This is a genomic window from Streptomyces hazeniae, assembly GCF_031845485.1.
In the GTDB taxonomy this organism is placed as follows: domain Bacteria; phylum Actinomycetota; class Actinomycetes; order Streptomycetales; family Streptomycetaceae; genus Streptomyces; species Streptomyces hazeniae.
Window position 1 is genome coordinate 57672 of the sequence record NZ_JAVREQ010000023.1, and the last position, 44606, is coordinate 102277.

The following is a 44606-nucleotide window of genomic DNA, read 5'->3' on the forward strand; positions in this document are numbered from 1 at the left end:
CCAGCGCGCGGACCAGGGAGGCCAGCTGGTGCTGGACCCGCTCCAGGGCGTCCAGCACCGACTCGTAGCCGCGGAACCCGTGGGACTGTCGGTTGCGTCGCAGCAGCCGGCGCAGGTTGAAGTGCCGGCTCTCCCGGGCGGTGTCCAGACCCGTACGCGCTTGGGAGACGGTACGCCCCACGCCCGCTGCCTGCGCGCGCCAGTGGCCGCTGCGGTCGGTGTCCAACTCGTCCCGGCGCAGCGCTGGACCGATCTCCTCCAAGGTGGCGGCCAGGACGTCCGCCACCCGGCGCACCCCGTACTCCGCGCTGCGGTAACGCATCGGCGGCAGCACCAGCAGGTTCACCAGGACGCCGATGCCGCTGCCGATCAGCACCAGCACGACGAGCTGACCCAGCTGGGCGATCCGGTCGCCGACGGTGGTGGCGGCCAGGTAGGTGGAGAAGGCGAAGAAGGCCGCGGTCGCCACCTGGGTGCCCTGCGCACCCAGCGCGGGCCAGCGGCCGATGGCCAGCGCCGTCAGGGAGACGACGGCGAAGGTGAGCAGGTCGGGGCCGATGAAGAAGCCCAACAGCGCCTGAAGTGCCACCCCGGCGCCGACTGCCGCGACGTAGCGCAGCGACTGCACCACCGATTGGTAGACGGTGACCTGCATCATCAGCACGGCCGAGAACGGCGCGAAGGCCGCCGTCTCCGCCCCCATCAGGTCGTAGGAGACCAGCCACGCCAGCCAGGCTGCCAGCGTGCACTTCAGGACGATCACCACGCTGTCCCGCTCGGGCCCGGCCGACGTCACGGCGCGGGACGCCCAGGCCGCAGTGCGTGTCCGGTGATCGCCCCACGTGCTGCCCGGCCCGTGCCGGGGGGTGGTCTGCTCGGTCATGAATCCTCTCGCTCCGACGGGATGTCCGGCGTTCCGGCACGGATGTGACTCTCCGCCGGAACGCGGTACCCCGCCGGACGGGCACGATGCGGCCGTGTGCGGGCCGACCCGCCCCGGGGCACAGTGGAGGGGCACACCGGGAGGTGGACGATGGGCCGTACCGGCCTGCTGGAGTTGCTGCCGGCCGACCAGCGGCGGCTGCTGGCGCCGCTGGCGGACGGTGGACCGCCCGCCGCTCCCATGCTGGCGCGGTCCAGCGATCGCCGCGACTTCGGCGCGGGATGGATCTTCGAGCGGAAGCTGGACGGAGTGCGGGCCGTCGCGGTGCGCGAGCACGGCCGAGTGCGGCTGCTGTCCCGCACCGGCCAGGTGATGAACCGTACGTACCCGGAGCTGGTGGAGGCCCTGGAGGAGCAGGACTGCGAGGACTTCAGCATCGACGGCGAGATCGTCGCGTTCACCGGCCGGCGAACGGACTTCGCGCGGCTGCAGCGGCGCATGCAGATCAGCGACCCGCGGCGTGCCCGTGCGACCGGTGTCGAGGTGACGTACTGCCTGTTCGACCTGCTGGCGCTGGACGGCGTGCGCACCACCGGGCTGCCGCTGCGCGCGCGGAAGGCGCTGCTGCGGCGGGCGTTCGTCTTCGGGCCGCCGCTGCGGCAGACCCCGCATCGCAACGCGGGCGGGCAGGAGCTGCTGGACCGGGCGTGCGGCTGGGGCTGGGAGGGGCTGGTCGCCAAGCGCGCGCAGGGCCGCTACCAGGTGGGCCGGCGTTCGCCCGACTGGCTGAAGCTGAAGTGCAGCCGGGGGCAGGAGTTCGTGGTGGGCGGATTCACCGAGCCGTCGGGCGGCCGTGTCGGCTTCGGCGCGCTGCTGCTGGGCTACCACGCGGAGGGTCGGCTGCGCTACGCGGGGAAGGTCGGCACCGGCTGGGACCGGGCGGCACTGGCCTCGCTGCGGGCACGGCTGGACGGTCTGACTCGTTCGCGTTCGCCGTTCGCCGACGCGGTGGGCGAGCGCGGGGCGCACTGGGTGGAGCCGGAGCTGGTCGCTCAGGTGGCGTTCACGGAGTGGACACGGGACGGGATGCTGCGGCACCCGCGGTTCGTCGGTCTGCGCGCCGACAAGAACCCGTCCGAGGTGGTGCGCGAGGAGCCGGGCCCCGCCCGCTGAGGACGGACCGCCGCGGCGCCGCCGGCGGCCGACCGTGCGGGTTTCGGCCCACCGCCGTCGGTGACCCGGCAGACATGACCGACCAGACCTCGTCCGGTCGTCCTCCCACGCCGGACTATCCCGCCCTCTCCCTCGGCGACATCGCGCACCGCGCCCGCTCGCTCTCCGCCGCGGACCTCGAGCGGCTGCTGGCGTACGAACGCGGACACGCGTCGCGTGCACCCGTACTGGACCTCCTGACGGCACGGCTGGCGCAGCTGGAGGCAGGCCGTGAGCCCTCCTCCGGTGGCGCTGCGCCGCCGCGCGGGACGCCGAGGGAGTCCGGCCGGCCCGAGGGTGACCGGCGGTCCTGACGCCGCCACCCAGCCGAGCATGCGCACCGGGCCGGTCCTGCGCAGCCCCGGCCACCTGCCCGGCGACCGCAGCGGCTCTCCGCCCCCTCGGCGGCGGGCGGGGCCGCGGGCTGTCCCCGCGCGACCGGGTGGAGCCGACCGGCTGACGGCGGCCCGACGTCCCTGGGCGAAAGCCGGTTTTCCGGCTCCCGCCCACGGTTACCCGGCTGCCATGAGTGAGGCGATCGCGACGGCGCGCGACATGACGTACGGCTACTTCCTCGCCTGCGAGGACCACGGGCCGCGGGAGCTGCTGGAACAGGCCAGGATGGCCGAGCAGGCCGGGTTCACCTCACTGTGGATCTCCGACCACTTCCACCCGTGGACCGACGTGCAGGGCCACTCCCCCTTCGTCTGGTCGGTGATCGGCGCGCTGGCCGAGGCCACCTCGCTGCCCGTGCAGACGGCCGTCACCTGCCCCACCGTGCGCACCCATCCGGTGGTGGTGGCGCAGGCGGCGGCCACGTCGGCCGTGCTGCTGGGAGAGAACCGCTTCCGGCTCGGTGTCGGCAGCGGTGAGGCGCTGAACGAGCACGTGCTGGGAACGGTGTGGCCGGAGGCGTCGGTCCGACTGGAGATGCTGGAGGAGGCCGTCGGCGTCATCCGGCAGCTCATGACCGGCACGCAGGTCAGCCACTACGGCAAGCACTACACGGTGGAGAACGCCCGTCTGTACGACGTGCCGGAACAGGCCGTACCGATCGACGTGTCCGCCTTCGGGCCGGCGGCGGAGGAGCTGGCAATGCGGATCGGCGACGGTTTCCTCACCATGGAACCCGACGCGGAGGCCGTGGCACGCTTCCGCCGGGGCGGCGGCGGACAGAGGCCGGCCGTCGGCGGCACCAAGGTCTGCTACGACGCCGACCGCGACCGTGCCGCCGCCACCGTGCGGGAACGGTGGGCGAACATGTTCCTGCCCGGCGAACTGGGGCAAGTGCTGCCCACCCCGGCACACTTCACGCAGGCCGGGCAGCTCGTCACCGAGGCACAGGTACGCGATTCGGGGATGCCGCTCGGCGACGACCCGGACGAGCACGTGCGGGCGCTCGCCGCCTACCGGGAAGCCGGGTTCGGGGCGGTGCACGTGAACCAGATCGGTCACGACCTGCGCGGCTTCTTCGACTTCTACCGCACCAAGGTGCTCCCGCAACTCGCGGAGTAGGCCGTGACGGCGACCCCGACCCCCGTGCGCACCCTCGGCGTGGAGGAGGAGTTCCTCCTCGTCCACCCCGCCGACGGAACGCCCGTGCCGTGCGCCGGCCGGGTGCTGGAGCGCGCGGAACAGGACCGCGCGGCGGACGACCGTACCGTCTACAAGCCGGAACTTCTGACCAGCCAGGTCGAGGGGGCGTCCGGGGTCTGCACCGGACTCGCCGAACTGGGCGCCCAGTTGGCCCACGGGCGCCGGGCGCTGGCCGGAGCGGCGCACGCCGGCGGTGCGCTGCTGCTGCCGTCGGCCACCCCGCCGCTCTCCACCGGCCGGGTGCCGGCGACGCGGGGCGAGCGTTTCGAACAGATCACCGCGCTCTACGCCGACGTGGTGGCCGACTACCAGGTGTGCGGCTGCCACGTGCACGTGGGAATCCCGGACCGCGACACAGCGGTGGCCGTGGTGAACCACCTGCGTCCCTGGCTGCCCACCCTGCTCGCGCTGTCCGTGAATTCCCCCTACCGCTACGGGCGGGACACCGGCTATGCGAGTCGGCGCATGCTGGAGCAGCGGGCCTTCCCCGGCTCCGGGGTGCCGCCGGTGTTCACGTCGGCGGCCGCGCAGGAGGCGGAGGTCGCCCGCCTCGTCGACTGCGGAGTGCTGGCCGACCCGCAGATGACGTTCTGGCTCGCCCGGCCCTCGCTGCGATTCCCCACCGTCGAGTTCCGCACGGCCGACGCGGCGGCCACCGTCGACGAGGCGCTGCTCCAGGCCGCGTTGTCGCGCGCACTGGTGCATACCGCGCTGGACGACCTCACGGCGGGCCGCGAAGCCGACCGGCGGACGGACGGCGAACACGCGGTCGGCGAGCAGGTCGCGGCGGCCGCGGTGTGGTCGGCGGCCCGGTACGGCCTGCGCGGCCCGGCCGTGGACCCGTGGCGGGGACTCCTGGTGCCCGCCACGTCGATGGTGCGGTCGCTGCTGCGCCGGACGCGGCCCGCTCTGGAGTCGGCCGGCGACCTGGGCCTCGTGCAGGTGGTCCTGGCCCGGCTGGCGGCCGTCGGCACGGGAGCCGAGCGGCAGCGGGCGGCGGGCCCGGACGACCCGGCCGCGGCCGTGCGTGCGCTGGCCGCGGACGCTCTGCGTCCAGCCGCGGGCGCGCCGGCACCCGCGGACGACCACGACACCGACCCCTCCGCGCCCGCACCGGTGGGTGCACGGGGAGAGGAGCATCCGCCATGACGGCCACCTCGAGGACGGGAGCGAGCACGGCGAACGGGACGGCAGGAGCGCGGGCCCGGCGGGACGGCCCGGCCGGTTTGCCGGGTCCGCGCGGCCCACTGTCGGACGCCGTCCTGGCGGCACTGCGGCAGCCACCGGGCACGGTGCGCCACTGGCCCTCTCCCACCGGCGCGGACACCGACCCGTTCGGCGAGGACCTGCACCTGGCCCTGCAGACGGCGTACGAACTGCACTACCGCGGTTGGCGCGGGGTGGACGACGGTTGGGAGTGGGACCCCGGCCTGCTGGGCTTCCGGGCCCGCCTGGAGCGCCTCTTCCTGGACGCGCTGCGCGGTCGCGCCGCGGGCGGCGAGGACGCGGCCGCGGTCGATGCCGAGCTGGACGCCCTGCTGGTGGAACCGCAGCACGGCTCCGGCGTCTCGCACCACCTCGCGGAGCACGGCACCTGGCCGCAGATGCGGGAGTTCTTGGTGCACCGCTCCGTCTACCATCTGAAGGAAGCCGACCCGCACGCCTGGGCCGTGCCTCGCCTGGAGGGCCGTGCCAAAGCCGGCCTGGTCGCCGTGGAGTTCGACGAGTTCGGCGGCGGGCGCGGCGACCGGATGCACTCCCGCCTCTACGCGGACCTGATGGCCGGTGCCGGGCTGGACGACGGCTACCTGCACTATCTGCACGCGGTGCCCGCGGAGGCACTCGCGGTGGTCAACATGATGTCGCTGTTCGGACTGCACCGCGGTCTGCGCGGTGCCCTGGTGGGGCACTTCGCTGCGGCCGAGATCACCACGGCGCCGAGCGCCCGCCGCATGGTGCGGGCCCTGGATCGGATGGGTGCCGCGCCCGCCTGCGTGCACTTCTACGCCGAGCACATCGAGGCGGACGCGGTGCACGAGCAGGTGATGCGACACGAGGTGGTGGCGGACCTGCTGGCCCGTGAACCGTCGCTCGCCGGCGGACTGGTGCTCGGTATGCAGGCGACGGCGCTGGTGGAGGACGACCTGGCGGCGCACCTGCTGGGCGCGTGGGAACGCGGCACGTCGTCGCTGCGCCGGCCGCCGGGGTGAGGCGGCGCGGTCAGCGCCGTCCCTCCCGGCCCTGCCCGGGCGCCGCCCCGCCGCGGCTGCTGCGGGCCTCCGAGGTACGCCTACGGTGACTGGTGTCGCACCAGGGGTAGGAGCGGCTGCGGCGGCAGGCGCACACGGCGACCATGAACCGGTCGGAGCGAACGGTGCGACCGTCCGGCAGCTCGATCTCCACGGGGCCTTCGACCAGCACCGGCCCGCCGGGGTCGACGACGACCCGGCGGGCGTCCCTCCGCGAAGGCGGGGGACCGGTCTCCGGTTGCTCGGCGCCCGCCCGCCGGCCGTCGGTGCCTGCCGGCTCATCCGGCGACGCGCCGGGCACGGATCACCACCAGTTCCTCCTGCGTCTGGCCGGGCGCGATGAGGCCGCGTTCCTCCAGCCAGGAGGCACGGGAGCCGAGCACCGGGCCGAAGGGCTGCCGTCGCCGGGCGACCACCGAGGCCCCCAGGCCGCCCTCGCGGAGCAGGCGCACCGTCGTCGGCAGGCTGCACAGCACGGAGTGCACCAGCAGCAGACTGCCGCCCGGGGCCAGCAACGCGGGCGCCCGGCGGCACAGCGGGTCCAGGTAGCGCCTGCCGTCGAGCCCTGCGTCCCACGCCCGCGCCCGGCCGGACGCCTCGCCCGCGTCGGCGCACGGCACGTAGGGCGGGTTCGCCGTCACCAGGTCGAACGGCCCTGCCGGAAGGCGACGACGCAGGTCGCCGCGTATGACACGGACCCGCAGGCCTCGCAGGAGGGCGTTGCACCGGGCTGTCAGCACCGCGCGGTAGGAGCTGTCCACCGCCCACACCCGCGACGCTCCCGTTCCGGCCGCCGCCAGCGCGAGCATGCCGGTACCCGTGCCCAGGTCCAGCACGCGCCCGCCGGCCGGTGGCGGCGCGGCGAGCAGCGCGTCTCGCAGGAGGAAGGAGTCGCCCTGGGGCCGGTAGACCCCAGGAGGCTTCAGCAGGAACACCGGGATCGGGTACCTCCGGCTTCCCCGCCGAAACGGTGTTCAGGGCCTGGCCGCGAAGCGGGTGGCCAGCTCGCGGGCCCGGCCCCCGCGGGGCAGCCGCGACGTCAACGGCGGGGTGTTCATGCCGCTGCTGGTCCGCAGGCCCAGGAGGAACTCCTGCAGCGCCTCGGTGCTGGTGCGCTGCGGGGTCCAGCCGAAGTCCTCGTGGGCCCGGCCCCAGTCCATCAGCGGCAGTTGCAGAGCGGCGTCGAAGAGCTGTGGGGAGGCGGGGAGCAGGCGGGTGAGCCAGGCCGCGCGGATCGCCGTCCGCACGGCGCCGGCGGGGATGCGCACGATGCGCCCGTTCAGCGTCCGGGCCAGCACCTTCGCGTCGATGACCGGCTCGGAGGCGAGGTTGTACGGTCCGCGCACGGTGCTCGTGATGGCGTCCAGGAACGCGTCGGCGGCGTCGTCGGTGTGCAGGAACTGCATGCTGAGCCCGCTGACGTCCGGTACCACCGGCACGTTCCCGCTGCGCACCAGGAGGTTCGGCAGCAGCGGTCCGGCGAACAGGCGGCGCTGCTCGGAGGCGGACTCCTGCTTGAAGAGGAACGCGGGCCGCATCCGCACCACGCGGATCCACGGGAACTTCTGCTCGTAGGCGTCCAGGTAGCGCTCCAGGTAGGCCTTCTCGCGTGTGTACGCGGCCTCGGGCCAGCCGTGCGTGGGCCACGACTCGTCCACCCGGCGCAGCGGGTCGTGCGCGGGCCGCGGCGAGTACGCGCCCACGGACGAGGCGTACACCAGCCCGGACACGCCGACCTCGGCGGCTGCGCGGAAGACGCGCATCGCGCCCAGGACGTTGGTGCGCCACGTCAGGGCGGGCCGATGGGTCGGCTGGAAGAGCCAGGCGAGGTGGACCACGACGTCCGCGGAGCGGAACACCTCGGCCAGCTCCGGCTCGGCGTCCTCGCGGGTGATGTCGCAGCTCAGCCACCGTGTCCTGGGCGGGTTCCAGTGCGGCAGCCGGCGGGCGACGCCGATCACCTGCGCCACCCGCTCGTCCTCCGCCGCGGCGCGGACGATGCTGGTGCCCAGGTTGCCCGTCGCGCCGACGACGACGACCGTGTGCCCCTCGCTGGAACGTGCTGGGACCGCGTTCATGAGGCGCTCTCCCTCGCTTTCCGTCTCGGTTCCACCCCCGGCCGGGCCCGGGTCAGCCCGCGGACGCGGGGGTGCGCTCCCTCCGGCGTTCGGCGTCGACCTTCTGGTGTATGCGTTCGCAGGTGCGGTGGATGAGCCGGGAGACGTGCATCTGGGAGATGCCCAGTTCCTCGGCGATGCGGCTCTGCGTCATGTCGCAGAAGAACCGCAGGTAGAGGATGCGGCGTTCGCGTTCCGGCAGCCGGGAGAGCTGCGGCTTCACCGCCTCGCGGTACACCACGAGGTCGAAGCCCGCCTCGAAGACGCCGAGGGTGTCCTGGAGCGAGTAGCCGTCGTCCGCCGCCGACAGCTCCGCGTCCAGGGACAGGGCGCTGTAGGAGTCCAGCGCCTCCATGCCGAGGAGCACGTCCTCCTCGCTCAGCCGGCTGTGCTCGGCGATCTCGGCGACCGTCGGGGAGCGTCCGCTGAGGGTGAGGTTCAGCTCCCGGCGGCTGGCCCGGACCTGGGTGCGCAGTTGCTGGACGCGCCGTGGCACGTGCAGGTCCCAGGTGTGGTCGCGGAAGTGGCGCTTGATCTCGCCCACGATGGTGGGCACGGCGTAGCTCTCGAACGCGGTGCCGCGGGCCGGGTCGTACCCGGCGACGGCCTTGACGAGTCCCAGGGCGGCGATCTGCTGGAGGTCCTCCAGCGCCTCGCCCCGGTTGCGGTAGCGCCCGGCGAGACGGTGGGCCATGGGGATCCAGACCTGGACGACGTCCTGCCGGAGCTCCTCCTTCTCCGGTCCGTCCGGCAGCGCGGCGATGCGGACGAACGCGTCCCGGGTGTCCGGGGCGTCGTCGTGCGGGTGGCGGGCACGCTTGGTGCGGAAGGGGGTGGTGGTGCTCATGGCGGCGCTCTCCCGGTTCGCTGCTGCGTGTTCGAGCGGTCACCGCGGGAGCCGGACCAGATGCGTCCGGGGTGTTCACGGCCCTCGACCGTGCCCTCCCGCGGATGTGCCTTCAGGTCCGAAGCACGCGTTTCACGCTACCCGCACACCACGACCTTCGCGATCCGGACGTCACGGGCGGAGCGGGCGCGGACCCGAGCGCCTCCCGAGGGGGCCCGCCCGGCACGGCACCTGCGCACCCGGCCCCTTCACCTGCCGAGCGCCTGCTTGAGCTCCTGCTTGTTCATGCTGGAACGGCCCTCCACGTTGCGGCGCTTGGCCTCCTCGTAGAGCTGCTCCTTGGTGAAGTCCCCGGGCCCCTGACGCCTGCCGGAACGCTTACCGCCACGCTCCGGAGCGGACAGCCGGTCCTGCGTGGAGACGCGGCTCTTCTGCTCGGCCTCACCGCTGCGGGCCCGCTCCTTGTTGACGGTGCGCGCCGCGATCTCCTTGGCGCGCTTCTCGCTGGTGCCGCGCTTCTCGGCACCCTCCTTGATGTGTTCGTACTGGCGCTCCCGCCTGCGGCTGGATCCACTGGGCATGATGACCCCCTTCTGGTGTGACGTTCCGTGCCCGGGTACCTCCGCCGGAAAGGGTGAAACCGCGCCCGGCGGCAGGCTGGGCCGATCGGGTGCCGTAAGGGCGGCGGGGCTGACTAGAGTCGGGGCCATGGCTGCTGACGAGGCGACGGTGCGGGTGGACAGCTGGATCTGGTCCGTGCGGCTCACCAAGACGCGTTCGCTGGCCGCGTCCGCGTGCAAGGCCGGACACGTGCGCGTCAACGGCGACCGGGCCAAGCCGGCACAGGTCGTGCGGCCCGGCGACGAGGTGCGCCTCCGGCACGCCGGGCGCGAGCGCATCGTCGTGGTCAAACAGCTCGTCCGCAAACGGGTCGGTGCTCCGGTGGCTGCCGAGTGCTACGTCGACAAGAGTCCGCCCCCGCCGCCCCGCGCGGACGCGCTCGCGGCGGGTGTCCGCGACCGGGGCGCGGGGCGGCCCACCAAGCGGGACCGCCGCGAACTCGAACGTCTCCGCGGCCTGCGCGACGCGCCCTGACCGACCGACCGCCCGACTCGCCCGGCGCCGCAGGCGGGCCGGCGCCCCCGCACGCCGTCCGCTGCGAGAGCACCAGGCCGCCCGGCCGGGTCCGACCACCCTCGCCGGACGTCCCGGCGCCGAAGCCTGGCGCATCCCTCCCGGGCGCCCGCGGGAACGGGACGGCCGACGACGTCCCCCTGAGTGGACAGTCCGCCGGCCGCGGCTCGGCCGGCAGCTCCGGCCCGCGTTCGCCCGCGCACCGGCGCACCTGCGCCGCGCACCGCACGGTGGACCCGACGACGGCCGCCTGGTGCGGAGGCGAGTCCGGACGCCGAGCCGCTGGTCGCCTCGCCTCGACGCAGGCTGCCGGATCCGCCGTCGCGGGTCAGGTGGGGGCGTAGGCGGCGATGAGCAGGTCGGCGGCCCGGTCGACCGCTTCGCGGTCGCCCGTGGCGAGGAGATCCAGCAGCAGGCCGCGGGCGGCAGCGAGCGCGACGCGGGCGTGGGCGCGTGCGACCTCGGGTGCCATCCCGCTCCGCCGCGCCAGCGCGCTCAGCGGATCGAGCCACGGCTCGACCAGCCCGTCGAGCAGCCGCGCCATGGGCTGCCGGCCCTGCAAGGCCTGCCCGGCGAGCTCGAAGAAGAGCCGGGCGTGCGGCGCCGGCGCGGAGTCGGAGAGCTGCCGCCACATGTGCCGCGCCTGTGCCCGGGGCGGCGTGGAGGTGTCGGCGGCCAGTTCCGCCAGGAACACGCGCTGGCGCGCCTCCACGGCCTCCACGACGGCCACCAGCAGCCCTTCCTTGGAGCCGAAGTGGTAGATGAGCATGCGGTGGCTGGTGCCGAGGGCCGATGCGAGGCGGCGGAGGCTGACGTCGCCGAGACCGTGCCGGGCGAGGTGGTCGACGGCTGCGGCCAGCAGCCTGTCACGGGCGGGGCGCCGGGCGGGCGCGGCCTGGTCGCTCGGCTGGTCGCTCGGCTGGTCGCTCGGCATGCGCACGATCGTAGACGCCCGGTGCCGCAAGACGACCCCGCCATGTACCATCTGGTACACACACGGCGGCCGAAAGGGTCGCCGCCCGGCCCGAGGGGGGTCCGCGGTGAGGGTGACGACGCAGGTGGGGATCGACGCACCGCCGGAGCGCGTGTGGGAGGTGCTCACGGCGGTCGGCGACTGGCCGGACTTCGTGCCGACCGTGGACCGGCTCACCGTGGAGACGCCGGGCCCGCTGGGGCACGGCTCACGGGCACGCATCAAGCAGCCGGGGATGCCCGCGCTGCGGTGGCGGGTCACCGCCTTCGAGGCGGGAGCGTCGTTCGCCTGGACGGCGCGCGGCGGCGGGGTGACCACGACGGGGGGTCACCGCGTCGCGCCGCGCCCCGGCGGCGGGAGCCTGCTGGAGCTGAGCATCGACCAGCGCGGCCCGCTCGCGCCGCTGGTCCGCGCGGTGTTCGGCGCCCGGACGCGCCGCTACGTCGAGACCGAGGCGCGCAGCGTCAAGGCACGCGCCGAGGCGACGCCGCCGCACGTCAGCCGGGGAGACCGGTGACCCGGAGCGTCAGGTTGAGCCGGCCGCGCTCCAGGCCCGTCGCCGGGTCCGCCGTGCCCGGCCGTACGCGGGGGACGCCGTGGTACGCGAACCGCGCGGGCCCCCCGAAGACGAAGAGGTCGCCCGACCCGAGTTCCACGTCGGTGTAGGGCCGCGTGCGCGTCTGCGTGTTGCCGAACCGGAAGACGCAGGCGTCACCGATGCTCAGGGAGACGACCGGGGCGTCGGAGCGTTCGTCCTTGTCCTGGTGCATGCCCATGGTGGCGCGCGCGTCGTAGAAGTTGACCAGGGCGGTGTCGGGCGCGTACGCGGCGGCCTCCTCCGGATCACCGTAGGCGTCGGCGAGGGCGCGCCGCCCCAGGTCGCCCAGCCAGTCCGGGAAGGCCGCGACGCGGCGCCCGTTCACGTCGTCGGCGGTGCGGCTGTACCGGTACGGCTGCCAGTGCCAGCCCAGGCAGACGGTCTGCACGGACATGGTGCCGCCGCGCGGCAGCCGGGTGTGGCGGAACGGCACCGGGCCGCGCGCCCAGCCCCTGCAGGCGGCGACCAGCTCACGCTGCGCCGGGACGTCCAGCCAGCCGGGCACGTGCACCGCGCCCGGCGCCACGACGGCCCGCGACCGCGGGAACAGGCTGTCCATCCGGCCATGGTGCCGCGCCGGGCCCGGCGGGGGCGAGCGGCAGTCAGGCGCGGACGGTGAAGGGCCGGGTGGTGCCGCTGAAGGCGCGCGGCGAGCCGATCAGCGGTTTGGCGTCGCCGTGGTAGCGGATGCGGTACGTGCCGGGCTCGGTCCCCGGCGGGACGTCCCAGGTGACGGTGACCTTCGACGCGGAGACGCCCTGCCGCCGCCAGCGCAGCGTCGTGGACCAGTCGCCGTCGTCCGCGACGGCGGTCCAGGCGCCGCCGCTGCGCCGTTCGACGCGCAGGTAGGTGCTGCCGCGGTGCAGGTCGTTGCCCGGGTGGGCGCCGGCGAAGACCGCCTCGGCCCGCTCCCCCGGACGCACGCCGTCGGCCGGCTCGGTGAGCACGTCGCCGAAGGCGTGGCCGAGCGGCGGGGTGTCGAGGACGACGCCGGGCTGGAGCGAGAGCGCCGTGTCGGAGATGTCGGGGGCCACCGGCCCGAGCGGGAGGTCGCGGCCGTCGCGCATCGCGGTGGCCAGTGCGGCGGCGACCTGCTGGAGGGCGGGGAGCTGCCAGCGGCCGAAGAGGGTGCTGCCGCCCTCGTACTGCTGGGCGTCGTATTCCTCGGGGGTGGTGACGTAGTGGAGGTAGGAGTTGGCGTACCCGGCGACCAGGACGTCGTCGAGCCGGGCGCCGGTGATGCCGGCGACGGTCCGGCGCAGGCGGAGACCCGCGCCGATGGTGACCTCGCCGGGGATACCGATCAGGTACAGCGCGCCGACGCGCACCAGCTGCACCGGGACGCGTTCCTGCACCCAGGGCAGCAGCCGGTTCATCGCGCCGACGGGCACCACGACGTCCTTGGGCGCCTGCGCCTGCCGCAGCTCGGGCGAGACCTCGTAGAGCACGGTGTCGGAGACGAGGTCCCAGAACGGGTTCTCGCCCTCCTCGAAGCCGGGGAAGGCGGGGCCGTCCTCGGTGCTCCCGGCCATCATGGCGGCGCCGATCGCGGGTTTCGACGTCCGGTGGGTGCGGCCGTCGCCAGTGAACTCGGGGCGCACCTCGACGTCGGAGAGGTCCACGTAGACCAGCCGGGAGTCCACGCCGCCGGTGAGCCGGGTGCCCGCGCGTCCGGCCTGACCGGCGGCGGCCTCGTACTGGCGCAGCCCGTTCTCGCGGGTACGGGCGAAGTCCTCGGGCGTCGTCGGGGGCGTGAGGTCGAGGTTCGGCGACATGTCGCCGGCGTTGGTCTGGGCGAAAGCGGTGACCAGGCCGGGGCCGTCGTCGGTGAGGTAGTCGCCGCCGCCGGCCTCCCGCTCCCAGTGGTAGGCGGCGTAGCCCTTGTTGTCGGCGCTGATCAGGCGGTTGTCGCCGGACATGCTCGTGCAGTGGGTGGGGAACCAGTTGAGCGCGCCGGCGAGGCGCCCGTCGCGCTCGACCCGCAGCAGGGTGCTCCGGGTGTCGACGGCGTCGGGGAAGTACCCGGTGACGTCGGCGCCGTTGCGGTCGAACGCCTCCCGTGAGCGGTTGACGTTCGCGCCGCGCAACTCGCCGTGGGTGAGAACGAGTTCGGACGGCTGAAGGTCCTGGTGGGCCCGCCTCACGGCCTCGACGATGCCGTCGGTGACCGCGGCGAAGGTCTTCTCGTGGAAGCCGAGGGTGGTGAGGTTGTACAGCGTGTGGTGCGAGTGGCCCCCGGGGCCGGCATGCGTGTGGGTGGCGGTGAGGAGCACGTTGCGGTGCGTGTAGAGGTCGCCGTAGTCGGCGGCGAGGCGGCGCAGCACGGCCTGGTGCACGCTCTCGAAGATCATCGGTGCGTCCACGACCACCAGCGCGGCCCGCTCGCCGCCGTCTGCCCCGTCGTCGTCGGCGACCACGAAGGCGCGGGCGCGCAGCCGGGTGTGCAGGCCCTCGGCCTGCTGGTCGATACGGCCGTAGCCCATCATGCCCACCTCGGCGATCTCACCGGTGGCGTCGGCGACGCCGCGGCCCACGAGAAAGCCCCCGCCGGAGGGCGGGGGCGCGGCGGGGGTTCCGGCGGCCCGGGCTCGCGCGGGAGCGGCCGTGCCGGCTGCGGCGAGCGCGGTGGAGGCGAGGAGTACGGCTCTGCGGCTGCTGCCCGGGCTCGCGGCCTCCGGACCGGCTTCGTCGTGCGGCGCGGCCGCTCCGGAGGGTCGCGGTGCGTGCCGGTGGGGGGCTGCGTCGGTCACGGATGCTCCTCGGATCGCCCGGTCCACTTGCCGGTAAGGGCGAGGAGAGCATGCCAGCCGTCGACGCCGGTGACAACAAGTCCCGCGCGTCCGCGCACGGTTCACCAGGTCAGCGGCTCGTGGTCGCGCTCGGCGACGGCGGGTTCCAGCATGCCGCGCAGCCGTTCCATGTCCTCGGGGAGGTCCCGTCGCCAGCCCAGGGCGACGATGGGCACCAGCAGCAGCATGCCGCCGTACAGGTGCACGTCGACCTTCATCTCCAGGGTGCTGCCGTCCCTGGAGTCCTCCTCGCCGGGCCGCACCCGGAAGGTGTAGCCGACGGACTGGATGCCCAGCGGCGTCCACATCCGCTGGCCGCGGAAGCCGATGAGGGACGGCGCCCGGTAGGCGCTGCATTCGAGCTGGTGGAAGCGGTGCCTGCCCGGAAACCGGTACCGGTACCGCGCGCCCTTGCGCGCGGGCGAGACCTCGTCGTCGTCCACCTCGGCGACGCCCGAGTTCCAACGGGCCATGTTGCGTGCGTCGGCGAGAAAGGCGAAGACCTCAGGTGGATTTGTCGACAAGCTCTGCGTCACCGAGAACGTCGGCATCGTCTCACCTCCGGCTGCGCTGGTCAGGGTCACCGGCTGCGGGCTGACGGCCTACTCGCTCCAGCATGTTCGCCCGAACGCCGTAGCTCACGCCGACCAGAGCCGTTCGAGTGAGGTAGGGGCCCTGTGCTGCGGTTTCTCCCTGTAGTACGCATACCCCGTCAGGCGCCATCGGCACCTGTTCGAGCCACACTTCGTACCGCGGTCACCCGCCGGAGGGCGGCCCGGAGGGGGTCAGCACCTCCGCGAGGTCGTAGTTCACGGGCTCCTCGAGTTGCGCGTACGTGCACGAAGCGGGGTCGCGGTCCTCGCGCCACCGGCGGAACCGCGCGGTGTGCCGGAAGCGGTCGCCCTGCATGTGGTCGTAGGCGACCTCCAGGACGCGTTCCGGCCGCAGCGGCACCCAGGAGAGGTCCTTCGTACCGGTCCAGCGGCTCGGCCCGCCCGGCATCCGGCTGCTCGCGTGCGCCTCCTCGCGTTGCCACTCGGCCCACGGGTGCCCGGCGGCCGACTCCATGCGCAGCGGTTCGAGTTCGGCGACCAGCTCCTGACGCCGGCGCATCGGGAAGGACGCGCTGACGCCGACGTGCTGGAGCGTGCCGGAGGAGTCGTACAGGCCCAGCAGCAGCGAGCCGACGACCGGTCCGCTCTTGTGGTAGCGGAATCCGGCCAGCACGCAGTCGGCCGTCCGCTCGTGCTTCACCTTCACCATCAGCCGTTCGTCCGGCCGGTAGGGCAGGGTGGGCCGCTTGGCGACGACCCCGTCCAGGCCCGCCCCCTCGAACTGTTCGAACCAGCGCCGGGCCACGTCCACGTCCCGGGTCGCCGGGGCGGTGTGCACCGGTTCCGCGGCGTCGCGCAGCGCGTGCACCAGCCGTTCCCGCCGCGTCGCCAGCTCGGTCTCCAGCAGGGCGTCGTCACCGAGCGCGAGCAGGTCGAAGGCGACGAACGAGGCCGGGGTGCGCTCGGCCAGCATGCGCACCCGCGAGTCGGCGGGGTGGATGCGTTCCAGCAGCGCGTCGAAGTCGAGGCGCCCGCCGCGGGCGATGACGATCTCGCCGTCCAGCACGCAGCGGCGAGGAAGGTGGGTGCGCAGCGCGTCGAGGAGTTCGGGGAAGTAGCGGGTCAGCGGTTTGGCGGTGCGGCTGCCGATCTCCACCTCGTCGCCGTCGCGGAAGACGATCGCACGGAATCCGTCCCATTTGGCCTCGTAGTGCATCCCGTCGGGGATACGGGCGGCCGTCTTGGCGAGCATCGGTTTGACGGGCGGCATCACCGGGAGGTCCATGCTGTCCGATTGTGTCGCGCCGGGGGTTCTAGCGTGCTGTCATGGGCGAGGCACAGGAACTGGACGTCGGCGGACGCACGGTGCGGATCACCAACCCGGGCAAGGTGTACTTCCCCGAACGCGGCTTCACGAAGCTGGACGTGGCGACGTACTACCGGACCGTCGGGGCCGGGGCGCTGCGCGCGCTGCGGGACCGGCCCACCACGCTGCAGCGGCACCCCGACGGCGTCACCGGCGAGTCGTTCTTCCAGAAGCGGGCGCCCAAGGGCATGCCCGACTGGATTCCCACCGCGCGCATCTCCTTCCCCTCCGGGCGGCACGCGGACGAGATCTGCCCGGCCGAGGAGGCCGCCGTGGTGTGGGCGGCGAACCTGGGCTGCCTGACGTTCCACCCCTGGCCGGTGCGGCGCGGCGACACCGACCGTCCCGACGAGTTGCGCATCGACCTCGACCCGCAGCCCGGCACGGACTACCGGGACGCGGTGTGGGCGGCCGGCGAGCTGCGTCCCCTGCTGGAGGAGCTGGGCCTGCGCGGCTGGCCCAAGACCTCCGGCGGTCGCGGGCTGCACGTGTTCGTGCCCATCGAGCCCGAGTGGACCTTCACCGACGTGCGGCGGGCGGCGATCGCGATCGGCCGCGAGCTGTCCTGGCGGAACCCGGAGCGGATCACGATGAACTGGTGGAAGGAGGAGCGCGGCGAACGGATCTTCGTCGACTACAACCAGACGGCACGGGACCGCACCATCGCCAGCGCCTACTCCGTGCGGCCCCACCCGCGCGCCCAGGTCTCCGCTCCACTGGAGTGGGACGAGGTCGCCGACGCGCGGCCCGAGGACTTCGACCTGGCGACCATGCCGGAGCGGTACGCGCGGGTCGGGGACGTGCACGCGGACATGGAACGGCACGTGTGCCGGCTGGACGCGGTGCTGGAGCTGGCCGACCGGCACGAGCGGGACCGGGGCGCGGGCGACATGCCGTACCCGCCGGACCACCCGAAGGCGCCGGGCGAGCCGAAACGGGTGCAGCCCAGCCGGGCCCGGAGCGATCCCGACGGCTGAGGGCGCCGGCGCGGCGGGTCGCCCGGCTCAGCGGCCCTTCACCACGAGGGAACCGAGCAGCTCACGCGTCGCGTCGGTCACTTTGTCCACTGCTGCGTCGAATGCGTCGCTGTTGTGCGAGGCGGGCGCGCGGAAGCCGGAGATCTTCCGCACGTACTGCAAAGCGGCTGCACGCATCTCGTCCTCGGTTACGGACTCGGCGTACGGGGGACGGAGTGTCTTGATAGATCGGCACATAAGACGACCGTATACGGACGGAGGCCGGGATGACCCTGCTGCTGGCGGACGAGGTGCGGGACGCGATGGCGCACGGGCGCCCCGTGGTCGCTCTGGAGTCGACGATCATCGCGCACGGCCTGCCGCGCCCGCGCAATCTCGAGGTGGCCCGGGAACTGGAGCAGCTCGTACGCGACGGCGGAGCCGTGCCGGCGACCGTCGCGGTGCTCGACGGGCGCGTGCACGTCGGGCTGGACGAGGCGGAACTGGAACGGGTCGCGGGCGACGAGAAGATGCGCAAGCTGGGCCATCGCGACCTGGCGCCGGCGATCGCCGAGGGCGCGAGCGGCGCCACGACCGTCTCCGGCACCGGGTTCCTCGCCTCCAAGGTCGGCATCCGGGTCTTCGCGACCGGCGGCCTGGGCGGCGTGCACCGCGGGTGGACGCAGACCCAGGACGAGTCGGCGGACCTGCGGATGCTCGCCTCGACACGGATCACGGTGGTGTGCGCGGGCGCGAAGTCCGTCCTCGACGTGCCGGCGACGCTGCAACGGCTGGAGACCCTGGGCGTCACGGTCATCGGCTACGGCACGGACGCGTTCCCGGGCTTCTACCTCACCAGCTCGGGCGAGCCGGTGGACTGGACGGCGCACGACGCGCGCACGGTCGTCGGCGCCATGCGGGCGCAGGAGTCGCTGGGCGGGCCCTGCACGGCACTGGTCGTAGCCAATCCGGTGCCGCAGGAGCAGCAACTCGACCCGGAGCTGCACGACCGGGTGCTGGCGGAGGCGCTCGCGGCGTGCGAGCGGGACCGGGTGACGGGGCAGGACGTCACGCCGTACCTGCTGGACCACCTGGTCCGGCACACGGACGGCGCGGCGCTGGAGGCCAACGTCGCCGCGGTCCGCGGCAACGCGCGGCTCGCGGCGCGCATCGCGGCCGTCTGGACGGCGACGGCCCACACCTGACCCTCCCGGGCCTTCGTACGCCGCGTCCCGCCGCCGGGGCTACGGCGTGCGGGGGCGCCACTGGGGTTCGACGCGGGCCCACTCGCGTTCCCACTGGCGGGCGCGCCGGCGGTCCAGGCCGCCGCGGACGGTGGCCTGCGCGACGCAGACGAGGGCGACGACCGCGCCGCCGGCGAGCGCCGCGCAGATGCCGGACTGGAGAGCGGCCATGGCCGCCCCCGCCGGTGGCGCGGTCTGGCTGCCGTCGGGCGCCACCCACAGCGGCACCGAGGTCCCGGCCCTGCTGCCGTCCGGTACCTCCGCCGAACCGCTGCGCACCGTGCCGTCGGGCGCGGTCCAGCGGACCGGCACCCGCGAGGTGTCGGCCCCCGGAGCCTTGTAGAAGGTCTCGCGGCTCTGCGGGTCCGCGTCCTCCATGACCACCGCGGAGACCCGGAGCCGCTCGGTGCGCTGATCCTCTGCCGTGCCGCGCGCGACGCCCCAGGTGACGAGGGTGGCCAGCGCCCCGCCGACGACTCCGGCCACGAGGGCGAGCAGCAGCACCCACGCCTCGACCTGGTCGGAGCGGCGCCGCAGCGGGTTCGCGCGCCAGCGCCACAGGCGGATCCGGGTCGTCGGGGTCGTCGGGGCCATGGCTCCCACCCCTTCCGGTCGCCGGTTCGGGGAGCGGTCGCGACCTGCCGGGTCCCACGATCGGCGCCTCGCATACCTGCCGTGTTCCCGGAAGTCAGCCGTTGCCGTCACAGTCCAGGATGTCACCCTTCGCGGGGGCTCCCTGGACGCTGCTGCGGTCGTGCACGACGGGCACCACGCGGGTTCCGGCCCGGCCCACGCGCACCTCCAGCACGCGGCCGTGTCCGCGCACCGGGCGGAGCACGGCGTCCGGGAGGGCCGCCGCCAGCGAGGCGGCCCGGCGCCGGTCGGCCGGCCGGAAGCGGATCTCGGTCGTCCCGGGAACGCCGGCCGAGGCATCAGCCGGCGCCGGGGCCTCCGCGGCGGCGGACGCACGCGCGCGGACGTCGAATCCGTTGCCGCGCAGGGCCCGCGCGACCCGCCGGGTCTCCCCCTCCGCCGCCGGCCCGCCCTGGACACGCACGGGGACGTCGGAGGGCGCCCAGGCCACGGGGACGCCGGGGGCGGGCAGGGCGTACGCCTCCTCGTCCGTGAGGGGACGGTCCTCGCGGACGGCGTCGAAGAGCCGGCGCGCGCGGTCCTCGTCCCAGACGAGCGTCGAGCCCCAGCCCGGCACGCGGTGGTCGAAGTCGGCGAGGGGCACGGTCGCGAACGCGGTGTCCCCGCTGTCCAGGTCGCGCAGCGCGCGGCCGAGGACGAGCAGGCGTGCGGTGGTCAGCTCCGCGTCGGCCCGGAGCGTGGTCAGCAGCGTCCCGGCGGTGCGGGCGAGAGCGACGGGGTCGTCGAGCACGCCCCGGTCGGCGAAGGTGTCGACCAGTTCGGCGAGGAAGTGCTGCTGGCGGCGCATCCTGCCCAGGTCCCCGGACGGCGGGATGTGGCGGGCGCGCACGTACTGGAGCGAGCGCCGCCCGTCGAGGTGGTGGGTGCCCGGCCGCAGGTCGAGACCGGAGTTGATGTCGCGCATCGGCTCGTCCGTGCACACGGTGGCGCCGTCGAGGCCGTCGACGGCCTCGACGAAGCTGCGGAAGTCGGCCTCCAGGTAGTGGTCGACGCGGACCCCGGTCGCCTTCTCGACGGTGCGGACCGTCAGTTCGGGGCCGCCCAGTTTGTACGCGCCGTTGATCTTTCCTGCCGCCGGCACCGGCGTGCCGGTGAGCGGAGGGGCGTCGTCGGGGCGGGCGAAGGAGACGTAGGAGTCGCGGGGAATGCTGATCACGCTGACGCGTTCGCGGTCCTCCGAGACGTGCACCAGCATCATGACGTCGGTGCAGTCGCAGGGCTCGCCCCCGACGTGGAGGCGACGCTTCTCGGCCTTGCTCAGTCCGGCGCGCTTGTCGAGGCCGACCAGGAGGAAGGTGAGGCCGGGACCGTCGGCGGGCCGGGACGCGGCGGCGGCGAACACGTCGGTGCGCGGGACGGCCAGGGCGACGGGCAGGCGGTTGCCGCCGTCGGCCACCACCGCTCCGGCACCGGCCAGCAGTCCGCCGCAGAGGACGGCGCTCAGCACGGCGCGACGTACACGGGTACGCGTCAGCAGGGACACGGGCACACCTCCGCGGGACGACGACGCCCGCAGGCTAGGCGCGCGCCGAGCGGCCGGCCGGGCGCGGCGCGGCGTGGCGCGCCCACCCTCACCCGCTCAGATCATCTGTCTGCGCAGTGCGGGCCGGATTCTCCTCGGAGGACGCCGGTTTCCGGCGAATCACACCCCCGGAACGCGTTCGGGACGCTACGGTGAGTGCCCGCGGGAAGCGGACGTCGGCCGGGAGCGGCCTTCGGACAGGAGAGGTTCCGCACATGGGCGAGACACTGGACGCGTCGCCCGAAGGGCATCTGCGGATGCTGCTGGCGCGCGCACAGAACCCCTTCGACGTCTCGGACGAGGTCCTCGAACGGCTGTCCGGTGCCGTGCTGTGCCGGATCGACATGCCGCACACCGGCCGCGGGGACGAGGCCGGCGGCGGCGCTGCGACCGGTGCGGCCGGCGGCGCCGGTGAGCCGGACACGGAGACCGCGCCCCCTGCGGGGGTGCGGTGCGGCCGGGCCCGGCACACCTTCCTGCTGGCGGACGGGGGCGTCCAGACCCTGTGGGAGCTGTGGCAGGTGGGCGCACCCCAGGAGGAGGACCCCGCCGGCGACGGCGGACCACGGGGCCCGCGGTTCGAGATATACGAGACCGAGGACGCCCTGCGCCGCTCCGAGCGGCGCGTGCACGGCGGCGGCCCGGTTCCCGGCCCGCGCTCGGCCGGGACCGGGGACGACCGCCCCTCCCCACCCGGCACGGACACCCTCCGCCCGCACTCCACAGGGCCCGAGTCCTTCGACGAGCTGGACGACCCCGACCCCCTCGACGCCCTGGACGCCCTGGACGCCCTGGACGCCCTGGACGCCCTCGATCTTCTGGACGTGCCGGGCTCCCTCGGCGCCCCCGGCGACATCGAGGACCTGCTGCTGGAGGAGGTCACCCGGTCCCGACCCTGGTCGCTGGAGGACTCCCCGGGGCACGCGCGCCGCCTGTTACGCAGGGCCGAGAACCCCGACCGGCCGGGTGAGGAGACGCTGCGGCTGCTGGCCGACGCCCGCGGCCACGACATCGTGCACGTGCCGCGGCCGCGCGCCTGCCCTCCCGGCCTGCGCCTGTGGTGCTCGCTGTACGAACACGCCTTCCTGCTGGCGGACGGCACCGAACTCCGCCTGTACGAACTGGAACACAACCTGACCGGAGGCGAAGGGCTCGTGTGCGAGGTCTATCCCGACGAGGCGGACGCCGAGCGGGCGGCCCGCCGGTACGCACGGGCACGGGGCATCGAACTGTGAGCCGCCGCCCGCCGAACGTGGTCGTCGTCCTCACCGACCAGCAGCGCTGGGACACCACGGGCGCGCACGGCAATCCGGCAGGTGCCACCCCGGTGTTCGACCGGATGGCACGCACCGGCACCCACGTGGAGCACGCGATCACCCCGCAGCCGGTGTGCGCACCCGCCCGCGCCGCGCTGCAGACCGGGATGTTCCCGACCGCCACCGGCGTCTTCCGCAACGGCCTGGCGCTGGACCCGGCACTGCCCACCCTGGCCGGCTGCCTCGGCGACGCCGGGTACGCCACGGGCTACATCGGCAAGTGGCACCTGGCGGCGGAGGCCTCCGGCCACGGCCCCGTGCCGCCGAAGTACCGTGCCGGCTACGAGAGCTGGCTGGCCAGCGAGATCCTGGAGTTCACCTCCGACGCCTACCGCACGGTGGTCTACGACGGCGACGGCGCGCCGGTGCGGCTGCCCGGCTACCGGTCCGACGCGCTGGTCGACGCCTCCGTACGGTTCCTCGCCGACCACCACGACCGGCCGTTCCTGCTGTTCCTCTCGCTGCTGGAGCCCCACCACCAGAACGCCACCGACGACTACCCGGCACCGGAGGGGTACGCGGAGCGGTTCACCGGCCGCTGGCTGCCACCGGACCTGGCCGCACTCGGCCCCGGCGCCCGGTACGGCGGACCGCACCGCCACCTCGGCGGCTACCTGGGGCAGATCGCCCGGATCGACGAGGGCCTCGGGCGGCTGCGCGACGCCCTGCGCAGCCTGGGCATCGCCGACGACACGATCGTCGCCTACACCGCGGACCACGGCAGCCACTTCCGCACCCGGAACGCCGAGTACAAGCGCAGCGCGCACGACGCGTCGGTACGGGTTCCGCTGGCACTGACCGGTCCGGGATTCGACGGCGGCGGGCTGATCCGCCGCCCGGTGAGCACCCTGGACCTGATGCCGACCCTGCTGGACGCCTGCGGCGTGCCGGTGCCGGATTCCGTGCAGGGACGGTCGTTCCTGCCGCTGGTCGGGGGCGGCACCGACCCGGGCCGTCCGGAGGAGGTGTTCGTGCAGATCAGCGAGTCGCAGGTGGGGCGTGCGGTGCGGACCGCGCGCTGGAAGTACGCGGTCGCCGCGCCGGACGCGCACCCGTGGCACGACGCCTCGGCCACCCGCTACGTGGAGTCCGAGCTGTACGACCTGCACGCCGACCCGTACGAGCTGGACAACCTGGCGGGCCTCCCCTCGCACCGCGAGGTCGCCGACCGGCTGCGGCAGGCGCTGCTGCGCTGGATCGTGCGCGCCGGGGAGGCCGAGCCGGTGATCGAGGAGGCCGCGCCCGGCAGACGCCCGGGCCGGCGCGCGGACCCCGAGGTCACCGGCCTTCCCTGGGAGGGGGTGCGCTTCGGGCACCAGTGACGCGGTGCCCGCCACGCCGCTCCCCCGCCGGGGCCGCGGCACCCGCTTCATCCGTCGCGACACCGACGCCGCCCCGCCGGCGTGGGGAGGACACTCATGCCCGCACGTGGACGCCACCGCCGCTACCGGCCCGGCCCCGTCTCCCGCACCTCACTCAGAGTCACGGCCGGCGGCGCCGGTCTCGCTCTGCCGCTCGTGGCCGCCGGCGCCGGTCACGCCGCCGCGGAGGACACCTGGGACCGGGTCGCCGAGTGCGAGAGCAGCGGCCGCTGGCACATCGACACCGGCAACGGGTACTTCGGCGGGCTCCAGTTCGCCCAGAGCACCTGGGAGGCCTACGGCGGCACCCGCTACGCGCCCAGCGCCGACCAGGCCACGAAGGACCAGCAGATAGCCGTGGCCGAGAAGGTGCTGGAAGGGCAGGGGGAGCAGGCCTGGCCCACCTGCGGGCCGCGGGCCGGACTCGGGGCGGACGACGCCCGGCCGGCCGGCGGCGCGGACGCGGCGACGACGACCGAGGCGGAACCGCAGACGAAGGCGGAGTCCACGGAGGCCTCGCGGACCCGGGCGGAACGCGCGGAACGCGCGGCGGCGGCCCGGGCCGAACGCCGCAGCCAGGCCACCTCGTACGAGGTGGTGGGCGGCGACAGTCTGTCGTCCATCGCCCGCACGCACGACGTGGACGGCGGCTGGCCCGCTCTCTACGACCGCAACCGGGACGTCGTCGGAGGCGACCCGGACCTCATCCTCCCCGGGCAGCGGCTGAGCCTGGAGGACCGGGCCGCGTCCGCGCCCGAGGCGAAGCCGGAGCAGCGCGAACAGCGGGCGGAGAAGCCGGAGCCGGAGAAGCAGCAGGCGGAGAAGCCGGAGCAGCAGAAGCAACAGGCGGAGAAGCCCGCCCCGAAACCCGAGCCGGAGGCGAAACCGAAGCCGAAGCCGAAGCCGAAGCCGGAATCGAGGGCCGAGAAGGCCGCGTCGCCGAAGGCCGTGTCGCCGGTGGCGGGGGCGCACACCGGGACCCCGTACCGGGCCTCGGGCAGCGGCTGGTCCTCCGGATACCACACCGGCGTCGACTTCCCCGTGCCCACCGGCACCACCGTGCGGGCCGTCTCCGGCGCAGCCGTGGTGTCCGCGGGATGGGCGGGCGCGTACGGCTACCAGGTGGTGCTCCGGCACGACGACGGCCGCTACAGCCAGTACGCGCATCTGTCGGCGATCTCGGTGTCGTCCGGGCAGCACGTCAACGCGGGCCAACGACTGGGCCGTTCCGGCTCGACGGGCAACTCCACGGGCCCGCACCTGCACTTCGAGGTGCGCACCGGCCCGGGCTACGGCTCCGACATCGACCCGCTGGCCTATCTGCGCGGGCGCGGGGTCGGCATCTGAGGCGGAACGCCGGGCGGGCCGGGGCCTCCCGGCGGGTCAGCCACGCGGCGGCGGGCCGCCGCCGGGCTCGTCCTCGTCGAAGCGCAGCCCCAGGTCGTCCGCGTCGTCGTCGGAGACGTGGACCGCGGACTCCTCACCGGACAGACCCTCGGCGTCCGACTCGGTGGCGAAGCTGTCCTGGTTGGCGGGCCGTGTGCCGGGCAGCGGGTCGTCGCTGAGCTGACCGGCCTCCGCGGTGGTGGTGTCCTCGGGCGCGGCGGGCCGGTCGGCTCCGCCGACGCCCACGTCGGGTTCCTCCTCGGCGAGGCGGTCGTCCAGCGACTCGCCCTCCAGTTGCTCGGCGGGAGTGGTACCGAAGCTCTCGGCGGCGACCGGGCGTTCGCCGGGCACGGGCATCTGCTGCGGGTCCTCGGCCCGCTGCGCCTCCGGGGTGCCGTCCTGGAGGTCGGGGATGCCCTCGTCCTCGGGGGCCGCACCGGGGTCGGCCGGCTCGTCCACGACGCGCGGCTCCCGGTATTCGGGCGACTCGGCCCTCTCCCCGGACTCCGTCGCCCGGCCCTCCGGAGGGGTCCGGCCTCCAGCAGGGGCACCGTTCTCGGTCGTTTCGGGGTCGTTCATGCCGTCCGCGGTACCCGTGCCCGCCGGGCGGAAACGCCGCGGGAGGCGTACCGGTGGATTGGCCCGCGTCCGGATGGTGGCCCTGGTGGCGGGAGGGTTGCGGCGCAGGTCAGCGGGGTGGCGGCAGACGCGGATGCTCGCGGTGGCGGCGGCGCAGGACGGCCACCAGGTCCACCAGCGCCAGCACGGACAGCACCGCGCAGGCGACGGCCAGCACGCGCAGCGACCCGCTGTCCGGAACGTCCTGCGGGCCGCTGACGGCGGTCCAGTACCAGAACAGGGCGGTGGCGGCGAGGAAGACGGGAAGGAACACCGCGGACAGCAGCAGCCGCAGCCCGAGGGCGCTGCGCGCGGTGACGGGCTCCGTCCCGGTGCGCTCCCGGCGGCGCCCCACCGCGCCGGAGCGCGAGCGGGGCACCGGGGCGCGGGTGGCGCGCCGGTTGGGGCCCCGCCTGCGCCGCTCACCGTGCCGCACCCTGCTCACCGCCTCGCGTCCGCGTCGCGCCCGCTTCCGCCCCTGAGGCCAGTGTCCACCCGCGCGCCGGAAAGTGAGGGCACACGCGGGTGCGGCCCCAGCGGAGTGCCGCACCCACGGAGTGTCACAGCAGGGGAACCGCTGGGTGAGCCCCCGGGGGCGCCCGGTTTCATCCGACCGCGCCGAGGTACCACGCTGTCGTGACAGCACCTGCCGACGCCGTCGTGGAGCCGCCATGCGGGCACTGACCGTCGTACCCGGCCGGGAGGGTTCCCTCCGCGTCGAGGAACGGCCGGATCCCGAACCGGCGCCCGGTGAGCTGCTGGTGGAGGGTGTCGCGATCGGCGTGTGCGGCACCGACCGGGAGATCGTCTCCGGCGCGCACGGCAGCGCCCCGCCGGGTGGGGACCGGCTGCTCATCGGGCACGAGTCACTCGGCAAGGTCCGCAGGGCGCCCGAGGGCTCGGGCTTCGTGCCCGGCGAACTGGTGGTGGGGATGGTGCGCCGCCCGGACCCGGTGCCGTGCGGGGCGTGCGCACACGGCTTCGTGGACATGTGCCGCAACGGCCGGTACGGCGAACGCGGCATCAAGGACCTGGACGGCTACGCCTCCACCCTCTGGACGGTCGACCCCGCCTACGCGGTGCGGCTGTCGCCGGGGCTGGAGCGGGTCGGGGCGCTGCTGGAGCCGACGACGGTCGTGGCCAAGGCCTGGGACCAGGTGCAGCGCATCGGGGACCGCTCGTGGTTCGCCCCGGAGTCGGTGCTGGTGACGGGCGCCGGGCCGGTCGGGCTGCTGGCGGCGCTGCTGGGCCGGCAGCGGGGGCTGACCGTGCACGTGCTGGACCGCGCCGAGGAGGGGCGGAAGCCGGAACTGGCCCGGGAACTGGGGGCGACGTACCACAGCGACGACGTGACCGCGGTGATGGAGCGGGTACGGCCGGACGTGGTGATCGAGGCGACGGGCGCTCCCTCGGTGGCGTTCGGGGCGATGCGGTCCCTGGGCCCGTACGGCGTGCTCTGCCTGACGGGGCTGTCCCCCTCCGGCCGCACGCTGCGCATCGACGCCGGTGAGCTGAACACCGAACTGGTGCTGGACAACGCGGTGGTGGTCGGTTCGGTCAACGCACACCGCGACCACTTCCGGCAGGCGGCGGCCGCGCTCGCCGGGGGCGACCGGGACTGGCTGGAGCGCGTCATCACGCGGCGGGTGCCGCTGGACTCCTTCGCCGACGCCTTCACCGAGCGGGAGCCCGGGGGCGTGAAGACGGTGCTCGAACTCGGCTCCTGATCCCCCCAGATGCCGCACCGCCGTGTCCGACGCGGCGTCAGAGAACCGCGTGTGCCCGCAACCTGGGCTTCCGCGGCGCGCGTGGCCGCGCGCTGGAGTGGGGAGAACGGAACACAAGGGGCAAGCCTCACACGGAGTTTCCTCCACAGGGGATCCGGTCTGCTCGACTTCGTGACAAGATCCAGCCTTTGAGGCGTCGATTCCTCGCCCCCGCCCCGCGCGGTCAGTAGCCTGGCGTCCGGACCGCCGAGCCGAAGAAGAGCTGGAGACCTTGATGGAACGTCCCGCGTGGGCCCCGCAGGGCATAGACCTGACCGTCCCGAGCGTTTCCCGCATCTACGACTACTACCTGGGCGGTTCGCACAACTTCGAGGTCGACCGGGAGGCGGGCCGCAAGGCCATCGAGGCCTGGCCGGGGCTGCCCAAGGTGATGCAGGCCAACCGGGCGTTCATGCGCCGCGCCATCCGGTACGCCGTCGACCAGGGCCTGACGCAGTTCCTCGACATCGGTTCCGGCATCCCCACCTTCGGCAACGTGCACGAGGTCGCCCAGCAGGCGGACCCCGCGGCGCGGGTGGTGTACGTGGACAACGACCCGGTCGCGGTGGCACACAGCCGGGCGGTGCTCCAGGACAACGACCGGACGGACGTGGTGTCCGCCGACTTCCGTGCGCCGCGCGACATCCTGCACAGCCCCGAGGTGGAGCGGCTGCTCGACCTGGACAGACCGGTGGTGCTGCTGCTGGTCGCGGTGCTGCACTTCATCGAGGACCGGGACGAGCCGTGGAAGGCGGTCGCGGAGCTGCGGGACGCGCTTCCGCCCGGCAGCATGCTGGTGATCACCCACGCTTCCGGCGACGGCGAGTACAAGGTCGCGGACCGCGGCGAGGGCACCTCGAACGTCTACCGCCGTATCGGTTCTCCGCTGCTGATGCGTTCCGAGGCGGACGTGGCGCGGTTCTTCGAGGGCTGGGACCTGGTGGAGCCGGGCCTGGTGGCGATGCCCCGGTGGCGCCCGGACTCGCCCACGGACCAGGAGGACCCGGTGATGTTCAGCGGATTCGCCGGGGTGGGCCGCAAGCCGGAGCATGCCGGGTGAATCCCGCGCCGCAGCTGAAGGGGACCGCGGCCGACGGGCTGCGGCGCTTCGCGACCATCTGGAGCCGTGCGGTCTACCCCGCGACGGCGACCTCGATGACGCGCGCGGAGTTCGAGGACTACCTCCATCCGCTCGCCGTCCGGCTCGGCGATGCGCTGCACGCGCATCCCTTCACCCCCGCGCCCGGCCGCGAGGTCGGGGAGGCGCTGGTGGCGGCGCACTGCACCGCCCCGGACGCGCTGCCGCAGATCCTCGGCGTGGTGGAGTCGTACCTCGTGCTCTACAGCGCCGCGGACACCCCGCTGCCGGTGGAGGAGGGCCGTGCCCGCTGCTCCCGCCTGCAGCACGCGGTCGCCGCCGGGTTCGCCAAGGCGCTCCGTGAGCGGACGCGTTCGGAGCAGGAGGCGCTGTCCCGGGCGGCACTGGCCGCTCAGGCAGCCGTCGAGGAGGCGCTGCACACCAGCGAGACGCGGTTCCGCACGGTCTTCAAGGACGCCACCATCGGTATCGGCATCGCCGACATGGACGGGCGGATCCGCGACGTCAACGGCGCGCTGGCCCGCATGTTCAACTGTTCCGAGGACGAGCTGCGGCGGCGGAACGTCAGCGAGTGGGTGCATCCCAGCGACGCGCCCGAGGTGTGGCGCATGCACCGGGAGCTGGTGCGCGGCGAGCGGGACCACTTCCGGGTGGAGAAGCCGTACCACCGGCCGGACGGCACGGTGCTGTGGACGAACCTCACCGTCTCGCTGCTGCGCGGCGCCGAGGGCGAGCCCCGCTACCAGCTCGCCCTGATGGAGGACATCACCGAACGGCGCCTGCTGCACCTGCGGCTGCGGTACGAGGCGACGCACGACGAGCTGACCGGCCTGCCCAACCGGACGCTGTTCGCGGAGCGGCTGGAGCGCGTGCTGGCCGGCACGGGACCGACGGGGCGTGGCGACGAGAGCCGCAGCGGCAGGTTCGGCCTGCTCTACCTGGACATCGACGGGTTCAAGGCCGTCAACGACAGCCTGGGACACGCGGTCGGCGACCAGCTGCTGGTGTCCGTGGCCGAGCGCCTCCAGTCCTGCGCGGCGGCGCCCAACCATCTGGTGGGGCGGATCGGCGGGGACGAGTTCGTCGCCCTGATCTCCAACCCCTCCGGCCGCGAGGAGGTCACCGAGCTGGCCCGGCAGGCGCTGGCCGCACTGGCCACGCCGATCACCGTCGACGGCCGCGACCTGTCGGTCCGGGCCAGCATCGGCATCGTGGAGGGCAGCAGCGGCGAACTGGGCCCCGCGGAGGTGCTGCGCAGCGCGGACATCACCATGTACCGGGCCAAGGACTCGGGCGGCAACCGGTACGAGATCGCCGACCCGGTCTCCGACGCCCGCGCGATCGACCGGCACAGCCTCACCAACCACCTGCCCGGTGCGCTGGAGCGCGGCGAGTTCTTCCTCGAGTACCAGCCGCTGATACGGATGAGCGACAGCCGGCTGACCGGCGCCGAGGCGCTGGTGCGCTGGCGGCACCCGGTGCACGGCCTGCTGGGGCCGGACCGTTTCATCCCGCTGGCCGAACACACCGGGCTGATCGTGCCGTTGGGCCGCTGGGTGCTGGAGCAGGCGGTGCGGCAGGCGTGCGACTGGTGTGCCCACCCGTTGCTGGGCGGCCGGGCGGCGGACAGCGAACCGATCCGGGTCAACGTGAACCTCTCGCCCCGGCAGCTGCACCATCCCGACCTGGTGCAGGACACCGTGGCCGTGCTGGAGTGGGCCGGCCTCACCCCCGCGTCGCTCTGTCTGGAGGTCACGGAGAGCGCTCTGATCGGCGCCGACGAGGACGAACTCAAGCCGTTGCGCCAGCTCGCCGAGATGGGCGTCGACATCGCCCTGGACGACTTCGGCACCGGCTACTCCAACCTGGCCAACCTGCGGCGGCTGCCGGCGACGACGCTGAAGCTGGACCGCTCCTTCACCCAGGGGCTCCAGCAGCATCCGGCGGACCCGGTCGACGTGACCTTCGTCGGCGGCATCGTGTCGCTGGCGCACGCGCTGGGACTGCGCGTCACCGTGGAGGGCGTGGAGACCGAGGCGCAGGCGGCGCAGCTGCGCGAGCTGGGCTGCGACACCGCGCAGGGCTGGTACTACGCGCGCCCGGCACCCGCGGAGGAGATCGTGGCGCACTGGGCGACTGCCTGAGCGGTGTTCCCGGTCCGACCGGGTCTCCCCGGCCGGCGCGGGTGTACGCCGGCCGAGCGGTTCAGCGGGCGGTGTGCGCGTCCAGCCAGGCCAGCAGGTCGGCCTGCACCTCGTCGCGGTGAATCTCGTTGAGGATCTCGTGCCGCGCCTCGGGGTACGCCCGCCAGGTCAGGTCCCGTGTGCCCAGGTAGCGGAAGTCCTCCAGCAGTTCGTACACCAGCGTCATGCCTCCGTGGCACGGATCGCGGTCGCCGACGGCGACGTGCACGGGGAGGTCGCGGGGAATGCGGGCGAGACGTGCGGGATCGTTGATCCGGCGCACGGCCAGGACCCAGTCCAGGGACAGTCCGGCGCTGAACGGGAAGCCGCACCGCGGGTCGGCGACGTACGCGTCGACCTCGGCCTCGTCGCGGGAGAGCCATTCGAAGCCGGTGCGGTGCAGGTAGGGGTCGTTGAAGGAGCCGAACAGCGACGGGACGAAGTCCGACAGGGCGTCCCGCCCCTGCTCCTCGACCTCACCGCGCAGCCGTTCGGCCGCGCTCTGCGTCTCGCAGCCGGGCAGGGAGCGGAAAGTGCCGGACAGCATCAGTCCGTCCAGGTCGCCGCCGTACTCCTGGGCGAAGTCGCGGGCCAGCTGGGAGCCCATGCTGTGCCCGAGCAGCACGTACGGCAGGTCCGGCGGCAGCGCGGACCGCGCGCGCCGCCCGACGGTGTGCAGGTCGTCGACGACCGCGCGCCAGCCGCCGGGCCCGGCGACGCCCAGGCCGCCGGTGTGGTCGGCGGTGCGGCCGTGTCCGCGGTGGTCGGAGGCGACCACCGCGTAGCCGTGGTCGGTCAGGTGGCGGGCGAACCGGTCGTAGCGGGCCGCGTGTTCGGCCGCGCCGTGCGCGATCTGCACCAGTGCGCGGGGGCTCCCGGCCGACGGCAGCCAGGTGTACGTGGCCACGGGCGTGTCGTCCGTGGCGGGGGTGAAGTCCACGGTGGCGTCCATGCGTTCTCCGTCCTGCGCGGTGGCGGCCGGCTCCTGGCCGCGACGGTACGCGATCACGCCCACGGGGTCATCGGGGCGCGACGTCCGGCGGTCTGCGGGGAGCGGTGCCGGGGAAGACGACGGGGAGCGCGGCGAGGCTGCGGTGGAACGGCCCGGGACGCCAGGTGAGCCGGTCGGGCGGGAGGGCCAGCTCCATCTCGGGCAGCAGGTCGAGCAGCGTCTCGATCGCGGCCTCGGCGATGACGCCGGCGATGTCCTTCGCGGGACACAGGTGCGGGCCGGCGCTGAAGGCCAGGTGGGAGTGGTTGGCGGCGAGCGCGCCGTGCGCGGCGACCGCCGGGTCGGTGTTGGCGGCGACGTGCGAGACCAGCACCGGAACGCCGGGCGGCACCGCGAACTCGCGGCCGCGGACGTCCCGGAGGACCTGGTCGGCGACGGCGTAGTGGAAGCAGTAGTTGGACATCGGCGGCCGGGTCCACAGCACTTCGTTCAGCGCGTCGACGACGGTGAGGCTGCCGCCGGTGAGGTCGTGGCCGAACCGGTCGTCGGTGAGGAGCAGCAGCACGGAGGTGGAGATCCACGCGGACTGCGGGGCGGTGCCGGCGCCCAGCAGCGCCACCAGCTGGTGGATGGTCTCCTCGTCGCTCAGCGCCGCGGAGTGGTTGAGCAGCCAGGACGTCACGTCGGCGCCCGGGGTGCGGCGTTTGGCGGCCACCAGGTCGCCGAGGCAGCGGGCGAGGTCGGCGCTGCCCTGCTGGGCGGCGGCCGGTTCGGCGTCGATCATGCTGCCGAAGGCGGCGGCCATCCGGGTCGCGATCTCGTCGGGGCAGCCGAAGAGCTGGGCGAGGACGAGCACGGGAAGCCGGTCCGCGTAACCGCCGACCAGGTCGGCGCCGCCGTCCGGGCCGAAGGAGTCGATGAGCGCGACGGCGCTGCGCTGGACGTAGCGGCGCAGCCGGTGCGGGTTGACGCGGGCCAGGGTGTCGTCGACGGAGGTGCGCAGCCGCAGATGGCGTTCCCCGTCGGCGAAGAGCAGGCTGGGCCGCCAGCCCATCATCGGGACCACCTGGTTGTCGAAGGGCACCCGTCCCTCGGCCATGGCGGCCCAGCGGCGGGCGTCCCGGCTGAACCAGGGGCTGCGCAGCACGTACAGGGCGACGTCGTAGTCGGTGACCAGGACGGCTTCGACACCGGGGGCGAGTTCGACCCAGTGGGCCGGGCCGCGGTCGCGCAGCGCCGCGTAGGCGGCGTCGGGGTCGGCGGCGAAGCGGGGGCCGTGCAGGGCCGGGGCCGCCACCGGACAGCGGCCGCCGGTCCGCGGCGCGGTCGCGGGGTGGTGTGGGGTCGTCACGGAGGCTCCAGGTGCGGCGTGCGGTGGGGCTGGTGGGGGCGGCGGACGGGGGCGCGGGGAGGCGCGGCCTGTCGCGGCTCAGAGGGCGTGGAGGCCGGCCAGGACGCGTTCCAGGATCTGCACCTCGCTGAGGTGTTCCGGTGTCCGGGCCTCCGGCAGCCGGGTGACCAGGTGGCCGGTGTCCAGCAGGTCGGAGAGCAGGACGCGGGTCACGGTGAGCGGCTGCCCGAGGTGGCTGGCGAGTTCGACGACCGAGAGGAAGCCGCCGCGCACCATGTCCACGGCCGCCCGCTGCTCGGGCGCCAGCCCGGCGGTGGTGCGGTCGGGCGTCGCCGTCACCAGGGTGACCACGTCCAGCACGTGGGTGTTGCGGGTGGGCCGGGCCCGGCCGCCGGTGATGACGTAGGCGCGGACCAGGTCCGCACGGCGGCGCGGGCGGCTCACCGTGGACTGCCCACGCTCTGCCGGGGCGGGCTGACCAGCTCCCGGCCCATCTGCCCGACGACCTGGTGCATGCGGTAGGCGACCGCCTCGATGTCGGCGTCGGCGCCGGTGGCGACGGACATGAACATGCCTTCCCCGGCCCGGACGGTGAGCACGAAGCCACCGCCGAACTGCACCAGGGACTGCTCCCAGGAGTCCTCTCCGGCCCGGCAGAACCGCGCGGTGGCCCGGCTGGTCGCCTGCACGCCGGCCAGGGCCGCGGCGACGGTCTCGGCGTCGTCCCGTTCCAGGCCGGGTGAGAAGGCCCGCAGGAGGCCGTCCGCGGAGACGAGGATCGCATCGAGCACACCGGGCTGGTCCAGTACCTGGCGGAGCATCCAGGCGTCACGGTTGTCGGTCATGCCTCTGGGTTCCCTTCGGTGGTCGGTCGTGCATGGCGGGCGGCCCGGCTGCCGCGGAGGAAGCCGCCGAGCGGCGCCGGGGACGGGTCGGGGCCCGCCGTGGCGGGCGGCCCGGGCGGGGGTGCGGGCGGCCCCTCGCCGTCGGTGCGGGGGACGCGCCGGGGCAGTCCGACGGCGGTGACGGGCGGGTCCGCGGCGGCGGTGCGCTGCGGGGGCGGTGCGGGTGCCGAGGGGGCGGTGCGCTGCGGGGGCGGTGCGGGTGCCGAGGGGGCCACGGCGGGGACGGCCGCGTCGTCGTGGCCGGGCGGCGGGAGGGCGTCGGTGAGCAGTTCGCTGGGCAGGTTCACCACGGCGCGGACGCCGCCGAAGGCGGAGCTCCCGTCGACGTGCACGGTGAAGCCGTAGCGGCGGGCCAGCAGGGCGCACACGACCAGTCCGAAGTGCGGCGGGTTGCCGAGTCCGGTCAGGTCCGGCGCGGGCCCGTCGGGAGCGAGGACGCGGGCGACGCGTTCCCGCTCGGCCGGGTTGAGCCCGATGCCGGCGTCCTCGATGACGACGGCCAGCCCGTGGTGCGTGAGCTGGACGTGCACCTGCACCAGCGTGCTGGGGTTGGAGTAACGGGTGGCGTTCTCCAGCAGTTCGGCGAGCGTGAGGACGAGCCCCTCGACCACGCGGCCGACGACGCCCCTGCCGTCCTCCACCCGCACGAGCTGGACGCGCCGGTAGTCCAGGATGCGGCCCACCGCGCCGCGCACCACGTCGACCAGCGGGGTGGCGTCGTGCTGGCGCCCGGGCCAGGAGCCGCAGACCACGGTGATGCCGGCGGACCGGCGAAGGATCTGGGCGTTGGTGTGGTCGACGACGAGCAGGTCTTCGACGAAGTCGGGGTCGTCGTGGCGCCGCAGCATGTCGGTGATCTTCTTCTGCTGGCTGTTGGCGAGCCCCTGCACCGTGCGGGCCACCGAGCGCAGCAGGCCCTGTGTCGCCTCCTCCGCCTGCTGGTGGGCCTCGGCGAGCGCGTCGGGCAGCACACTGGCCCGGTATCGGGCCAGTTCGTCCTGTCCGGCTCGTACCTCCGCGCGGGACTCCGCCAGTTCGCGGCGCAGCCGGCGCAGGGTACGCAGCCGCAGGGACAGTGCGACCAGCGCGCACACCAGCGCCGCCTCCACGAGGGGGCGCAGGGCGTCGGCGAGGTCAGGCATGGGCAACGTCCTCGGGGACTCGGGGGAAGGCGGGACAGCGGAGAACCGTCACGCTATACGCCCCCGCAACCACACAGAGTCGTCTCCGCGCCGTTCGCCACCCTCGCCAGACCCGATCGGGTGACGCCCGAGGCTTCGAGAGGGGAAGCATGGGGAGCGCAACCCCGGTGTGGTGTGCACGAGTTGACCCGGCGACGGACAGCGGCCGCCGGGCGGCGGAACGACGCCGAGGAGTCGTCCGGAACGCAGCGACCCAGTACCTGCCCGGCGGATCTTCCCGGGCCCGCGACGACGGCTGCGGCACCTCTCCCCCGTGGCCCTTCGGGCACGGGGGCGCCCCCACCTCGCCGCCTCGCGCGCGTACGACGAGCACGCGCTGCGATCCTCCGCCGTGCGATGCGTCCCCGCGGCCCTGGCGGACCTGGGGAGACCCCGTGCATCCGGCGCCGCGGGCCGACCCTCGAAGGTCCACCGGACAGGCTCTAAGCCCGGGATGTCTGAATCGGCACGCATGCCCGTACGGTATATGCCTCGCCACGGAACGTGAACCCCTGTGCGAGTGCCGTATCGTCGGGAGGGCCGGAATCGAGCCATCCGCCGACCGCCCACCGGGCCGGGCCCGACCCTCAGGGAGCGCATGTGACGCAGCAGTCCGCCGAGCCGAAGCTGACCGGGGTGCGCAACTTCCGCGACGTGGGCGGGCTGCCGGCCGCCGAGGGGCGCCGGGTGCGTCCGGGCGTCCTGTTCCGCAGCGGCCATCTGGCGCACGCGACCGCGGAGGACGTGGAGTTCCTCGGCGGGCTGGGGCTGCACACGGTCTTCGACTTCCGCAACGCGGCCGACCAGGCACTGGAGGGGCCGGACGCCCGGCTGCCGGGCGTCCGCAACGTCAACATTCCGCTGACGGATCCGGCGGAGGGCGCGGAGTTCTGGCGGATGGTGCGGGACGGGGACATGGCGCAGCTGCGCCGGGCGCTCTCGGACGGGCAGGCCGCCGGCCGGATGACGGCCTCGTACCGGTCGATCATCCGGCACCGGACGGGCGAGCACAGCCGGGTGCTGCACGCCATGGCCGAGGACAGCCTGCCCGCCCTCATGCACTGCGCCGCGGGCAAGGACCGTGCGGGCCTCTCCGTCGCCGTGACGCTGCTCGCGGTCGGCGTGGACCGGGAGGCGATAGAGGCGGACTACCTCACGTCGAACTCCCCGCACCGCCGCTACAAGGTGCACCGTTCCGAAGGCGCGGAGGGCGGGCTGTCGCCCGAGGTGATGGAGCTGCTGGCGCCGCTCTTCGACGCCCGCCCCGCCTACCTCGCTGCGGCGTACGACGCCATCGAGGAGACGTGGGGCGGGGTCGAGAGCTACCTCGGGGAGGGCCTGAAGCTGGCCGACGGGACGCGCGAACGGCTCCGGGCCCGCCTGCTCGAGGACTGAGCGCGCCGGGCGGCGAGCGTCTCACGCCTTCGAGCCGCCCACGGTCTCGCGCACGGCCCGCAGCGACTCCCTGAGCGAGCCCATCGTCGCCAGCACGGCGGTGGGCTCGTACCCGCAGTGCGCCATGCAGTTGGCGCACCGCGCGTCGCGGCCGCGGCCGTACGCCTCCCAGTCGGTCTCCTCCACCAGCTCGCGATAGGTGGCCACATAGCCGTCGCTCATCAGGTAGCAGGGGCGCTGCCAGCCGAAGAGGGAGTAGTTGGGGATCGCCCACGCGGTGCAGGGGAAGTCGGCCCGGCCTTCCAGGAAGTCGAGGAAGAGCGGGCTGTGGTTGAGCCGCCAGCGGCGGCGGTTGCCGCCCGCAAACGCCTTCCGGAAGAGCGCGCGGGTCTGCTCGACGCCCAGGAAGTGGTCCTGGTCGGGGGCCTTCTCGTAGGCATAGGCGGGCGAGATCATCATCTCGTCGACCCGCAGCTCGTCGTTGAGGTAGTCGAGCACGTCCACGACGGTCTGCGGGGTGTCGGTGTTGAAGAACGTCGAGTTGGTGGTGACCCGGAAGCCGCGCCGCTGGGCCTCCCTGATCGCGGCCACCGCCTCGTCGAAGACGCCCTCCTTGGCCACCGAGGCGTCGTGGCGCTCGCGGAGCCCGTCGATGTGCACCGCAAACGCGAAGTACGGCGACGGCGTGAAGAGATCCATCTTCTTGCGCAGCAGCATGGCGTTGGTGCACAGGAAGACGTACTTGCGGCGCGCGACGAGCTGCCGCACGATCTCGCCGATCTGCGGGTGCATCAGCGGCTCGCCGCCCGCGATCGACACCATCGGCGCGCCCGACTCCAGGACCGCACCGACCGCCTGCGCGACCGGCATGCGCTGCTTGAGCACGCCCGCCGGATGCTGGATCTTGCCGCATCCCTCGCAGGCCAGGTTGCAGGCGTAGAGCGGTTCCAGTTCGACGATCAGCGGGAACTTGTCCCGCCTGCGGAGCTTCTGCTGGGCCAGGTAGGTGCCGATGCGGACGGTCTGGCGGAGCGGCATGGCCATGGCGGCTCACCTCCGGGAGAGCGGCAGGGATCGGTGCCAGGCGAGGAGCGCCGGCAGCAGGGTGCACAGGACACGGAATGCCGATATTCCTCCCCGCAGCGTCCCGATCCGCAGCAGCTCGTGGCCGGGAGCGTCCACCACCACCCGTACGGCGGTCACCGGGCGGTCCGGGGCGCCACGGACGGCGGCGGCCAGCGTCGCGGCGGACTCCATGTCCACGGCGACCGCTCCGGTGCCGCGCAGCGCGTCGCGCCGACCCCCGCGCACGACGTGGCCGGATCCGGCGATCGGGCCGGTGTGCACGGTGCCGAGCTCCGCCAGGGCCCGGGCGAGCGGCGTGTTCCCGCTGCACGGGGTGCGGCCGGCGGCGTCGCGGGTCTCCTCGGCGAGGATCAGGTCGCCGGGGCGCATCCCGGGCAGCAGCCCGGCGCAGAACCCCGCAGCGACCACGGCGGTGCCGCCCGGCACCGGCTCGTCCCGCAGCGCCCGCGCCAGGGCACCGCGGGCGGCCGCGGGGCCCATGCCGGTGCGGAGCACCGTCACGGGCCCCGGGCCGACGGCGGGGCCGGTGCGGCGGGTCAGCGCGAACCGTTCGACGCCGAGCGCGCAGGCGACCAGCAGCGGCGCGGTGGCAGGCGGCCGGGTGCCCGCCCCGGGCGGCGGGGCGGGCACGGGACCGGACCGCCCGTTCACGCCGCGGCCCGGGGCTCCGGGTTGCCGTGCAGGTAGCGGCCCAGGGCCATCAGCGGGAACACCTGCCGGTAGAGGTGGTAGTTGATGGAGAAGTCCCAGGGGAAGCCGGTGCCGGTGAACCACGGCTCCTCCCAGGAACCGTCCTCCCGCTGGGTGCGGGCCAGCCACTCCACGCCCCGGCGGGCGGCCTGGCCGTCCCGTTCACCGGCGGCGAGCAGGGCCAGCAGCGCCCAGCCGGTCTGGGAGGCCGTGGAGGCGCCGCGACCGACCCAGTCGGGCTCGGGGTAGGAGCGCAGGTCCTCGCCCCAGCCGCCGTCGTCGTTCTGGACCTTCTCCAGCCAGGCGACGGAGCGGCGGATCGCCGGATGGCCGTCGGGGACGCCGGCCGCGACGAGTGCGGGCACGACGGCGCCGGTGCCGTAGACGTGGTTGACGCCCCAGCGGCCGAACCAGGCTCCGCTCGCCTCCTGTTCGGCGAGCAGCCAGCGCACGGCGCGCCGGGTGGCGGGCTCGTCGGCACGGCCCTCGTGGGCCAGCATCTCCACCACGTGCGCGGTGACGTCGGCCGACGGCGGGTCGATGACCTCGCCGAAGTCGCAGAACGGCAGCCGGTTGGGGAGGCTGCTGGTGTTGTCGGCGTCGAAAGCCCCCCAGGCCCCGTCCCTGGACTGCATGCCCAGCGACCAGCGCACGGCACGGGCGACCGCGGCGTCGATCCGTGACGGGTCGGGGTGCCGCAGGCGCCGGAGCGCGAGCGCCACCTCGGCGGTGTCGTCGAGGTCGGGGTAGGTGACGTTGTGGAACTCGAACGCCCAGCCCCCGGGCGGCAGTCCGGGTCTGCGCACGGACCAGTCGCCGGGCCGGGTGATCTCCTCGCCCAGCATCCAGTCGCCGGCCTTCAGCAGCGCGGGGTGGTCGGCGGGGAGGCCGGCGTCGGAAAGGGCGAGCGTGGCCAGGCAGGTGTCCCACACCGGTGACTGGCAGGCCTCGACCATACGGACCGGCCCGTCGGGGGTCTCCCGCCACACGGCGAAGCGGTCCAGGGACTCCAGCCCGGCGCGCAGTACCGGGTGGTCCAGGTCGTAGCCGAGCAGCCGCAGCGCGATGACGGAGTACACCGCCGGAGGCTGGATGCCGCCCCAGCAGCCGTCGTTCTCCTGACGCTCGACGATCCACCGGCCGGCGTCCCGCAGGGCGGCGCGGCGCAGCGGCCGCAGCGCGACGCCCCGGTAGGCGTGCAGCGCGCGGTCGAGGCGCTGGAAGACGCCGTCCCAGGTGAACGCGGAGGCCGTACGACCGCGCGGGGGGCAGGGCCGGGCGGGGTCGCGGTGCAGTTCGTCCAGGGCGAACGGGGCCGGACGCACCGGGCGGTGCGCGGAGACGACGGTGAGCGGCACGATGGTCTGCCGCGCCCAGCAGCCGAAGTCGTAGATGTTGAGCGGGAACCAGCGGGGCAGGTAGACCAGCTCCGGCGGCAGCTCCGGCAGGTCCTCCCAGCGCCACCAGCCGAACAGGGCCAGCCAGATGCGGGTGAAGACACGGGCGGTGGCGACGCCGCCGCGTCTGCGCACCCAGGCGGAGGCCCGCGCCATGTGCGCGTCCGCCGGGTCGTCGCCGGCCAGACGCAGCGCGACGTAGGCCTCGACCGTGGTGGAGACGTCGCCGGGGCCGCCGTGGAAGGTTGCCCAGGCACCGTCCTCGCGCTGCTGGGAACGGATCCAGCGGGCGCTCGCCTCCGTGAGCTTGGCGTCCTGGACGCCGAGGAACTCGCGCAGCAGCAGGTCCTCGGCGTCCATGGTGACGTTCGTCTCCAGGTCGCCCTTCCACCAGCCCGCCGTGTCCTGACGGGCCAGCAGGTGCTCGACGGCGCGGGCGGCGGCGTCCTCGGCGGTTCTCCGCAGCGGGGTGCCGTGCACCTGCCCGAGCGTGGCGGCGGGGACGGCGGCGCTGCCGCTCCCGGCTGTGGTGGTCATACCTACCCCTTCCTCACCGTTGTCTCACGACCACGAAGTCGGCGAGCGCCGTGAACTGCTCGCGCACGTGGCCGGGCATGGCGACGCGGTCCAGGGCCCGCAGCGCCCCGGCGTGCTGGCGGCGGGCCTCCTGCTCCGTCCAGGCGCGGCCGCCGGCCTCCTCGATGAGGGCGGCGCGGGCGGCGAACTCGGCCTCGTCGAAGTCCTCGAACTCGGCCTGGCTCTTCTTGGCGTCGGCCGTCATCAGCTCGGCGAGGCGGCGGGCGGCGTCGCCGGGCGCGGCGAGGGCGGCGGAGACCGGCAGCGACTTCTTGCGCTGCCGCAGGTCACTCCATGCCTTCTTGCCGGTGGCGGCCGGGTCGCCCCAGATGCCGAGCAGGTCGTCAACGGCCTGGAAGGCCAGGCCGAGGTGGAAGCCGTAGTCCTCCAGGGCGTCGGCGGTGTCCTCGTCGGCGCCGCCGAGGACGGCTCCGATGGAGGTGGCGCACGCCAGGAGGGCGGCGGTCTTGTTGCCCTCCATCTCCAGGCACTCCTCGACGGTGACCCGTTCACGGTGCTCGTAGGAGATGTCCTGGGCCTGACCGTCGATCAGCTTGCGGGAAGCCGCGGTGAGCCGCCGGGTGGCGCGGCCCGCCTCGGGGGTGCCCAGCTCCAGCAGTATTTCGCCGGCCAGGGCGAACAGCGCGTCACCGACGAGGATCGCCTGGGCGGGGCCGTGCACCTTCCACACGGTGTCGCGGTGGCGGCGCTGCTCGTCGCCGTCCATCAGGTCGTCGTGCAGCAGCGAGAAGTTGTGCACCAGCTCCACCGCGGCGGCTCCGGGGAGGGCCGTCTCGGCGGCGGCGCCGGCGGCCTCGGCGGAGAGCAGCGCCAGGGCGGGACGTACGGCCTTGCCGCCGTCGCCGTCGGCGGGGTCGCCGTGGGCGTCGATCCAGCCGAAGTGGTAGGCGGCGACGGTGTCCATCGGGGAGGCGAGCCGGCCGACGGCGGCGCGCAGCACGGGAGTGGACAGGGCGCGGCCGCGTTCCAGCAGGGCGGTGACCTTGGCGGTGTCGGCCGCGCTGGGGCCCTCGGGCAGGCCCGCTCCGGCCGTGCCGCTCCCCCGGTCCGCCGGCGCGGCGGCCTCTTCTGCGCGTTCGGTGGTGGCGCTCATGCCACGGCCCTTCTCTCGATGCGGTGCGATGGATCTGCGTCGTGCGGGCGGCCTGCGGCGTCGAGGGCCGCCCGCGCGGCGGCGAGGCCGCTCCGTACGGCGCTCTCCATGGTTGCTGGCCAGCCAGTATCGGTCCAAGCTCCGGCGAGCTGGACACCGGGCAGCCGGGTGCGGCTTCCGGGGCGCAGCCGGGCGGTGCCGGGAGCGGGCGCGAAGGTGGCGGTGCGCTCCCGGGTGACGAAGAAGTCGCGCACCCGCGCGCCGTGTGCGGCGGGCAGCAGGCGTTCCAGCGCGGGCAGGTAGCGGGCGCGGAGGTCCTTCAGGGGGCGGTCGATGTCGTCGTGCGCGGCGGACTGGGAGAGGGCGAGGTACTGGCCGGGGCCGGTGAGGCCGGAGGGCTCGGTGCGGTCGAAGACCCATTGGACGTCGCTGCCGAGGGCGGCGAAGAAGGGACGGCGCAGCACCGGCCGGTCGTAGACGACGTGGACGTTGAGGATGGGCGCGTCGCCGAGCGAGAGCAGGCGGCGTGCTTCGGGCAGGGCGCCGTCGGGCAGCAGCCGGTACGCCTCGCGGTGCGGCACGGCGAGGACGACGGTACCGGCGGTGAACTCCTCGGACGGGCCGGGGCCGCTGTCGGCGGTCACCCGCCAGGGCGCGGGGCGGCCCGGCGGGGGCCCGGCGGGGGTGAGGTCGCGGACGCGGGCGCGCAGCCGGACGTCCACGCCTGCGCGGTCCAGGGCGGCGCGGGCGAGCGTGTCGTGGAGGTCGCCGAGCGGGACGCGGGCGGCTCCGATGTCGGCGGCGCCGGGCGCGGACAGCAGCCCGGTGCGGAAGACCTTCGCGGCGAGCGCGAGGGAGGCGTGCGGGGCGCGCGCGTTGAGGGTGGCCACGCCCACCAGGTCCCAGAGGGCCTCGACGGCCCGGGGTGTCTGGCCCCGGCGGTGCAGCCAGGAGGCGAAGTCGGTGCGGTCCAGGTCGGGGTCGGCGGGGTCGAGGCTGCGCAGAGCGAGTGCCGCGCGCGCGGCGCTCACCCGTTCGGCGGGCGAGAGGTGCGGGTAGCCGGCGAGGCTGGCCGCCAGGTGCAGCGGGACGGGCAGGGCCGTGCGGTGCAGCCGTCCCAGCCGGCCGGTCGCCGCGTCCAGGACGGGGACGTCCAGCCGCCGCTGGACGGGAGCGAGGTGCGTGCCGCCGATACGGCCGAGGAACCACTGGTAGGCGGTGCAGCAGCGCAGGTGCACGTGCTGGCCGTTGTCGACGGTGAGGGGGCCGGCCGGCGAGTCGCGGCGGAAGGAGAAGGCCAGTCCGCCCAGGCGCGGCCGGGACTCCAGCAGTGTGACGCGCAGTCCGGCGTCGGCGAGGCTCAGCGCGGCCGTGGTGCCGGCGAGTCCCCCGCCGACGACGACGGCGCGCCGTTCCGGCAGGGGCTCGGGCTCCGCCGAGGGGTGCGTGTGCGGGTTGCGGGTCATGCGCCGCTCCGCAGGGGGAGGGCGCGGCGGGCGTTGCGGGCGGCCTGTCTGCTGTCGCTGCCGGCGAGCCCGCGCAGTGCGACGTAGGCCTTCTCGCGGGAGGGCAGGGAGACGCGGCCGCGGAGCACGGCGAGCGGGTCGTGAGCGATGCGGTCCAGGAGGCGGTGGTAGATGCCGGCCATGGCGGCGACGCAGGCGCCGGACCGGCGGTCGAGCATGGGGAGCAGGGTGTACCCCTCGTCGAAGAGGGTGCGGGCGCGCCGCACCTCGAAATGGATCAGTCCGGCGAAGTCGGCGCCGGGGGGTGGCGAGTCGGTGGAGAAGCCGCCGGAGCAGCCGAAGGTGTCGAGGTCCTCGGTGGGCAGATAGGTGCGTCCGCTCTCTGCGTCTTCCCGGACGTCGCGGAGGATATTGGTGAGCTGGAGGGCGAGGCCGAGCGTATCGGCGTACTGTGCGGCGCGAGCAGACTCGCGCGCGCCGCCGCGTGCTCCGGTGCCCAGGCCGGCGGCCGTGCCGAAGACCCCGAGCGACAGCCGCCCCACGGTGCCCGCCACGCAGCGGCAGTACTCGCGCAGTTCCTCCCAGGTCTCGTAGCGGCGGCCGTGCACGTCCATGAGGACGCCGTCGATCAGCTCGTCCAGCGCGTCCAGGGGGATGGGGTAGCTGCGCGCGGCGTGTCCGAGGGCGACGGCGACCGGGTCGGTGTCGTCCTCGGACACGCCGCCGTCGCGGACCCGGGTGAGGACGGCGCGCGCCTCGGCGAGCCGCGCCTCCTTGGCGGCGGCGCCGAGCGGGCCGTCACCGATGTCGTCGATCCGGCGGGAGAAGGCGTAGAGGGCGGACATGGCGCGCCGCTTGCCCGGCGGCAGCAGGCGGATGCCGTAGGAGAAGTTCCGGGCCTGGCTGCCGGTGACGGCCTCGCAGTACGTGTAGGCGGCGAGGACGGGCGGGGACAGCCGGAGTTCGCACTGGGCTGTGACCACGGTGGTTCGGTCACCCCTCTCTTCGCAGGGCCGCACCCGCGCCGCGCAGCAGGCCGGCCTTGGTGGGTGCGGGGGGTCCGGGCAGTACGTCGTGGCCGGCGCGCCGGATCGCGGCGAGCGCCGCCCGTCCCCCGCCGACGTAGCCGGCGAGCAGCAGGCGGAGCCTGCCGCGGACGCTGCGGACCAGCGGGGTGCCCTGGTCGAGCAGCCGGTGTCCGCGCTCGCACTCGAAGGCGATGAGGGCCCGCAGGGGGGCGCCGGCCGTGGGAGCGGCCAGGTCCGTCTCGGTGACCCCGAAGCGCCGCATGTCCCGGGCGGGGAGGTAGACGCGGTCGCGGCGCAGGTCCTCGGCGACGTCCTGGAGGTGTTCGACGATCTGCAGGCCGGTGCACACCGCGTCGGAGTGGCGGAGGCGTTCGGGGGTGGCGGTGCCGGTGACGGCGAGCACCAGCCGGCCGACGGGGTTGGCGGACAGTTCGCAGTAGCGTTCGAGGTCCGCGAGGGTCTCGTAGCGGCGGACCTTCTGGTCCTGCCGGTTGGCCTCGATCAGGCCGAGGAAGGGCTCGGGGCCGAGCGCGTGCGCCCGTACGGTCGGGACGAGCGCGGCGAGCAGCGGGTGGCGGGGCGGTCCCGCGCCCGTGGTGTCCGGGCGGCCCGTCGCGGCGTGGAGGGCGCGGTACAGGTCCGCCTCGAAGGCGTCGAGCAGGGCCAGCCGGTCGTGGGCGCTCTCCGGTCCTACGCCGAGTAGTGCGGCGTCGTGGCCGCCCGGGGCGAGGTCGCCGTCGCCGATGTCGTCCACCAGCCGGGCGTAGCCGTAGACGGCCATCAGGTCGCGGCGCCAGGCCTTGGGCAGCATCCGGGGCGCGACCGGGAAGTTCTCGTGCGCGGCCTTGTCGAGCACGGCGCGCGTGCGCGCGTCCGCTTGCGCGGTCACCGCGGGCTGCCATGATCCGGAACCGTCACATGTCCGTTTCTACACCCTCATCACGGTATGCCCCATTTCGGACACGCCCATCGGGGTGCCCGCCCGCGAACCCCGGCTCCCGCCCGCTCACGAACCCGGTCCCCACCCACCCGCGCACCCCGG

Annotated in this window: 44 protein-coding genes (1 of these 44 only partly in view); 16 read left to right on the top strand and 28 right to left on the bottom strand. The window is 74.4% G+C overall.

Going from position 1 to position 44606, the window contains the following annotated elements:
* On the bottom strand, window positions 1-883 hold the 5' portion of the coding sequence (locus tag RM572_RS22565) for an FUSC family protein (RefSeq protein ID WP_311675241.1). Its footprint begins 344 nt before the window's first position; 883 of the gene's 1227 nt are visible here — the first part of the coding sequence; it begins with the start codon at window positions 881-883; its stop codon lies beyond the left edge, outside the window.
* Between the two features lie 150 nt (window positions 884-1033).
* On the opposite strand from RM572_RS22565, the gene ligD (RM572_RS22570) reads away from it, so the two are divergent.
* The 5 genes from ligD (RM572_RS22570) to RM572_RS22590 all read left to right on the top strand — a co-directional run bounded on the left by ligD (RM572_RS22570) (window position 1034) and on the right by RM572_RS22590 (window position 5901).
* Entirely contained in the window at window positions 1034-2056 is a 1023-nt protein-coding gene (gene ligD / locus RM572_RS22570) for a non-homologous end-joining DNA ligase (protein WP_311675242.1), read from the top strand.
* Between the two features lie 74 nt (window positions 2057-2130).
* Window positions 2131-2409 (top strand): hypothetical protein, encoded by a 279-nt coding sequence (locus RM572_RS22575; RefSeq protein WP_311675243.1) that lies wholly within the window; start codon window positions 2131-2133, stop codon window positions 2407-2409.
* A 211-nt stretch (window positions 2410-2620) separates the two neighbouring features.
* Entirely contained in the window at window positions 2621-3610 is a 990-nt protein-coding gene (locus tag RM572_RS22580) for a TIGR03557 family F420-dependent LLM class oxidoreductase (RefSeq protein ID WP_394813679.1), read from the top strand.
* A 3-nt stretch (window positions 3611-3613) separates the two neighbouring features.
* Entirely contained in the window at window positions 3614-4840 is a 1227-nt protein-coding gene (locus tag RM572_RS22585; RefSeq protein WP_311675244.1) for a carboxylate-amine ligase, read from the top strand.
* Window positions 4837-5901, top strand: a complete 1065-nt coding sequence (locus RM572_RS22590) for an iron-containing redox enzyme family protein (protein ID WP_311675245.1) — start codon at window positions 4837-4839, stop codon at window positions 5899-5901. Before RM572_RS22585 ends, RM572_RS22590 begins: the two co-directional genes overlap by 4 nt.
* A gap of 10 nt (window positions 5902-5911) precedes the next feature.
* Here the strand turns inward: RM572_RS22590 and RM572_RS22595 are convergent, their stop codons facing one another.
* The 5 genes from RM572_RS22595 to RM572_RS22615 all read right to left on the bottom strand — a co-directional run bounded on the left by RM572_RS22595 (window position 5912) and on the right by RM572_RS22615 (window position 9485).
* Entirely contained in the window at window positions 5912-6241 is a 330-nt protein-coding gene (locus RM572_RS22595; RefSeq protein WP_311675246.1) for a CDGSH iron-sulfur domain-containing protein, read from the bottom strand.
* Complete coding sequence (locus RM572_RS22600) at window positions 6219-6875, bottom strand: HemK2/MTQ2 family protein methyltransferase (protein WP_311675247.1); 657 nt, start codon at window positions 6873-6875, stop codon at window positions 6219-6221. The genes RM572_RS22595 and RM572_RS22600 overlap by 23 nt, the downstream gene beginning before the upstream one ends.
* Before the next feature lie 39 nt (window positions 6876-6914).
* Entirely contained in the window at window positions 6915-8018 is a 1104-nt protein-coding gene (locus RM572_RS22605; protein ID WP_311675248.1) for an NAD-dependent epimerase/dehydratase family protein, read from the bottom strand.
* A gap of 52 nt (window positions 8019-8070) precedes the next feature.
* Window positions 8071-8904: a SigB/SigF/SigG family RNA polymerase sigma factor gene (locus RM572_RS22610; RefSeq protein ID WP_311675249.1), complete on the bottom strand. Its 834-nt coding sequence runs from the start codon at window positions 8902-8904 to the stop codon at window positions 8071-8073.
* 248 nt (window positions 8905-9152) lie between these two features.
* Window positions 9153-9485, bottom strand: coding sequence for a plasmid stabilization protein (locus tag RM572_RS22615; protein WP_311675250.1), 333 nt, complete (start codon window positions 9483-9485; stop codon window positions 9153-9155).
* Between the two features lie 127 nt (window positions 9486-9612).
* On the opposite strand from RM572_RS22615, the gene RM572_RS22620 reads away from it, so the two are divergent.
* Window positions 9613-9999 carry an RNA-binding S4 domain-containing protein gene (locus RM572_RS22620; RefSeq protein ID WP_027762288.1) on the top strand — a complete coding sequence of 129 codons (387 nt, stop codon included), beginning with the start codon at window positions 9613-9615 and terminating at the stop codon, window positions 9997-9999.
* 367 nt (window positions 10000-10366) lie between these two features.
* Here the strand turns inward: RM572_RS22620 and RM572_RS22625 are convergent, their stop codons facing one another.
* Complete coding sequence (locus RM572_RS22625; RefSeq protein ID WP_311675252.1) at window positions 10367-10972, bottom strand: TetR/AcrR family transcriptional regulator; 606 nt, start codon at window positions 10970-10972, stop codon at window positions 10367-10369.
* Between RM572_RS22625 and RM572_RS22630 the strand changes: the two genes are divergently transcribed.
* Window positions 10971-11528, top strand: coding sequence for an SRPBCC family protein (locus RM572_RS22630; protein WP_311675253.1), 558 nt, complete (start codon window positions 10971-10973; stop codon window positions 11526-11528). The two genes, RM572_RS22625 and RM572_RS22630, sit on opposite strands and share 2 nt — an antisense overlap.
* On the opposite strand, the gene RM572_RS22635 is transcribed toward RM572_RS22630, so the two are convergent.
* The 4 genes from RM572_RS22635 to RM572_RS22650 form a co-directional block, all read right to left on the bottom strand.
* On the bottom strand, window positions 11509-12168 hold the full coding sequence (locus tag RM572_RS22635) for an alpha-ketoglutarate-dependent dioxygenase AlkB family protein (protein WP_311675254.1): 660 nt from the start codon (window positions 12166-12168) through the stop codon (window positions 11509-11511). The two genes, RM572_RS22630 and RM572_RS22635, sit on opposite strands and share 20 nt — an antisense overlap.
* Window positions 12169-12211: 43 nt before the next feature.
* Window positions 12212-14359 carry a neutral/alkaline ceramidase gene (locus tag RM572_RS22640; RefSeq protein WP_311675255.1) on the bottom strand — a complete coding sequence of 716 codons (2148 nt, stop codon included), beginning with the start codon at window positions 14357-14359 and terminating at the stop codon, window positions 12212-12214.
* A gap of 101 nt (window positions 14360-14460) precedes the next feature.
* Window positions 14461-14949, bottom strand: coding sequence for an SRPBCC family protein (locus RM572_RS22645; RefSeq protein ID WP_311675256.1), 489 nt, complete (start codon window positions 14947-14949; stop codon window positions 14461-14463).
* A 205-nt stretch (window positions 14950-15154) separates the two neighbouring features.
* Window positions 15155-16237 (bottom strand): ATP-dependent DNA ligase, encoded by a 1083-nt coding sequence (locus tag RM572_RS22650; protein WP_311675257.1) that lies wholly within the window; start codon window positions 16235-16237, stop codon window positions 15155-15157.
* Window positions 16238-16278: 41 nt separating this feature from the next.
* Here RM572_RS22650 and ligD (RM572_RS22655) point away from each other — a divergent pair, with 41 nt between their 5' ends.
* Complete coding sequence (ligD, locus tag RM572_RS22655; protein ID WP_311675259.1) at window positions 16279-17295, top strand: non-homologous end-joining DNA ligase; 1017 nt, start codon at window positions 16279-16281, stop codon at window positions 17293-17295.
* A gap of 27 nt (window positions 17296-17322) precedes the next feature.
* On the opposite strand, the gene RM572_RS22660 is transcribed toward ligD (RM572_RS22655), so the two are convergent.
* Entirely contained in the window at window positions 17323-17532 is a 210-nt protein-coding gene (locus tag RM572_RS22660; RefSeq protein WP_027762282.1) for a DUF2277 domain-containing protein, read from the bottom strand.
* 29 nt (window positions 17533-17561) lie between these two features.
* Here RM572_RS22660 and RM572_RS22665 point away from each other — a divergent pair, with 29 nt between their 5' ends.
* Window positions 17562-18479, top strand: coding sequence for a pseudouridine-5'-phosphate glycosidase (locus tag RM572_RS22665; protein ID WP_311675260.1), 918 nt, complete (start codon window positions 17562-17564; stop codon window positions 18477-18479).
* A gap of 39 nt (window positions 18480-18518) precedes the next feature.
* Here the strand turns inward: RM572_RS22665 and RM572_RS22670 are convergent, their stop codons facing one another.
* Both RM572_RS22670 and RM572_RS22675 read right to left on the bottom strand, forming a co-directional pair.
* Complete coding sequence (locus RM572_RS22670) at window positions 18519-19112, bottom strand: Rv1733c family protein (RefSeq protein ID WP_311675261.1); 594 nt, start codon at window positions 19110-19112, stop codon at window positions 18519-18521.
* Between the two features lie 94 nt (window positions 19113-19206).
* On the bottom strand, window positions 19207-20655 hold the full coding sequence (locus RM572_RS22675) for an LCP family protein (RefSeq protein ID WP_311675262.1): 1449 nt from the start codon (window positions 20653-20655) through the stop codon (window positions 19207-19209).
* Window positions 20656-20909: 254 nt separating this feature from the next.
* On the opposite strand from RM572_RS22675, the gene RM572_RS22680 reads away from it, so the two are divergent.
* From RM572_RS22680 to RM572_RS22690, 3 genes are all read left to right on the top strand, one after another.
* The gene (locus RM572_RS22680) at window positions 20910-21929 is read left to right on the top strand and encodes a DUF6227 family protein (RefSeq protein WP_311675263.1); all 1020 of its coding nucleotides are present in this window, start codon (window positions 20910-20912) and stop codon (window positions 21927-21929) included.
* Window positions 21926-23332 (top strand): sulfatase-like hydrolase/transferase, encoded by a 1407-nt coding sequence (locus RM572_RS22685; RefSeq protein ID WP_311675264.1) that lies wholly within the window; start codon window positions 21926-21928, stop codon window positions 23330-23332. The genes RM572_RS22680 and RM572_RS22685 overlap by 4 nt, the downstream gene beginning before the upstream one ends.
* A 96-nt stretch (window positions 23333-23428) precedes the next feature.
* Window positions 23429-24718: a transglycosylase family protein gene (locus tag RM572_RS22690; RefSeq protein ID WP_311675265.1), complete on the top strand. Its 1290-nt coding sequence runs from the start codon at window positions 23429-23431 to the stop codon at window positions 24716-24718.
* A 36-nt stretch (window positions 24719-24754) separates the two neighbouring features.
* On the opposite strand, the gene RM572_RS22695 is transcribed toward RM572_RS22690, so the two are convergent.
* Together RM572_RS22695 and RM572_RS22700 are read right to left on the bottom strand one after the other, a co-directional pair.
* Window positions 24755-25336: a hypothetical protein gene (locus tag RM572_RS22695; RefSeq protein ID WP_311675266.1), complete on the bottom strand. Its 582-nt coding sequence runs from the start codon at window positions 25334-25336 to the stop codon at window positions 24755-24757.
* Window positions 25337-25445: 109 nt separating this feature from the next.
* Entirely contained in the window at window positions 25446-25820 is a 375-nt protein-coding gene (locus RM572_RS22700; RefSeq protein WP_394813680.1) for a DUF6343 family protein, read from the bottom strand.
* 226 nt (window positions 25821-26046) lie between these two features.
* On the opposite strand from RM572_RS22700, the gene RM572_RS22705 reads away from it, so the two are divergent.
* From RM572_RS22705 to RM572_RS22715, 3 genes are all read left to right on the top strand, one after another.
* The gene (locus RM572_RS22705; protein WP_311675267.1) at window positions 26047-27102 is read left to right on the top strand and encodes a glucose 1-dehydrogenase; all 1056 of its coding nucleotides are present in this window, start codon (window positions 26047-26049) and stop codon (window positions 27100-27102) included.
* 274 nt (window positions 27103-27376) lie between these two features.
* Window positions 27377-28201 carry an SAM-dependent methyltransferase gene (locus tag RM572_RS22710; protein ID WP_311675268.1) on the top strand — a complete coding sequence of 275 codons (825 nt, stop codon included), beginning with the start codon at window positions 27377-27379 and terminating at the stop codon, window positions 28199-28201.
* Window positions 28198-30384 (top strand): putative bifunctional diguanylate cyclase/phosphodiesterase, encoded by a 2187-nt coding sequence (locus RM572_RS22715; protein ID WP_311675269.1) that lies wholly within the window; start codon window positions 28198-28200, stop codon window positions 30382-30384. Before RM572_RS22710 ends, RM572_RS22715 begins: the two co-directional genes overlap by 4 nt.
* Before the next feature lie 61 nt (window positions 30385-30445).
* Here the strand turns inward: RM572_RS22715 and RM572_RS22720 are convergent, their stop codons facing one another.
* The 5 genes from RM572_RS22720 to RM572_RS22740 form a co-directional block, all read right to left on the bottom strand.
* On the bottom strand, window positions 30446-31375 hold the full coding sequence (locus RM572_RS22720; RefSeq protein WP_311675283.1) for an alpha/beta hydrolase: 930 nt from the start codon (window positions 31373-31375) through the stop codon (window positions 30446-30448).
* Window positions 31376-31442: 67 nt separating this feature from the next.
* Window positions 31443-32726, bottom strand: coding sequence for a cytochrome P450 family protein (locus RM572_RS22725; protein ID WP_311675270.1), 1284 nt, complete (start codon window positions 32724-32726; stop codon window positions 31443-31445).
* Between the two features lie 78 nt (window positions 32727-32804).
* Window positions 32805-33170 (bottom strand): DUF742 domain-containing protein, encoded by a 366-nt coding sequence (locus tag RM572_RS22730; RefSeq protein WP_311675271.1) that lies wholly within the window; start codon window positions 33168-33170, stop codon window positions 32805-32807.
* Window positions 33167-33571, bottom strand: coding sequence for a roadblock/LC7 domain-containing protein (locus RM572_RS22735; RefSeq protein ID WP_311675272.1), 405 nt, complete (start codon window positions 33569-33571; stop codon window positions 33167-33169). The genes RM572_RS22730 and RM572_RS22735 overlap by 4 nt, the downstream gene beginning before the upstream one ends.
* Window positions 33568-34773 carry a sensor histidine kinase gene (locus RM572_RS22740; RefSeq protein ID WP_311675273.1) on the bottom strand — a complete coding sequence of 402 codons (1206 nt, stop codon included), beginning with the start codon at window positions 34771-34773 and terminating at the stop codon, window positions 33568-33570. Before RM572_RS22740 ends, RM572_RS22735 begins: the two co-directional genes overlap by 4 nt.
* A gap of 639 nt (window positions 34774-35412) precedes the next feature.
* On the opposite strand from RM572_RS22740, the gene RM572_RS22745 reads away from it, so the two are divergent.
* On the top strand, window positions 35413-36207 hold the full coding sequence (locus RM572_RS22745; protein ID WP_311675274.1) for a tyrosine-protein phosphatase: 795 nt from the start codon (window positions 35413-35415) through the stop codon (window positions 36205-36207).
* 21 nt (window positions 36208-36228) lie between these two features.
* Here the strand turns inward: RM572_RS22745 and hpnH are convergent, their stop codons facing one another.
* From hpnH to hpnC, 7 genes are read right to left on the bottom strand one after another with little or no spacing between them, the layout of a single operon-like run.
* Window positions 36229-37251: an adenosyl-hopene transferase HpnH gene (gene hpnH, locus RM572_RS22750; protein ID WP_027762268.1), complete on the bottom strand. Its 1023-nt coding sequence runs from the start codon at window positions 37249-37251 to the stop codon at window positions 36229-36231.
* 6 nt (window positions 37252-37257) lie between these two features.
* Entirely contained in the window at window positions 37258-37923 is a 666-nt protein-coding gene (locus RM572_RS22755) for a phosphorylase family protein (protein ID WP_311675275.1), read from the bottom strand.
* A 17-nt stretch (window positions 37924-37940) separates the two neighbouring features.
* Window positions 37941-39917, bottom strand: coding sequence for a squalene--hopene cyclase (gene shc / locus RM572_RS22760; RefSeq protein ID WP_311675276.1), 1977 nt, complete (start codon window positions 39915-39917; stop codon window positions 37941-37943).
* A gap of 13 nt (window positions 39918-39930) precedes the next feature.
* Window positions 39931-41070: a polyprenyl synthetase family protein gene (locus RM572_RS22765; protein ID WP_394813681.1), complete on the bottom strand. Its 1140-nt coding sequence runs from the start codon at window positions 41068-41070 to the stop codon at window positions 39931-39933.
* The gene (hpnE, locus tag RM572_RS22770) at window positions 41067-42536 is read right to left on the bottom strand and encodes a hydroxysqualene dehydroxylase HpnE (RefSeq protein WP_311675277.1); all 1470 of its coding nucleotides are present in this window, start codon (window positions 42534-42536) and stop codon (window positions 41067-41069) included. The genes RM572_RS22765 and hpnE overlap by 4 nt, the downstream gene beginning before the upstream one ends.
* Window positions 42533-43492, bottom strand: coding sequence for a presqualene diphosphate synthase HpnD (hpnD, locus tag RM572_RS22775; RefSeq protein ID WP_311675285.1), 960 nt, complete (start codon window positions 43490-43492; stop codon window positions 42533-42535). Before hpnD ends, hpnE begins: the two co-directional genes overlap by 4 nt.
* A 37-nt stretch (window positions 43493-43529) precedes the next feature.
* A complete protein-coding gene (gene hpnC / locus RM572_RS22780) occupies window positions 43530-44453 on the bottom strand; it encodes a squalene synthase HpnC (protein WP_311675278.1) in 924 nt (307 codons plus the stop codon).
* Window positions 44454-44606: the final 153 nt, after the last annotated feature.

Bases quoted from the DNA above. Each gene is read 5' to 3' on its own strand.
- RM572_RS22665 (WP_311675260.1), top strand. From the start codon at position 17,562: ATGACCCTGCTGCTGGCGGACGAGGTGCGGGACGCGATGGCGCACGGG.
- RM572_RS22610 (WP_311675249.1), bottom strand. From the start codon at position 8,904: ATGAGCACCACCACCCCCTTCCGCACCAAGCGTGCCCGCCACCCGCAC.
- RM572_RS22735 (WP_311675272.1), bottom strand. From the start codon at position 33,571: ATGACCGACAACCGTGACGCCTGGATGCTCCGCCAGGTACTGGACCAG.
- hpnE (WP_311675277.1), bottom strand. From the start codon at position 42,536: ATGACCCGCAACCCGCACACGCACCCCTCGGCGGAGCCCGAGCCCCTG.
- RM572_RS22635 (WP_311675254.1), bottom strand. From the start codon at position 12,168: ATGGACAGCCTGTTCCCGCGGTCGCGGGCCGTCGTGGCGCCGGGCGCG.
- RM572_RS22705 (WP_311675267.1), top strand. From the start codon at position 26,047: ATGCGGGCACTGACCGTCGTACCCGGCCGGGAGGGTTCCCTCCGCGTC.
- RM572_RS22680 (WP_311675263.1), top strand. From the start codon at position 20,910: ATGGGCGAGACACTGGACGCGTCGCCCGAAGGGCATCTGCGGATGCTG.
- ligD (WP_311675259.1), top strand. From the start codon at position 16,279: ATGGGCGAGGCACAGGAACTGGACGTCGGCGGACGCACGGTGCGGATC.
- RM572_RS22695 (WP_311675266.1), bottom strand. From the start codon at position 25,336: ATGAACGACCCCGAAACGACCGAGAACGGTGCCCCTGCTGGAGGCCGG.
- RM572_RS22740 (WP_311675273.1), bottom strand. From the start codon at position 34,773: ATGCCTGACCTCGCCGACGCCCTGCGCCCCCTCGTGGAGGCGGCGCTG.
- RM572_RS22765 (WP_394813681.1), bottom strand. From the start codon at position 41,070: ATGAGCGCCACCACCGAACGCGCAGAAGAGGCCGCCGCGCCGGCGGAC.
- RM572_RS22575 (WP_311675243.1), top strand. From the start codon at position 2,131: ATGACCGACCAGACCTCGTCCGGTCGTCCTCCCACGCCGGACTATCCC.
- shc (WP_311675276.1), bottom strand. From the start codon at position 39,917: ATGACCACCACAGCCGGGAGCGGCAGCGCCGCCGTCCCCGCCGCCACG.
- RM572_RS22720 (WP_311675283.1), bottom strand. From the start codon at position 31,375: ATGGACGCCACCGTGGACTTCACCCCCGCCACGGACGACACGCCCGTG.
- RM572_RS22615 (WP_311675250.1), bottom strand. From the start codon at position 9,485: ATGCCCAGTGGATCCAGCCGCAGGCGGGAGCGCCAGTACGAACACATC.
- RM572_RS22605 (WP_311675248.1), bottom strand. From the start codon at position 8,018: ATGAACGCGGTCCCAGCACGTTCCAGCGAGGGGCACACGGTCGTCGTC.
- RM572_RS22710 (WP_311675268.1), top strand. From the start codon at position 27,377: ATGGAACGTCCCGCGTGGGCCCCGCAGGGCATAGACCTGACCGTCCCG.
- RM572_RS22650 (WP_311675257.1), bottom strand. From the start codon at position 16,237: ATGGACCTCCCGGTGATGCCGCCCGTCAAACCGATGCTCGCCAAGACG.
- RM572_RS22630 (WP_311675253.1), top strand. From the start codon at position 10,971: ATGCGCACGATCGTAGACGCCCGGTGCCGCAAGACGACCCCGCCATGT.
- hpnH (WP_027762268.1), bottom strand. From the start codon at position 37,251: ATGGCCATGCCGCTCCGCCAGACCGTCCGCATCGGCACCTACCTGGCC.
- RM572_RS22690 (WP_311675265.1), top strand. From the start codon at position 23,429: ATGCCCGCACGTGGACGCCACCGCCGCTACCGGCCCGGCCCCGTCTCC.
- RM572_RS22580 (WP_394813679.1), top strand. From the start codon at position 2,621: ATGAGTGAGGCGATCGCGACGGCGCGCGACATGACGTACGGCTACTTC.
- RM572_RS22670 (WP_311675261.1), bottom strand. From the start codon at position 19,112: ATGGCCCCGACGACCCCGACGACCCGGATCCGCCTGTGGCGCTGGCGC.
- ligD (WP_311675242.1), top strand. From the start codon at position 1,034: ATGGGCCGTACCGGCCTGCTGGAGTTGCTGCCGGCCGACCAGCGGCGG.
- RM572_RS22590 (WP_311675245.1), top strand. From the start codon at position 4,837: ATGACGGCCACCTCGAGGACGGGAGCGAGCACGGCGAACGGGACGGCA.
- RM572_RS22645 (WP_311675256.1), bottom strand. From the start codon at position 14,949: ATGCCGACGTTCTCGGTGACGCAGAGCTTGTCGACAAATCCACCTGAG.
- RM572_RS22620 (WP_027762288.1), top strand. From the start codon at position 9,613: ATGGCTGCTGACGAGGCGACGGTGCGGGTGGACAGCTGGATCTGGTCC.
- RM572_RS22660 (WP_027762282.1), bottom strand. From the start codon at position 17,532: ATGTGCCGATCTATCAAGACACTCCGTCCCCCGTACGCCGAGTCCGTA.
- RM572_RS22625 (WP_311675252.1), bottom strand. From the start codon at position 10,972: ATGCCGAGCGACCAGCCGAGCGACCAGCCGAGCGACCAGGCCGCGCCC.